This is a genomic window from Allochromatium humboldtianum (assembly GCF_013385175.1).
In the GTDB taxonomy this organism is placed as follows: Bacteria; Pseudomonadota; Gammaproteobacteria; order Chromatiales; family Chromatiaceae; genus Thermochromatium; species Thermochromatium humboldtianum.
In genome coordinates, this window is record NZ_JABZEO010000010.1 from 56,601 (window position 1) to 112,322 (window position 55,722).

A 55,722-nucleotide genomic window follows, 5' to 3' on the forward strand; every position below is an offset into this window, starting at 1 on the left:
CGCGCCGGATCGGGACGCGGGAAGTCGATCACGCCGAGCAACTCATAGGGCGTGCCGCTCAGATGCACGCTGAGCTGGATGGCGCTCTCGACCAGCTCGACCAGATAGACCGTCTCGCCGACGGCGGCGCGCAGACGCTCGACCTGCCGCTGATAGTCGGCCGATGGCCACAGGTCTTCACCCATCCGATCAGCGTCCGACGGTCGATCCGTATCGTGCGATGTTGGGCTCATGCCGGACAGGCTCCAGGGGTTCGGCGCTCAGTTCGCCGTCAGGCCACGCCAGGCCGCGATGAGTGCCGCCGCCACTGTATCGAGTTCAGCCTCCGTTGTCTCCGCGCCCAGGCTCAGACGCACGGTTCCAAGCGCCTGCGCCGGCTCTACTCCCATGGCCGCCAGCACACCACTGATCGTCGTTTCACCCGCGTGACAGGCCGAGCCGATGGACGCGGCCAGGTTCGGTGTATGGGCCAGCAGTTCGCGCCCGGTGACACGGGGGAAGGCGAGGCTCAGGGTATTGGGCAGGCGCGCCTCAGGATGGCCATTGAGCCCGAGACCGGGGATGGCGGCGGCCAACTGGGCATGGAGCCGATCACGCTGAGACCGGAGACGTTCGCTGAGGGCCGGCAGACGCTCCGCCGCCAGACGTGCCGCCGCGCCGAGTCCGACGGCATAGGCCAGGTTCTCGGTGCCGGGCCGAAGGCCCCCTTCCTGTCCGGCCCCATGCAGGATGGGCGTGAGCGGCGTACCAGCACGCCGGTAGAGTGCGCCGATCCCCTTGGGGGCCTGGAATTTATGACCGGCCAGCGTCAGCAGGTCCACACCCAAGGCGTTCACGTCCACCGGGATCTTGCCGACCGACTGGGCCGCGTCGACATGGAAGAGCGCGCCCTGTGATCGGGCCGGCGCCGCCAGCTCGGTGATCGGCTGGAGAGTGCCGACCTCGTTGTTGGCGTGCATGATCGACACCAGCACCGTATCCGGGCGCAGGGCGCGGGCGAGATCGGCCGGATCGACCCGTCCGTGGCCATCGACGGGCAGACGGCTGACTTCCCAGCCGCTCGCCGCCAGATGGGCCAGCGGCTGGACCACCGAGGGGTGCTCGACCGCGCTGGTGATGAGATGCCGACCGCGCGCCTTGAGCGCCTGAGCCGCGCCGAGCAACGCCAGATTGTTGGACTCGGTGGCGGACGCGGTGAACAGGATCTCGTCGGGGGTCGCGCCGATCAACGCGGCCACCGCCGCGCGTGCCTGGTCGAGCGCGGTGCGTGCCGCCCGTCCGAAAGGATGATCGCTCGCAGGATTACCGAAGCGCTCATACAGCCAGGGCCGCATGGCCTCCAGGACGCTGGGGGCGATCGGGGTGGTGGCGTTGTGATCCAGGTAGACAAGCGGCGGCATGGCGGCTCAGCCCAAGGCCTGAACGAGATCCGCGATCAGGTCATCGGGATCTTCCAGTCCGACCGACAGACGCAGCAGGCTGTCCGAGATCCCGCGCCGCGCGCGTTCCTCGGGCGGCAGTCCATGATGGGTGGTGGTGCTGGGTTGAGTGACCAGACTCTCGGCACCGCCCAGCGAGGGGGCCAGGGCAAACAGCCGCAGCCGATCGGCGACCTGGCTGGCGGCGGCGCCGTCGCCGGCGATCTCCAAAGCCAGCATGCCGCCAAAGCCGTGCATCTGACGGGCGGCCAACGCATGACCCGGATGCTGGGGAAGACCGGGGTAGAGCACGCGCTTCACCCGTGGATGAAGTGCCATGGCCTCGGCAATGGCCAGCGCCGCGGCATTCTGTGCCTGCACCCGCACCACCAGACTGCGCAGGCTGCGGGCCAGTAGCGCGGCGGTCTCGGGCGCGGGGGTGGAACCCAGGTTCTTGCGCCACGGCCAGACGGCCTCGATCAGCGCCTTGGAGCCCATCAGGGCGCCGGCGGTCAGGTCACTGTGGCCACCGAGATATTTGGTCGCGCTGTGGACGACCAGATCGGCTCCCAGGGCGAGCGGTTGCTGGTTGACCGGGGAGGCGAAGGTGTTGTCCACCACCAGGAGGGCCTTATGGGCATGCACCCGCGCGGCGATGGCGGCGAGGTCGAAGATCTCCAGGGTCGGATTGCTCGGGGTCTCCAGGAAGACCAGCCGCGCGCCCGCCGCGAGCAACCCGTCGAGCCGGTCCAGCTCCTGGCCGAGGATCAGGTGCGTCGGGAGGCCGAGCTGGGGCAACTGGGCGCCGATCAGCTCCAGGGTGCCGCCGTAGGCATCGCCGATGCAGACGATGCCGTCACGTCCGAGGGCGAGGAAGGTCGCCGCCTCGGCCGCCATGCCGGAGCCAAAGGCGAGCGCCGCCTCGGCGCCTTCCAGGGCCGCGAGCTTGGTCTCCAGCGACTGAATCGTCGGATTCAGACCATAGCGGGTGTAGAGACTGCCGGCCGCGCGTCCTTCAACGACATCGAGCAGGGCCTGTGTCGAGTGGAAGGCGAAGGTGGTGGTGGTATAGATCGGCGTGTGCGGGCTGCCGTGGGCATCGGTCAGCTCGCCGGCATGGACACAGAGGGTAGCCAGAGCGGTGGTTTGGGAATCGGGCATGGGCGTGGTTCTCCGGTGAGCGGCGGCGGGCAACGGCCGGCGGGGGCTGGACGCCACCGCCGATTGCATCGAGCTTCAGAAGATCAGGATGTTGGCGAAGCCCTTGGACTGATAGCCGATCTGCGAAACGAAGGTGTTACCGACAAAGGCGATGCCGGGCAGCAGGGTCTTGCGATCCAATTCCAGCAGTCGCGCGGCTATCGAGCAGGCTTCCATCCGGACCCCAGGCTTGGCCAGCAGTGTCTGTATCTGCGCCGCGATGGCCTCGTAATGGGGTTCGTGATCGAGCGGCACATCGGTGTGGTCGGTTGAGATCAGGGCCAGCGAAGGACCACGGAAGGTCAAGACCATCTCGGGTTTGACGCCCTGACGTTGCAAGTCCTCATACGTCTCATCCATCACCTTGAGGTACAGCGCCAGCTTGGCCGGGTCGCCCATATTGATGTCCCAGACGACACGGCCGACCTCGACACCGCGCAGAGCTTCGGCGTCATCGGGTTTTTCGGCGAGTGCGAGACCCGGCAGCGTCAGCCAGACGGCGCCCAGCAGGACCAGCGCACGGATTGATAGGACGCTGAGTTGAGCGGATTTCATAGCGGGGGTTCTCCTTTGGTGGGCTGTCATTGACATCTTGTTGTGTCATGGCCGATTCGGTGACGGCATCAGAAGGTCAGCACCTTGTCGCTGTCGGCCACCCATTCGGCCAGGGCGGCCATGGTCGAGGACTCGGCGCCCTCGAAATAGGGGTGGTTCTTGTAGAGACCGCAGCGTGCCATGCAGGTACCGCAGACCTGAACCGGCACCCCGCGTTCGATCAGCGCCTTGAGCATGGCGGAGAGATCCTGGTCGTAGCCTTCGGGCGGACGGCAGACGTCGCGCGCCAGATCGACGGAATCGTTCATCAGAAACAGCCGCACGTCCTGCCCCTGATCGACCAGGGTGCCGGCCAGACGCAGGGCGTTCCAGGTGACGTCGGTGCTGTCGTAGGGCTCGCGGTTGAGAATGATCAAAATCGTCATGGTTACTCCGGATGGATGGAAAAATCGGGTTGATCAGGCCGGACGCGCAGCGGCTCACCCGGCTCCAGGCGGTCTTTGAGCGCGTCCACGTCGATCTATGGCGGCCGGCGCAGACGCGCGATCAAGCGTGGCAGGAACAGCAGCGCCGCCAGGAGCGCCAGCGCGATCAGCCCCTTCCGGATCAGCCCCTCCCCGCCGGCGATCGCCTCGCGCCCGGCATAGCCCAGCCAGGTGTAGGCGAGCGCGCCCGGCAGCATGCAGACGGCGGTCGCAAGCAGATACTGTCCGAACGGCAGGCGCGTCAGCCCCAGGGCGTAGTTGAGCAGGTTGAAGGGAAAGAGCGGCACCAGCCGGGTGAAGGCGACGAAGCGCCAGCCCTCGGCCTCGACGCCCTGGATCAGGCGCTTGAGCAGCCCCCCGGCGCGACCCTGGACCCAGTCGGCCGCCAGATAGCGCGCCGCCAGAAAGGCGAGCGCCGCGCCCAGGGTCGCCCCAGTCAGGTTGATGAGGGTGCCCCAGAGCGGGCCGAAGAGCGCGCCGCCTGCCAGGGTCAGCAGAGAGCCCGGCAGGAACAGCAGCGTGGCGACCGTATAGAACGCGATGAAGATCAGGGGGCCGGCCAGCCCGGCGCTCGCGACCCAGTGTTCCAGCGTCCGGACATCGAGGCCCCCGCCCAGACTCAGGGCCAGGACGATCCCCGCGACCAGCAGCAGGGCCAGCAGGAGACGGACCCGGCCCTTCATGTCCGATCCTCCGGCGTCTTCCAGGCGCGGCGGTTGATCGCATAGTCCGTCACCGCGCCCCGGAACGGCAGCTGCAGCATCCCCAGCAGCCCGCTGACCTGACGCGGGTCACGCGCGTCCGATGCCAAGGGTCATGCCGGCATGGCCGCCGCGCGGCTGGTCGCGATAGGTACCGAAGAGCCGGTCCCACAGCGACAGGTTGAAACCGAAGTTGGAGTTGGCCTCGTCGGCGGCGACCGAGTGATGCACCCGATGCATGTCCGGCGTGACCAGTAGCCGGCGCAGGCGTCGGTCCAGCCGCTCGGGCAGGTGCACATTGCCGTGATTGAACATGGCCATGGCGTTGAGGATGACCTCGAACAGGATCACGGCCACCACGGATGGCCCCAACACCAGGATGGCGGCGAACTTGATCAACATCGAGAGCAGGATCTCGATGGGGTGGAAGCGTGCTCCGGTGGTCAGGTCGTAGTCCAGGTCGGCATGGTGGACGCGATGCAGTCGCCAGAGCACGGGTACGGCGTGGAAGAAGACGTGTTGCGCCCAGATCACCAGATCCAGGGCGACGATGGCCAGCCCCAACTCGACTCCAGCCGGCAGCGTGACCTGATTGAGCAGACCCCAGCCCCGGCCGGCGGCGGTTGCCGACAGTCCCACGGCCGCGACCGGAAACACCAGCCGCAGCAGCAGCGTATTGAGCGCCACCAGCCCCAGGTTGGCGCTCCAGCGCCGGGGCTTGGAGACAGTGAGCACCCGCCGTGGAGCGCGCAACTCCCACAGCGCCATGGCGGCGAAGATGGCGAAAAAGGCCGTGAGCCGGATAACCGGCTCGTGGGTTTGGATGAAGCTATCCACGCCGGTCGACCTCCGGGAATGCGGTGATGGATGTGGGCCGGGATGGTGTCAGATCACGCCCGATCTTTCAACTCATTGGTTGAATATTCTCCTGTGTCCCATCACTACCTGGCCTAGACCCAACAGTCGTGTCATGAGCCGCCATTTCGTGAGAAGCCAATAACGGCGCGGCCTGTCGGAAAACAGTTGATTTCCGACAAGGAATCGATGTCTCGATATTAGAGTTGTTCCGATCGCTAAGGCATTGAATGTATAAAGTTTTTTGATATGCTTTGAATTTCGATTTTGGCTTATGTCGGACAATTGGGCATTTTTACGACTTAAAATGTGTAAAACGAGCCCCTTTGATTTATGCCATATGTTTGAATTTTAAGAACAAATCAATCGGTACAACTCTATTTGATCGCTTAACCTGCTCAAAAAGTGCGCGGAAAACCATGTCGGAAACCGTCGCCAGCCGGAAACCCGCTACAAATGGTTTTCCGACCGCCAAATGGCGGAATGGCGGTTCATGACATGACGGCTTGTTCTACCTCGATTTAAAAATACCATCAGCGGGATGGTGTTCAAGGCTCAGGGAGCGGGACGTCCGGTACGGTATCCGTGCCCGACAGGGCCGCGTCGAGAGCGCCCAGCGCCGCCGGAAAATCGAGCGCCGCCAGCGGCGTGGCCATGGCTTGAACCACCTTGGGTCCATAGTGACGGCTCAGGCCGGCGTGAAGCTCAGCGAAGAGTTGCCGTGCTGAGCGAGGGCGGTTGGTCGCCAGGGCTTCACGCAGGGCGGCGAGCTGGGCCGGATCCAGCTCCGCCTCATCATCGACCGGCAGCTCGACCGGCGTCGGCTCGGTCTGAGCCAGCCAGGGATCGGCGGATGCCAGCAGGCGCGCGACCTGCCGCTCGAACGCCTCCAAGCCGGCTGTGGGTACGGGGCGTGCTTTGTGCAACGCCGTCTCCAGCGCCCGGATCGTCGCCACCAGTTCCACGGCCCCGACATTGGCGGCGACCCCGCACAGACGGTGCAGTCGCGCGGCCGCCTCGGTCTCGACCCCCTGTGCCAGATCGGCTCGGACCTGCTCGGGCACGCCGCGCGCCTCGGCGACCAGACCGCTCAGCAGTCGCCGGTAGAAAGCGACATCGCCCTGGGTGAGCCGGTCGACATGCGCCGGATCAAGGCCGGCAATGACCGGCAGGGCCGCCACTGGGGAGTCGTCACCTGAGGCACCCGAAACGCCGGACGTCGCTGCGTCTGCGTCCGGCCCAGCCGTTGGGTGGGGTGCCCAGCGGCTCAGGATCGCTACCAACTGCTCCAGCTCCACCGGCTTGGGCAACAGCGCATCGACCCCCGCCTCGTGCACCCGTTGTTGCTCTTCCTTGAGCACCCCGGCGGTCACGGCGATCACCGGCAGTTGAGTCAGACCCAGTTCGCCACGGATGGCGCGGGTGGCGCTCAGACCGTCGAGCACCGGCATCTGCACATCCATCAGCACCGCGTCGAAGTCCTCGGCCTGGGTTCGCAATTGCTCCATAGCAGCGTGTCCGTCGCCGGCACGGGTCACGCGGGCACCTTGCAGTTCGAGCATCCGCTCCAGGACATCGAGGTTCAGGGCATTGTCGTCGACAATCAGATAGTGGCCGCCGAGCAGGCGCGAGCCGGCGGCGGTGATCCCGGCCGAGTACAAGGTCGGGATCACAACCGGGTCGGTGTCCGTGCGCGCGAAGGGCAGTTCAAACCAGAAGCGGCTGCCCACGCCCTCCCGACTCTTGACGCCGATCGCGCCGCCCATGAGTTCGACCATCCGTTTGCTGATCGCCAGTCCCAGCCCGGTCCCGCCGAAACGACGGCTGATGCCCGAATCGCCCTGATTGAAGGCGGTGAAGAGCTGGGGCAGAACGCTGGGGGCGATGCCGACGCCGGTGTCGGTGACGTCGAAACGCAACCGAGCGCCGGTCTCCGACTCATCCAAGGTCCGGAGACTCAGCCTGACCTCGCCCTGGTCGGTAAACTTGATGGCATTGCCGATGAGGTTGGTCAGGATCTGTTCCAGGCGCAGGGGATCGCCGACCAAGGCACCGCTGGGCAAGGGCGCAGTATCGATGGCAAAGTGCAGACCCTTGGCCCGAGCAGTCGGTCCCAGGAGCGATTCGAGCTGTTCGAGCATGGAGGCCAGGAAGAAAGGCCGCGATTCGAGCTGGAGCTTTCCGGCTTCGATCTTGGAGAGGTCGAGGATGTCGTTGAGCAGCAGCATGAGCGAACGACCGGCGGCACGGATGCTGGTGATCAGGTCGCGCTGCTCGGGATTCGTGGACGATTGCTCCATGACCTGGACCAGCCCCAGCACGGCGTTGAGCGGGGTGCGGATCTCGTGGCTCATGTGCGACAGGAACTCACTCTTGGCGGCGCTGGCGGCACGCGCTTCGGCGGTGCGGGCCTCCACCTTGGCCTCCAGATCAGCATTGAGGACGCGGATCTCTTCTTTCGCCAGGTGGAGCTGTTCGTTCTGACGCTGGATGAAGGCGGCGCGGCCGGTCATGCCCAGCATCAGTACCTGCAGGAGGGTGGCAAAGAGCAGTCCCACCACACCCACCGCCCAGGCCAGCCAAGGGAGGTGGGCCTGGCGGTAGTCCTCGTCGACACTGACGGTCAGGAGCCAGTCGCGGTCGCCCATGCGCAGATGGGTACTCCAGTCCGCCGATGTCGCCGGGGCGGCGGAGGGGCCGGCGACCCGCTCCCCGGAGCGGTAGAGCAAGGCCCGCTCCGGATCGGCCTCGACATCGGTGAGCTGGAAGCTCAATCCCGGCGGGACTCGTCCGTCGGTAGCGATGTCGATCATCTCATCGACCTTGATCACGCCGACGGCGAAGCCCTGGTGGCGGAGCTGTGCCTCGTCCGCTTCCATGAAGTCGCGCCGACTCCCGGCCTGGACCTTTGCCGGTGTCTGGGTCTCGATGGGCAGAAGTTGCAGCAGACCCACCCGCGGCTGACTCTCCTGCACCAACAGGATGGGGGCCGTCACCGCCATGGCATTGGTCGTTCGCGCGCGCTCGATGGCCAGGCGCCGGATGGGCTCAGAGTTGATGTCGTAACCCACCGCCGGCGTGTTACCCGCCAAAGGGACGATATAGCGGACGGTGACGTACTCGGGGCGGGTCGTCGCCCGAATGAGCCGACGTTCAGCATCTCGCTCGGTGATCTGGAACGGTCCCAGAGGGGAAAGGGCGCTGATCCGTGCCTCGAAGGTCGGGCGCTCGCGATCCGTCACCAGGTCGTTGTAACTCAGGGCGAAGACATCTGGATTGTCCTCTAAGGTGCGACGAGTGAAGCGCTCGAACTGGGCGAAGCTGAAGTCCGGAGTCGCCTCGACGAAATGGCGCAGGGAGGCGAGGATCTCCCGTTGGGTGATGAGGCGATCGGCAATCCCCTGAGCCAGGAGGTCACCGTCGTCCCCCAAGGCGTTGGCCTGGGTTTGAGCCACCCAGCGGGCGGTCCCCCAGAAGGCCAGGATCGCTAGCGCCAGGGTCAGGAGCACGGGCAGAACGGTGCGCCGTAGCCGTTCGCCCCACAAGCGGTCGCGGCGATTGAAGAGGCACAGCGCCAGTGGGGCGAAGGCTAGCACCCCCAGCACGTCACCGACGTACCAGGTCCACCAAGTATAGGGCGCACCCGCCGGGGCGATGACGCCCGATAGGACCAGGGTGCCGACCGCCACGGTGGGCGAGACCACCCCTGCCAGGACGCCCCCCAGGAACAGGAAGCGGATGGCGTCCTGCTCCCGCTCCAGCGCACGCCAGGTGGAACCCTGCCGGTGCCGGACCAGCCAGGCTCCGGCCCCGGCCTGCAAGCCAGCACCGACCCCGATCGCCAGGGCGACGGTCAGGGTGGTGGGACTCAAGTGTCCGCTGATCCAGGCGTGACCCACGTTGAGTAGACTGGAACCCAACCAGACGCCGGGCAGGATCCGGGGTCCGAACTGGAGTCCGGCCGCCAGGGCCAGCCCTGCAGCAGGAAAGACCGGACTGGCGTAACCGGGCGGAATGGCCAGGAGCAGGCCGGTGGCACCCAGTAGCAGATAGGTCAGGGCAAGGAGGAGGATCAGGCCCATCGCGAATCAGGCGCCCAGACCGGCGGCACCACCACGCCGCCGGTGCAGGCGCACGGTGGCTTCCATGTCGATCCGCTGACTCCGTTCATTGAAACTCCTCGGGATCCGTGCTGCCTCGTGGCCTGAGTGAACTTCTATTTTGCCATACCGTAGAACAAGCCGTCATGTCATGAACCGCCATTCCGCCATTTGGCGGTCGGAAAACCATTTGTAGCGGGTTTCCGGCTGGCGACGGTTTCCGACATGGTTTTCCGCGCACTTTTTGAGCAGGTTAAGCGATCAAATATCGAGACATCGATTCCTTGTCGGAAATCAACTGTTTTCCGACAGGCCGCGCCGTTATTGGCCTCTCACGAAATGGCGGCTCATGACACGACTGTTGGGTCTGGGCCTACCTGGTGCGACCTCCTACAGACAGTCCCGCCGAATCAGTGCCTGAAGGTCATCGAGCCCCTGGCAGGCACCGATGGCCGAGGTATCGGCGCACAACTGGAGGCGGTCGCCGTGACGGCGGAAGATGGCGGGGAGTGCGTCCTGGATCTGTGGAAACTGCTCACGGAACTGGTCGCGGTGCAGGAACTCGCAAGTCGCGCCCAGCGATTCGATGAAGGCCGGCCACTCGGCGCGCTCAGCGAGCACGCCGTGGGTGATAGCGCAGAGTGCGCAGGTATAGGTGGCAGGCGAGAAGAGCTTATGGCCGATATCCGCCAGGGTGCTGAAGAGGCCGCTGTCGGCGTTGTAGACGAACAGTAGCTTGGCTGGGCGTCTCATGCGCGCGGCCTCCCAAGCAGACGCCGGAGCTTGGCCGACAGTAACAGCCACGGCAGCCCATGCAGCAGCAGATCGAAGATGTCGATCGGCTGGCGCAGGTCGCCGGCGGCCAGGAGTTTGAGCTTCTCCCAGAGGTGCGGCTCGGGCAGGAAGGGGGCAAGGCCCAGGGTCAGGGCGATGACGACGAAGAGGGCGATGGGTGTGCGGTCGATCCAGGTGAGCATGGGGTCAGTCCAGGTGGCGGTCGGTATCAAGCCAGTGGCCGAAATCGGCGAGGTCTTCCGGCCGGTCGAGGTCGCGCAGGGTGGGCAGTTCGGTCCAAGTGAGGCCGATTCGGCGAAGCGCCGTGCGCGTCTCGGTCTGGACGGCGCAGGTGCTCCAATGGATATCGGCAAAGAGCGCTGGGGCCGGGCGGCGCAGCCCGATGAGGACATAGCCGCCATCGGCGGCCGGACCGAGCACGGCGTCGTGGTCGTCGAGGGCGGCGAAGGCGGCGCTCAGGTAGGCCGGTGAATAGTCGGGGCAGTCGCTGCCGATCAGCACGGCCCGGTCGGCCGTGACGAGCGCATCGGCCAGAGCCGCCGCCATCCGTGCCCCCAGATCCCCCTCGGGCTGAGGATGCCAAGTGAAGCCATGGGCCGCGGCCAGTCGCGCGCATTCGCCGCCATCGGCCGGCGTCCCGGCACACCAGAGCCGGCGACGTGCGCCGGGTGTCGCGGCACCCGCCCGCAACGCGATCCCGAGCAACCGCCGGTAGAGCTGCGCGGCGCCCTCGCCCCCCAGGGCCGGGATGAGTCGCGTCTTGACCTGGCCCGCGACCGGCTCGCGGGCAAAGATAATCAGTGTGCCGCCGGGCGTGGCCTCAGCCGTCATAGCGTCGCGCCAGTCGGGCCGGATCGGCGCCCAGGGCATACGCCAGACGCAGTCGCCACATGAGCAGGATGGTGCGCAGCACCCCGCGCGACTCCCAGCGTCGGCTGGAGGTGAGGAGCGGTAGGCGCAGACAGGCCGGTCGGGCGAGGCGACGCAGGCGCTTGGAGAGGGCGATGTCTTCCATCAGCGGGATCTCCGGGAAACCGCCGACGTAGGAGAAGGCGTCGCGGGTGACGAAGATCCCCTGATCCCCGGTCGCGAGGCCGGTGAGGCACGAGCGGGCGTTCATGCCGCGCTCGACCAGCCGCAGCAGCGGGTGACGGCCGGAGAGGCGCACGTCGAAGCGCCCCCAACGCCCCCCCGCCCGGCAGGCGGCGAGCAGCGCTTCGGCCGCACCGGGCGGGACGCGGCTGTCGGCGTGCAGGAACCAGAGGATCTCCCCGCCGGCGATCTGGGTGCCGGCATTCATCTGGACGGCGCGGCCACGCTGGGACTCCAGAACCCGATCGACCCCGGACGCCGCCCGCGCGCGGGTCGTATCCACACTGCCGCCGTCGACCAGGATGACCGCATGACCCGCCACACGCAGTGGGGCCAGATCAGTCAGCAGGGCGCCGATGTGCTCGGCCTCGTTGAGCGTCGGGATGATGATGGAAAGCCTCATATGCGCCGATCTCAGGGCGTCACGGTCAGGGCGCCGCCGCAGCTCGATCCCTGTCCGGCGGTGCAACCGTAGCAGTGATCGGCGACCGCGATGGGCGCGCCTTCGAGGATCAACTCGGGCAGGTCACGCAGATGGGCGCGGCCCGCCCCCAGCGGCAATCCGAGCATCTGATTGAAGTCACAGTCATGGAGCCAACCCTGCCAGTCGACGCTGATCAGTTCCCGGCACATGACGGACGTCAGGTTCTCTGCACGGTGCGCGGTGCGCAGCCGATCCAGATAGCCGTGAAACTCACCCTTCGACAGCAGTGCGCTGCCGAAGCGCCCGACCGGGAGATTGGCCAGGGTCAGCAGCCGGTTGAAGCGGATACCGTGCTCGACAAGGAGCACCCGCCGATAGTCGTCTTCCAGTGCCGCCTGCGGTGGCGGCAGGTCCGGACCCTGGGGGTTGTAGACCAGATCGAGCTGGAGTCCGCTGTCCGGCCGGCCATAGCCGAGGGCGTTCAGCCGCCGCAATCCGGCGAGACTGGACGCGAAGACGCCCCGACCGCGCTGGGCGTCGACGTTGTCCGACAGATAGCAGGGGAGCGAGGCGATCAGCGCACAGCCCTGCGCAGCGAGGAAGTCGGCCAGATCCTCCTGACCAGGCTCGGCCAGCACCGTAAGGTTACAGCGATCCAGCACCCGACAACCTAGCGCACGGGCGTGGCGCACCAGGTCGCGAAACCCTGGGTTGAGCTCCGGGGCGCCGCCGGTCAAGTCCAGCGTCGCGAAGGGCAAACGCTCCAGTGTCGCCATCACCTGCTCCAGCGTCGGACGGTCCATGACCTCCGGGCGATTCGGCCCGGCGGCGACGTGGCAGTGCAGGCACTGTTGATTGCACAGTCGCCCGAGATTGACCTGTAAGGTCATCGGCCGGGTCCGGAAGAGCGGTGGAAAGTCGCTCGGTCGCAGATGAGGCAAGGGATTGAGCATGGTGTGAGTGCCGGTCGAGGAGGAGGAAAGGAGCCAAGGCCATCGGGACGCGCCCTGGTTCATCTACCCGCAGGCCGGCGTCTTCCCTATACTGGCGGCGCATAACCCACCACTCAACCCCGCGGTTGAATCACGTCCTTGAGGAGGGACACGATCGACGTCATGGCGAATCCAACCGGCCCCACGCCGAGTCCTAAGCAAGCCCTCTTCGAGCAGCTCGCCGTCATTGCCCGTGCCCTGGGCAGCGGTGCACGGCTGGAGTTGCTGGACTTCCTCGCCCAAGGGGAGCGTAGCGTCGAGGACTTGGCGCAGGTGACGGGGCTGAGCGTCGCCAATACCTCCAAGCACCTGCAACAGCTCAAGGCCGCCGGTCTGGCGCAGGCGCGCCGCGACGGCAAGCACGTCCGCTATGGACTCGCCGACGAGGCCGTGCCGGCGGCCGTCAGCGCCCTGCGTGGACTCGCCGAGCGCCGCAGCCAGGCCGTCGCGGCATTGCTGGCGAGCTATCTCAAGCAGCGCGACGACCTGGAGCCGGTACCGGCGGCGGAACTCCTGGAGCGGGTCCGCGATGGACTGGCGACGGTCATCGACGTGCGCCCCGCCGTGGAATATGCCCAGGGTCATGTCGCGGGGGCGCTGAATGTGCCGCTCGACCGGCTGCAGGAGCGGCTGACCGACCTCCCGCGCGAGCACGAGATCGTGGCCTATTGTCGCGGCCCCTGGTGCGTGCTCTCGTTTGAGGCCGTCGCCCGACTGCGGGCGGCGGGCTTCAGCGCCCGACGCCTGGAGGATGGCCTGCCCGAGTGGCGTCAGGCCGGGCTTCCCATGGAACAGCGGAGCACCACCCAATCCTGACGTTGGACGGGTGGAAAACCAAGTTGATGTTCAGGGGCGTTAGCGGTTTGACTGTACTGATCGCCAAATTTTCGCTCCCCACGTCGAAAAGTCGCTCGGGCGCAGGATTTTTGATCTCCGCACACCTCACGGACTCCCCTCACCCGGCCTCGGCACCTCCTCCAGCGTCTCCCACCCCTGCGCCTCCGCCGCCCGATTGGCCTGCCCCACCGTCTGCACGTCACTCAGATCCTCCAGCCGCTCAGCGGTACGGTTGCCCGACCCTTCGGTCAGTGTCGTCAGATCCAGTCCGGTGGTGGTCAGGATCAAATCCGCCTCGGTGAGCATCGTCAGCCATTCGGAGAGATCCACCCGGCTCCAGTCGACCTCGGCCAGGGCGGCGACCGGGATCCCGGCGCAGTTGGGGTTTTTAGCGCGTCCATAGCCGCCGAGTCCGGCCGGTCCGCGCAGCTGTTCGTTCAGGATCCGCGACAGTGGCGAGTTGAAGCAGCAGTAGCTGTCGCGGCTCTCGATACAGGCCCCGAAAATGCTCTTGCGGCAGTAGGAGCCGACCCGATGACAGGCCTTGAGCTCGCGCTGCACGCCGAGGGTGAATTCATCCTCGGTGCACTCCCAGATCAGCCGGATCAGGATCATCACGATGGAGTAGATCAGATAGGCCCACATCACCCACTGGATCACCACCATGATGGTGGGATTGAGCGCCACGTTGGCGGCTACCGTGCCATCGGCCGCCACCGCCACCCCGCCGCTGCCGGCATCGATGAACAGCGCATTGGCCGCCTGCGGCCCGAAGGTCTGGGCCGTCCACTGCGCGGTCTGTTGCAGCAGCTCCTGCTTGAAGCGCGCGATCAGGCCCTGCTTGGCCGCCTCAGTGGTCACCGCCGTGGTGTTGCCGGTGATGTTGTTCACCGCTGAGGTGAAGGCGTCCTTGACCGCGCTCCAGGTATCGACCAGCGGCGAGCGCAGCGTCTCCCAGGCCCCGAAGGCGGGGTTGGACACGCCGGCTTTCACCAAGGACATCGTCACACTGTCGAGCTTGGCCACCGAGAACATCAGCTGCAGATACAGCCCGAGCGAGACGCCGTCCGGACGCTCACAGCAGTTGACGATCCCGCCCACGGCGCGCTTGCACTCCAGCGCCTCGCCCTTGAACACCTCGCAACCCCCGGTGGTGCAGTCGGCATCCAGCGCGACCAGCTCGGCGGCGTGGAGCGCGGCCACCGCCTGGTCGAAGTCGTCTGAGGACTCCGGCTCGATCGCCACACAGTCCTCCCCCAGACAGCGGATCTCGCCCCCGCAGTCGAGTTCGGCGGTGCGCTCAATGCCGGTGATCTCCTGCGTGGCGCCGCAGTCATAGACCACCTGATCGACATAGCACACCCCGGAGCGCCCGGTGGCGGCCTCGGCACACTGGCGGCTGACCCGGCGGCAGTTCGGATCAGCGTCGAGCGCCGCGCAGTTGTCCAGATCGCCGGGATTGTCGGGACAGTGCTCCACCCCGTCGGGATCGTTCCAGCACTCCATCCGGCCCTGGTTGAAACTGGTGCAGTCGAGCGCAACGCTCACCTGCATACAGGCCGCACCAATGCCGGAGAATTGCTCCCAGGGTTCGTTCCCCGTCTCCCCGTGATAGGGCGGCGCCACCAGTTCGCTCCCGCACAGTTCCCCGCCGGGCACGGCGACACAGGCCGCGTCGGGATTGGACGTGCAGGTGGTGGTGCTGCGGCAGAAACCGTCCATCAGGCGTTCGTTGATCGTCTCCTGACAGGCGCTGGAGGCCCAGTCCCAGCGGTCGGTGCGCTTCTCGACCCGGCGCACCAGTTCGATGATCGGCTCGCCGGTCTCGGGATCGGTGCCGACTGTGACCGGATCCCAGTGCACGGTAGCGTCCAGCGTGCGCGTGGTGGTGCAGCTGAGCCGGGGCTGATCGGTGTCCGGGATCAGACAGGCTTCATAGTCGGGGACGTGCACCGTGCGCGGGCGGTCGAGGAAGGTCGTCTCCCAGGTACAGTCGGCATAGGTGGCGGTGAAGTCGTCCAGTGAACCAACCGTGGCGTCGGTGAAGCCCCACAGCGGATCGGCGCTCAGGTCAGTGCGCGGTCGGTCGAGCGGCTCCAGCAGCGTCTGGTAGGCCTGGCCGGTGGCGGAGGCGTCGCTATAGGGCGTGTCGACCAGATCCTGCTGGGTCTGGAGGCCGGCGGCTTCGAGCGCGGTCGGATTCCCATAGAGCGCGCTCCAGTCCGTGACCTCACCAGTCTCGGCCCCTGGAAAGTAGACCCGGTAGTCGTCCGGCAGCTCGAACGGGGCCAGGCGGTCCGGATCGGTTCCGAGCGTGCTCCCCAGTGCCTGTCCGTCGTCGGCGGCCTGATCGAAATCCAGCGCCCGGTGCAGGTCATCACCCCACACCAGCGCCCAGGGGGTCCAGCTGATCGCCAGGATCAGGACACCGACCAGCGTGGCCCGGAGTGCCCGTAGCCGTGCCACGCCGCCCCCGTTTTTACAACCAGGTGAGACAGCAATCATGCCAGCGCCAGATCAGGTACAGATGGTCCTCGCCGATCCCCGGCACGTTGCGCCCCAGGCCCCAGCGCAGCTCGCTCTCGCCGATGACGTGGTTCGAATTGGCCTCGGGGCGCGGGTAGAACTGCGACAGTCGGTACTGGGTCTTGGGTAGCATCAGTGCGAAGGGCGCCTCGCACAGGGCGTCATCGCCGACGGTCTGACGGGCCAGTCCCCGTCGGTGCAACGCGGCCAGCACTCGGGCACTGGCCAGACTCATCTCCGACGGGCGGCCATTGAGCGTCGGCACACGCCCGGAGAAGGGATAGAGTCCGCCCCAGGCTCCGGCGCACCAGAAGAGTTCGTCCAGGGGCTTTTGCACCGTGGTCGCCGAGGCGGCATCGACCAGACAGGCCGCCTGCGCCACCGGGTTGGCCACGAACGCTGCTTCCGGGTTGGTGAAGAAGGCGAGCTCATCGTTGTTCCAGGTCGGATCCAGCTCCGAGAGATAGAGCAGGTCGAAGTCGGTCAGGTGATCGACGTTGCAGCGATCGGGAAAGAACAGATCGAGCATCATCAGCAGCGGGAAGGCGTAGTAGTGGTAGTTGTAGAACGCCTTGTCGGAGCCATCATAGTTGGCCTGTCCCGGCGTGCCGAGCGTGCGCCAGGAACCCAGATCGAGCCGGGCGCCGCCCAGCGCCGGCAGACAACCGGGCACCCGTACCAGCTCGACGATCCGTGCCGGTTCCCACATCCCGATCACCACCCCGGGACTCGGCAGTCCGGCCGGATCGGGACAGGCGCACAGCGCCTGGGTACTGGCCCCGCTGGGGACCGGGCCGCTACCGATCGGCGCGCCGGCGATGCGCAGCGGAAACAGACAGCTCCAGCAGATGTCGGTGATGAGCTTGGGGCCGAGCAGTTCGGCGTCGGGGCAGACGGCGTTGCCCGAACCGGTGGTGGTGTCTTCAGCCACCGCATTGAACACGACCACGAGGATCAGCCCAACTCGCCCGGCGGTCTGAAGACAACGAGACAGCGCGCTTCGCATCCTCAACCCTCCGGCGGCCATTCGACCACGACCAGGGCGTCCCCCCGCGCCTCGACCCGTGCCGGCACCCGTTCGATCTGGAAACGCTGCGCCACATCGGGCGTGAGCAGATACAGCGGATCCCCGAGTGCGGTCTGGACGGCGCGGTAGCCGGCCCAGCCGGCGGCGCGATCGAGGCGTGTGGCCAGATAGAGCGGCAGGCGTCCCTCGGCGCGACTGGCCGCCCCGCGCCGGGCGACATCGGCGACCTGACGCGGGTCGGTGGCATCGAAGATAAAGAGCCGCTGCCGAAACGGTAGGATCCTGAGCGGATCGACGCGCTCGCCAGCACGGATCACGCGGGTGCCGTCGGGAAGATGGACATCGGCCTGCGCTTCAAGCGTCAGGTCGAGACGGCGCTCGCGTGGCTGTTCGGCCGTCGGGCGCTCGATCAGGGCCGCCCGCTCCCAGTAGCGCGCCCGGGCTGCCGCGCGCTCGGCCGCCCAGTCGATCCCGGCCAGACGCCGTTGCAGCTCCGCGATCAGATCCGGCTCGCTGACGGCCACCGTTGGTCCCCGCACCCCCAGATTCCCGCGCCGTCCCTGGCGCACCTGGGTCAGGAGCCAGTCCGGATCGCTGAGGCCGCTGACGCGGGCCAGTTCCGTGCCCGTCCCGTCGGTGACGATCAGCGTCGGCGCCAAGTCGACCACCGGGTTTTGAAACGGGCGCGGATCGAGTTCGAGGCGCGGAGCCACGCCCACCTCCTGGTTGGCCAGCGCCGCGCGCAGCGGTGTCTGGATCCAGCGCAGGAAGGCCCCCAGCGATTCGCCCGGGGCCACGCCGCGCCAGACGATCCGCACCTCGGGCCGACCGGCGGCCATCTCCAGGAGTTCACGCAGTTGCGCCTCGCCCAAGGCGCGCGAGGCCAGCACGGTGACGGTCCAGGACGACGACGGCGGTGAATCGGCCTCGGTCGGCGTCACCCAGGACGATGGTTTGAGTGCCTCCAGCGCACCGAGCTCAGTCGCCCACTGGGCGGCCGCCGGTTCCTGGACCCGGAGCCAGTCAGGACGCGCCTCCAGCAGCGCCCGTTCCTGAATCCCTACCGCCTCATCACGCAGCGCCGGCTCCGGAAGCTCAGGGAGCGGACTCGCCGCCACAGCGCTGGCAGCCAGGATGCCCGTCATGACCACCCCCCGCCCCCATTCAGAACAGCGCATAGGCCTTCCCCACCACCTGCGACTGCGGCAAAAACCCCCAGTAGCGCGAGTCGAAACTGTCCGGGGTCTCCCCGAGCATCCAGAAATGTTCCACCGGCACCCGCTCATGGCGCACCAGGGTCGCCGGATCGCGCTTCAGGGTCGCGGCCAGTGCCAGCCCGTCGGCCATCCGGCTCCCATTGATCCAGGTGTGCCCGGCATCGACCGTCACCCAGTCCCCCGGCACCCCGGCGGCGCGCTTGATCAGAAGCTGACCGTCACGAAAATACGGCGCCAGTCCGCGCGCCCGGAAGGCGACCAGATCGCCCTGGATGATGTCGGCCGCGCCCTGCCAGGTATCGATCAGGAACACCCGATACGGCGCCAGACTGACCCGGACCTGGGTGTCGATACCGAGGCGGTAGCGGGCCTGGCCATACAACAGCGCCGCCAACAGCCCGAGCAGGATCAGCCCCGCCAGGGCCGTCTTCCAGCGTGCGCGACCGGTCCGAAACAGCATGCGCGGACGCTCGATCAGGCGCTCACGGACCCGCATGCCGCACCTCCGAATCCGCCAGGCTCAGTCCCGCCGGAGCGGCCAGCACCGCCTGACCGTCTAGCACCAGGAGGCCCTGATCCGACAGCTGCTCGGCGGTCAGCCGATAGTCCTCGAGTCGGCGCTTGAGCCGGTCCGGATCAACGGCCCGTGCCGCCCCGGCCGGATCGAGCACCACCACCGGCGGGCGCACGGCCAGCGCCCGCTCCAGATGCTGCTGCATCCACAGCAGTCCGCCAGCGCTCACACCCAGTGACACCAGCCCCGCGATCAGGAGCGGATGGCGCGTCGTCTCAGCCATGACCGCGCTCCTGCAGCACCCGCCCGATCGCCGCCGTCACCGACAGCCCCCGGCGCCGCCAGGCCGCCAGTTCGGCCACATCACGCGGATGGGTCGAATACAGCAGCTGGCGGAACGGATCGACGATCAGCCGTCCGATCCCGGCCCCCCGGTCACAGACGGTCATGATCTCGGAATAGGCTCCGGGGAGGGTGTGGACGGTCTTGAGCAGTTCCGCCCCGGCCTCGGTCAGCGGCAGACGTTTGGACTCTCGCAGCTGATCGATCGCCTGCGCCGGTTGCGCGAGCAGGAAGGTGTGAGCCGAGTTCTCGGCGATCGCCCGCCCGGTCGGATTGGCGTAGAGGTCGTTGAGCGACTGGGTGACCGTGACCGCCGCGCCCCGGTACTTGCGAAAGCGCCGGTAGCCGGTCTCGATGAAGCGCGCCACATCCCCCTGGGTGAGCAGATCCCAAGCCTCGTCGATGATCACGAGTTTCGGCTGTTCGCGCTCGCCCAGATACATCGCCTGCTGGATCTGATAGATCAGCTGCAACAGCACGACCTGCTGCAAATGCTTGCGGCCCTTGAGCTCTTCGAGTTCCAGCACCACGAAGGGGGCGGTGAATTCGATGCTGTTGGGACCGTTGAAAAAGCGTCCGTACTCGCCTGGCGGGGTAAAGGGGTAGAGCTGAGTGCTCAGATCGCGCATCCGCACGTCGGACTCCGCCGCCAGCGCCTCGGCGATGGCCGCGATGGTCATCGCCCCGCCCTGTTCATCCCACACCTGCTTGAGCAGGCGCTTGAGTCCCGAGAGCGCGTAGTCGCCCAGGGGTTCGGAGGGCGCGAGCATGGTGGCCAGCAGCGTGGCGAGCATGTCGGCCTCCTCCTCCCAATGGCGCACCAGTTCGAAGGGATTGAGACAGATCCGGGCCTCGCGCGTGAAGGCCAGAAACTGCCCGTCGAGTGCCGTGCAGAGTTTTTCGTAGGAGCGCCCGACATCGATCACCCAGCAACGCCCGCCGACCGAGAGCGTGGTCGAAATCAGTTCATTGGTCAGAAACGACTTGCCCGAGCCGGACTGGGCGGCGATACAGGCGTTGTAGTTGGAGGCCGAATCAAACAGCGAGAGGTTCATCAGTTGTCCGCCCCGGCTGATGAGGTTCAGCACCGGCGTGCCGGTGCCCTTCCAGTCGCCGAGCACCGGCATCAGGTTGACCGCGTGCGTGGCCGCCAGCGTGCGGTAGCGCTGCATATCGCCGATGGCGCTCCGGTCGGCCCCGAAGGGCAGACAGTTCAAAAACAGCGGCAGCGTGAAGAAGCGGTCGCTGACGACCTGAAACCCCAGTTCACGCCAATAGGTGCGCAGGTTCGAGGCGGCGGCCATGGCCTCGTGCGGCGCGGAGAACAGCACCAGTCCCAGATAGGCGCGCACCGGTCGGTCGCCGGCCTCCAGGCGCTCAAACAGCACCCGAAAGCCGCGCGCCCGCTCAGCCAGCCGCGGCAGGTACATCGCCACCGGGCCGGCGGCCATCTTGGTCGCCCACTGGCTCTGCGCCTGCAGCCCGGTGCGCGCCGCTTCCGGCTCCGGGATGTGCAGATTCAGACACACCAGCAGGTTGTGCGGAATCCCGCGTGTCCCGGAGAACGGATCGCTCAGATAGCGCCCGGCCAGCCCGAAGGGCAGCCGGTCCGGATAGCGCTTGACCGACAGGGTCTGGATCCGGCATTCCCCCAGCGTCAGGCCGCGGCTGTCGATCGTGAGCGCCTGATCCGGGTCGAGGTACTGCTCGCGGATGAGCGCCCCCGGATCGACCTCGGGACGCACCCGCTCGCGCCAGGTCGCCTCCGGGCCCCAGTTGAGCAGCGTGTTCATGAGCCGGACCTGATCGGCCGCGCTCAGGGCACGGGGCTGCAGGCCCACGGTGGTGAGCACCTGCTCGGTACTGGCCCGCAGATCGGTCGCGCTCTGGTGTTCGTGCGCCGTCGGCAAGGGGCCGGCCAGCGGGAGCTTCACCGTCACCAGCACCTGGACATCGCGGACACGGGTCTCGGTATGGCGCAGTAGCGGCGTACCGACACCGCCGCGCAGAAATGCACTACGCTCGGCCGTGGCCTGGCGCAACACCGGATGGCGCAGCTCGGTGCGCAGCGCATTCATCACCGCCAGCGGGGCTTCGATGTCGGGCGAGGCCCAGAGGATGATCTGAATCAGCGTGTCCTTGGGCCACTCCTGATTGACGAAAGCGGTCAGCCGGTCGGCCTGCCCCGGATCGGCGCCGGCCATGGGTTCACAGCGCCACCCGAACGCCAGGCTCTGGTCATCGAGCAGGAACAGTCCCGCCTCGGGGGCGTGGGCGAGCACCGGAAAAAGCGCGGCGGCACGCTCCCCCTGGAAGGCGCGCGTCTTCATGCCGCACCCTCCTCGGCCGAGCGCGCCGGCGAGGTCACAACCTCCTGGAGCTGCAACAACGGCGGCTGCACACTGATCAGCCGCCCCCGCCCGCGGCGGATCAGTTCACGGGCGCGCGCGGGGTGACAGGGATTGAGCAGGACGCGGTTGGCATCACAGACCCAGACCCGGATCTGGCCGCGCACCGAATCGAGCGCGCGTTCGAGCACCTGATCCCGGGCCGGCCCCGGCAAGCCGGTGAGCGCGCGAAACACGGCCTTGGGCACCGAGAGGTAGTGACGCTGACGCGGCTGAAGCGCGCCGACGGACAAACGGTTGCATGGATGGGGCATGGTCCGGTCTCCGCCTGTCGCGCCCGCACTGACTGTCGGCGCGGACGCGGAGGTCTTGTGGGAGGGCCGTTGCCGGCCCGGACTCGGCCTGGGGGGCCGGTAGACGCCTGAGCACAGGAGCGCGGCGCAAAAGACGGTCAGGGCACGACCGCCACCAGCGGCAGCGTGGCCCCGTACATGGTGTCGATGACGCCGGGGGCCACCAGCATGCCCACGCCGGCGGCCACACCGACCACAAACCCCATGATCGACTGGCGCATCACGCCGGCCACCAGGCCGACGAGGATGAAGGCGATGGCAATCACCTTGCCCAGAAAGCCGGTCATCCAGCCCTGAAGCAAGGTGTAGACTTCCTCGAACTCGCTGCCTTCCAGACTGCCGCCGGTGCCGGCCACGGCCAGCAGGGGCAGGAGGGCGCTGCCGAGGATGAGGATCCAGCCGGCGGTCTTGGTGGAGGTGGTCATGGTTGACTCCTTGAGGTCGGGTTGGCCTGAGGACGCGGATCCACAGGACTGGGAGGGGTCGGGGCTGCCGGCGGTGCACGACGACCGGCCGCCGGCGCGCGCGTGCCGGTGGCGGGCCGCTCGGCGACCTGGAGCGGCCGCAGCCGCGCCGGTGTCGCCGGCGACGGTCCCTCGGCCAGACTCCAGGTGCGCGGGGCGATTTCGGTATAGACGTAGCCGCCGGCGTGCAGATCACCCCGGTCGTCCTCCCAGGGAGCCAGCCAGATGCGCATCACCTGCGCCGGCAGGCGCAGCGGCAGCGGCTCGCTGGAACGGGGCAGCAGCAAGGCTTCATCGATCACCTCCGGGGTGACGGGCGGCTCGGGCGGCGCTGAAGCGGGTCGAGGCGTCGAACGCCGTGGCCGCGTGGCCTCGCCGGTGAACAGCTCCAGCGCCGTGGGTTCGCGCTGGGCGTTGGAGGTGTCTTCGAAGCGGAACCGAAACCGCGCGGGACGTTCGGGCGTTGTGTCAGCGGACTGGAGCGGTTCACTCGACTCAGTCCGTGCATAGACGGCGGAGGTGGGCAGACACAACGGATCGCTCGGGTGTCCGGCACAGCCGAACTGACCCTGGCCCAGGGCCAGCGAACCGCAGCCGGTGACGGTCGTCGCCGCGAGCACGGCCACACCCAGCCCCAGTCCGGTCTGGATGGCGCGCTTCATACGCCCTCCCCGCCGGCCAGCCAGGCCTCAAGATCCGGCGGCGCACCGGACTGAAGTCGGCCGTCGGGCGCGATCAGAAACGGCACCCGCTCCAGACCGAGCAGATGCGCCGTCACCAGCGCGCGCTGGAGCGGCCCCTGACCACAACTGTCGGTGGCCGGCGGCAGCTCGGCGGTGCGCTCTGTGAGCCACGCCTCCAGGGCAGCGGCACGATCGCGCTCGGCCAGACAGCTCAGGGCCAGCACCTCGCGCTGTGACTCACCGCCCAGCACCGGCACCGGAATCAGCCGGAAGCGGTAGTGTTTCAGGAGCGGCGGCGGCAGCGCCTGGAGACGGTCGAGCAAGGCGGCGCATGCGCCGCAGCGCGGGTCGGCGAAGACCAGCACCTCCGCCGTCCCCGTACCCACATCAAGTGCCCCCAGATCCCCGGCATCGAGTGTCAGGCGGGTGCGATCCAGACGCCCCATCAGCCGCTCGGCCTCGGGCAGCGAGGTCAGGCGCGCGCCGTGCCACAGATCAAAGCCCGGTCCAAAAAAGGCATAGCGCCCGTTGTCGGAAAGGAAGAACACCTGTGCGCCGGACTGCACCATCCGCACCCCGCCGGCCGGCAGTCGGCGCATGGCATCGATCCCCGACATCAGAGTCTCCGGATCATTGGGAGCGGTGTCGGCCAGGCCGGGAGCGCCCAGCGTCAGGCTCAGGGTCAGGGTCAGGATCAGTGGCCGGAACACGGTCGGGGATAGGTTCATACAATGGGCTCCTGGGGTCGGTGTCAGGCACGGTTCATGGGGTCAGCGTCGCCGTCCGCGTGCCGGCCGCTGTGGGGCCAGTAGCGACAGACTTAGACCGCGATTGACGATCAGCTCAACGGGACGCCCGGCATCGATCTCGATGACGGGGAAGATCCCCTCGGCCATGTCGAGGTAGTACTGGGCCAGGCGCTCCAGGGTCTTGCCGGTTCCGGTGGCGGCGGCCGCCTGCAGCGAATCGCCCGAGAGCAGATCCTGATACTGAACCGTGCCGTCGGAGCGGGTGCTGATGACCGAGACCTGGGATTTATTGAAGACCTGGGCCACGCCTTCGAGAAAGGCCACCTGCATCGCCCGCGCGATCACCTGCCCCTGCTTGGAGACCAGGCGACCGCGCAGCCCCACCTTGCCGTCCTCGCCGACGGCATAGCCGTCGAGCGGCACCTCGATCACGCCGCCGTCGCGGCGCACGCAGGTCAGGGTTTCACTGCGCAGCAACGCCCGCTCGCTGGAGAGCTCGCCGTAGCCGGCGATCAGAATGAAGCACTCGCGCACATCCGAGCGAAAGCGGTTGGGCAGGATCGCCTCGTGCTTCAGCCGCACCAGCGCCGGATAGGGATCGCGGCGGGCCTGCACGCCCGTGGGGGCATCCAGACCGGAGAGCAGCACCCCGCGCAGAATCGATCCGGCCGGAATCATCACCGGCTCGGGATCGGGCGGCTCCGCCTCACGCGGGCCGCTGGGCGTTGAGTCGGCGTCTGCGGCGGGCGCCGCACCCACCACCCGAATGGTGAGCGCCGCCTCACGCGGGCGGTTGGCCGGACGCACCGGTGCAAGCTCGGTGCGACGATCCTCCGGCCCCTCGGCGCCGGAGCGCTGGGGCGGGGCAAAGAGCGCCGGATCATCCAGCGCCGGCGGCGGGGCCGGTTCGGCGAACGTCTGTGAATCCGCTCGGGTGGTCGCGGGTTGAACGGCGACCGTGGCCGACGCCCGCGTGTCATCGAGTTCAGCGCGAAGCGCCGCGATCTGCTGCTGGAGTTCGGCCACCTGGGCGGCCTGGGCGTCGCGGTGCTCGGCCAGCGCCCGGTCGAGCCCCTGACCAGCCGGCGGCGTATTAACCGTCCCGGCCACGGCGGCCAGTTGCTGTTCCAGACGCTCCAGACGCCGCGCCAGGCCGTCGATCCCCAAGGACCGGGGATCGACATCGGTCAGGAGCGTCCGGGTGAGCTGTTCGCGCGCCCGCTGTTCGCGTACCGCGCGCGGCTCGGTTTGCCCGAAGGCCAGCACCAGAATGCCGGCCAGTCCACCAAGCACCCCGGCGATCACCAGCCCCCGGCGCAGATTCGGCGACAACCGCCCCCAGGTTGAGTCCAGTGTCAGGGCCATCTAGCGCCTCCCGGCCTCCAGCAGCGAGGGGCGTGCCGGCGACAGGCGCTCGACGGGCGTCGGGCGCACCGCCAGATACAGCTCCGCCGCCGCGCCCGGCTCCAGCCACACCTGGGGCCAGGCGGCCACCGCGAGCGTCTCGCCGCCCTGACGGGCGCGACAGGCGCGCTCCTCGATCTCCAACCGCTGTTCGGAGCGGTTGCGCACCAGGGCGGTGATGAGGGTCAGATCGTGCCCCTCCAGCACCTGGCCCCGCTGCGTTTCCAGTCCGTCCTGGCGACACACGACCGTCTCGTCACGCCGCGCCGGACGCAGACTGTAGCCGTTGGGCAGCGCCTCCTGGGCCAGGGCGCGCAGCGCCTCGATGAGGCGTTCGACTGCCGCCGGCGCACGCGCCCCAGGCGCAGCGGGCGGGGCCGTGCCCGTGATCGAGGGGGCCAGGGGCTCGCTGAGCACCAGACGCAGCTCCCGTGGCGGGATACGCCGGGGGGCGAGCGTCAGCGACAGCGCCTGATTGGGATGGGCCGCGTCGCTGATGAAGAGCGTGACCGGTGTTTCTGTGGCGGTGGCCAGATACACCGCCGCCCCGTCGACCTGGGTGCTGGCCTCGGAGACGGTCCGTACCTGGGGATTGGGAAACGGGGTGAGAATGCGGTTGAGCTGATCGATGGCGATCTCAGCCAGGACATTGACGCCCGGTGTCACCGTCACGGTCATGGGCCCCAGCTCCAGGTGGCTCGGGGGTGCCGGGGTCGTGCGCCCCGGTGCTGGCCGGGTGGCGGACGCCTCGGCGATCAGCGCCTCGGGGACCGGCGGCAACGCCAGTTCCGGCGGCGGCTCGGCCAGCCCCGGAGCGGCGCTCCCGGCCAGGACCAGGGCCAGCGCCCAGCCCCGTGGCGGGCGCGGTGGACACGCACAGCGACAGTCATCCGGCATCAGGGATTCCTCCGTGGCTCAGGCTGAGGGGGCGCCTCGGGGTCGGCGACCGGCGGGGCGGTGAAGGCGGCGCCACGTCCCCATACCGGATCCGGCGCCCACTGCGCCTCCTCTGGCGCCCACAGCGCCGGTTCCGGCCCGTCGGCCGCGCGCTCGCGCAGGGTCTGATAGGCGTCCAGATGGGTGATGACGGGACGGTAGTGGCGAAAGGTGACCCGCACCTCGTAGAGGCGCGGACGCCTGACCGGTGCCGCGGCCGGGCCGGTGCTGATCTGCTGCCCGCTGACCAGCACCCGGTCGCGCGCGGCGTCGTAGTGGATACTGCGGGGCTCGAAGCGCACGCTCACCTGATCACGGCGCAACGCCTCGACCTGGGCGTCGAGGCTGTCAGCGATGGCACGACGCAGCCCTGGACTGAGCAGCGGCTCCAGGGTCCGGCGCAGATAGGGGGCATTGGTGGGGGTGACGTTGCCGAGCAGCTCGGTGACAAACAGCGCCCAGGCCTCCTTGACGTCCTGGCTGGCACTGTCGCGCGCGATATTGACCTGCGTCTCCAGGATCGGCGGCACCAGAACCACGGTGCGCTCAGCCTGAAGCAGCGCACTCAGCGTCAGCAGGTTGGTGCCCAGCGCCACGACCAGGATGACCCGGTGAAAGCGGTTCTCGGCCACCAGCCACTGCCAGGTCTGGCGAAAGCGGGTCAGGGTCATGGCCAGTAGACCCGGATGTAGGGATTGGGGGTGGTGCGATGGCCCAGCGGCATCAACCCGCTCCAGTAGAGGGCATGGAGCGCAAATCCGTCGGCGCGACTCTCGCGGAAGCGGCCATAGCCGCGGGCGGCGAAAAACCCAAGCAGCATGAACAGCAGGGTCTGGTTGATCAGCAGACCGATCACCAGCATCAGGAAGAACGGCGCCAGATCATCCAGGCGCCACAGCAGCAGGTTGGGCGGATCATCGACATGACGTGGCAGTTCGACGGTGGCCATCGGCGCTCCTGGCGGGCGGTGTCCATGGTGGCGAATGGCCCTACCTTGCCGGATCGAGCGCGCCCTGTCAGTCGACTACGGTCCACGCCCACCGGGACCGTTTTCAGGGCACTGCTGGAGGCCTAACGTGTGGCCGACGCCGGGCGATCGCGCCGGCCCCTCACAGCTGCTTGGGCCGATGCCGCAGCCCGGTGGCAATAAGGACGCACGCGCCCATGACGGCCACGGGCAGCAGCACCGGGTGCAGGGGCAGCGGCAACGCCAGCTCCAGCCCGAGGGCCAGGATCAGCCCGCCGACGCCGATCAGGCTCGCCTGACGGCCGATCGGACTCGGGTAATCGAAGCCGCACTGCCCGATCCGCCAGCGCCAGTGGCCATCGAGCACGGCCCCCGCTAGCAGCATCAGCAGCGCCGGTCCCCAAGCGGCCAGGCGCGCCAGACGCCAGAGAAAGAGCGCGTGCAGCCCCTGGAGCAGCGCTTGACGCTCGGCACTCCAGCCCGCGCCCCAGGCCTGGGAGTCCAGCCCCAGCCACGCCCCCAGCTCCAGCGTGAGCGCCGTCTCCCCCGTCCCCGCAGACCGGGCCGCCCAGCGCACGGCCTGTTCGTGCACAGCGTCACGGGTGGCCGCCCCGAGGAGGTGGCCGCTCCAGTGCTGCTCCAGGGCTATGACCTGCGCAGGCCAGGACGGCGGCAGCCAGAGCACCCCGAAGGCCCCCAGGATCAGGAGCAGCAGCCCCCAGCGCAACAGCGTGAGCACGGCGGAGGCCTCGCGGTTGGCCGACTCGGCCATCGGGGTCCAGGAGGTCAGCGCCCGGGCCGGACGGGGCCGTCCGGCGTCCGGGCCGTGCCCAGGATCGGCAGCCGCCCCTTGACCAGCCGCCCGCCGGCCAGACGGGCGATGTAGTGCAGGTTGGGCAGCTGTCCGAGGAGCGCCGGCTGAAAGAGCTCGGCCTCCTCCTCCATCAGCCGCTCGCCGACATTGCCGCTGTGCTCCAGCGGATTGCGCTGGGTGGAGGTCGCCTGGGTGCGCATCAGGGTCTTGAGCCGGGTCTTGGGCAGGCTCGCCGTGACGTACTCCTGGGTCTCGGCATCCAGGACACGCAGCGCGATGAGAGTGTTGAGGTTGGCCAGCAGTTGGCGCGCCTTGGCCTCACTGCCGGTGCGGGCGGCGAAATCGGCGAAGGTCTGGGTGGCGATGGTCAGCCGCAGACCGGCGCCGCGACCTTTGTTGAGGAGCTGGATCAGAGGATCGTTGACGATCTCGGCGGCCTCGTCGATGAAGACGTTCACCGGCGGTGGCTGAGGGGTGTAGTTGTAGCGGTCCCCGGCCACGGCCGCCAGATCGGCGATCAGAATCGAGCCGATGGCCGAACCGACCAGGGTGTCGGAGAGCGAATCCAGTCCGATATAGGCCACCTGCGCGCGATCCAGAATCCGCGCCATCGCCGTGATCGGGCGCGGATCCTGCGGATCGTCACTGTCGGGCGAGAGCAACGGCCCCAGTTCACCGGCCGTCAGCATGTTGAGCAGCGGAAACAGACTGGCGACCATCTTGGAGAAGTGCACCTTGTCGTGCTCAAACAGCGACACCAGGCCGTCGATGACGGTGGAGGGCCGGCTCGGGCGCAGCTGCTCCTGATAGAGCCGCACCAGGGCGCGCGCCCGGGCGCTGGTGTCCTGGGCCTTGGCCAGGGCGCGGCTGTGGTCGGGATCCCAACTGGGGGCGTGGGTCTTCAGATAGGCCCGCAGCACCCGCTCGACCAGCGCCTCGACCCCGCCTTCCAGATAGCGGCGCAGCATGAGCAGGTTGGGCCGCTCGCCGGCGGCCAGCACCCCGCCGATGACATGGGAGAGCGCCATCTGGGAGAAGTTCTTGAACGGATCATTGCCGGTCTCGCTCGGCAGGATGGCGGCGATGCGGCTGGCCAGTTCGGTGGCGCGGTTGAAGGAGTGGAGCGGGTCGAGCCGATGACTGCGGGCGGGGAAGGCAGGATGGAAGCTCACGAAGCGTCCCGGCTGATCGCCACAGGCCTGCCGCGCCGAGGCCTGAAGCTCCGCATCGCCCTTGGGGTCGAGAATGACCACGGCCTCGCCCCGCCGCACCGCCTGTGTGACCAGCAGATCGAGCAGCCGGGTCTTGCCCGCCCCCGTGGTGCCGACGATGAGGATGTGCCCGGCGCTGTGGGCGATCGGCAGCCACACCGGGGTCTCGCGCTCGGCCAGGCCATGGAGCCAGTGTGCGCCCAGGGTGTCGGCATCCCCCGGCACCAGGCGATGGGGACCGGCGCGGATCAGGTCGAGGGCCAGTTGCGCATGATCGCTGCTCCAGTCAAAGCCCCAGCCGAGCCACAGATCGCCCGGACGGGCCCGCCGTTGCCGGTCCAGCTCCGCCGGCGTGAGAAAGCGTTGCGGCAGACCGGCGAGCTTGGCGCGCCGGTGACTGTGGCGCAGCGCGCCCGGCAGCCGGTACAGCGTCATGCCCGCCGCCAGCAGCGTCAGCGCCTGAAACGGCGCCTGGTGCAACGGCCAACGGCTCTGGAGCACGGCGGCGAGGAAGGCGAGCGTCAGCCAGGTCAACACCGCCGCGCCCTCGAAGTTGGGTCGCCAGGGCGGGTTATAGGCCAAGGACGAAGCGTCCCTGTTCGACCCGCCCCCGGGGGTGCTTGCGCAGCGCCCGGATCAGGGTGGCCTCGGCGATGCCGGCGGCTTTGGCCCCCTCCAGGACCACACCAGGCAGCGCCACCGACAGCGCGTTCTCATGCACCTGGATCGGTCCCAGCGTGGGATCGCGCTCCAGCAGGCGCTGTTCCAGGGCACGCGCATAGTCGGCGGCGCTGGAGCGTCGTCTGGTCGCTGTTGCGGGGCGAGCCGGCCGGGGCGGTGCGGCAGCCGCTGAACGTCGGGGGGGCACCGCTGTCCGGACGTCCTCGGGCTGATCAGACGGGGTTGTTGAACCCGCGGGGCATGCGTTCAGCGCCTGCAGTCGCCCGGAGATGGCGGCGGTGAGCAGCACGCCGCTGACACCCTCCAGCTCACGCACCCGCCGCAGCGGTCGGCGCGGATCGCGCGCGATCCAGTCGCGCGCCCAGAGATCATCCAGAATGGCCGTGGCCGCTGGTCCGTGCGCGTCGGGGACGAAGCCCGCTGGATAGGGGAGAAACAGCTGGCCGTCGATCCAGCGCGGCTGGCCGGCCTCGGGCGGATGCCCGGCCTCCACCCGCGCCAGGAGCGCGATCAGCGCCGGGCCGGCCGGCGGATGCTGATCGAACCAGGCACGGAGCGTCTCGGACCGCTCGGGGGCCGTTTTCCCGGAAGGCGGGGCCACGGTGCGGCGTGGGGGCGGAGCCGGTGGCTCGGTGGTGGCGGTGTCGGTCTGCGTGGCGACCGCCAGCGGTTGTGACACGGGCGGTGGCGTGTCCGTGCTGGTCTCCGTCTCCGCTTCCGCCTCCACCGCCTCCGTATCGACCTCGATCAATTCAGTGGCCACCGAGCGCGGCGGACGCGCCGCGCTGGTCGCCGCCTCGACCAGTGCCGTGGCCGTCGGCACCACCCCGGAAAACAGCAGTTGTGGCTCGGCCAGGCGCAGGAAACTCAGCCACAGCGGCGACTCCCGCGCCAGAAGGGCGGGAGCCAGTCGCCAGTAACGGGCGGGACGCTCGCCGGCTTCCAGCGGACGCGCCAGTGCCAGCTGCCGCTCCAGCAGCAGATCGGCCAGGGTGTCGGGGTCACGCGGGATTCCCGGCACCCGCGCCTCAGCCAGCCGCTGCACCACATCCTGGGCGCTCTCGGGCCAGACCAGATGCACACCGTCGGCAAACACCCACACCCGCGCGCCGGGACTGTTGACCGCCCAGGTGCCATCGCGCAGCAGCGCGCGCATGGTGTCGATCAGGTAGCGCTCGATCGGCACCCCGAGTGAGAGCGCCTCCGGGTCCAGGCGATTCTCGCGCAGATCCTGCTCGACACTGAGGCGATCGGCCTCGCGCATCAGCTGGGCCAGCAGCGCCTGGTCGTCGCGTCCGGCCAGCACACTGCCCAGGCTGTACCAGACCAGGGGATCGGGTTCCATCAGCCAGCGGCGCAGCGCGCGTGGGATCAGCTGTGGAAAAACCGAGGTGGTGAAGACGGCGTGCCCCTGATGCAGCCGCTGACTGTTCCAGCGCAGAAAGTAGCGTTCGACCCCCTCGCGGGTCGCCCAGTCGAGAATGGTCTCGTCGACCGGCTGCCAGCGGGTTGTGCCGGCGCGGTCGAGCACCAGGAGATCGGCCACGGGCTTGCCGACGTCGTGCAGCAAACCCACGACAGCGGCGGCCAGCTGCCAGCGCGGTTCGAGCACCCGACGTTCCTGCGGCTGGCGGTCGAGGGCAAACAGCCGTCCGCGGCTGGCCCGCGCGGCCTGAAACGCCACCTCGAGACCATGACGAAACAGTCCGCCGGCGCCGCGATGGTGATGGGTCTCGGAGGCCGGCAGCAGATGCACGAACGCGGCATAGCGTTCGATGAGCGGACACACCAGGGTCTGGTAGTCGTCATCGGTCATCGCCAACGCGTCCTGCAGCGCCGTGATCAGCTCCGACTGTGTGGCCAGCAGCTGCGCGGTACTGGCCACCGGCAATCCCTGCAGGAACGGCGGATAGCGTGGAATGTCGGACTCGGGCACACCGGCCGAGAGGATCGCCGGAGCCGAGGCGGGATCGGAGCTGGATTCACCGGCACGAAACGCACTCCAGGCCAAACGGCAGCGGTTCAGAAGGGTCGGCATGGGGATCGAGCCGCCGTGTGATTTCAATCATCGAACATGGCGGCATCACAACAGATCTCGGTCGACCGAGACAGCCAAAACGGTCCTTTGGGCAGGAAACCGTTTTCGACTGTCGAGCGGGGCTCGGCTGGGTAAGATCCCGCGCAGTCCTCTTGGCGGAGTATCGGCCACATGCGCCTGCTGTCCCTGCTCAGTTTCATGGCACTGAACACCCTGGTTGGCTGTGCCGCACCCGAGGTTGTCCCACCCCATCCGGCGCCGAACGGGAGTCTGAGGCCCCTGCCCTTCCCACACTATGTCACGCATGCACCGGGGCCAAGGCTCGGTGGGGCGGCGTGGCGCGCCGGACAGCGGGCACATGCTCTGGAACTCGACGGACAGCGATGCGGGCTGACGCGCCGGGGTGAGGTGCAGTGCCGGCCTCCCGTTTCGGATTCCACACCGCTGCCGCGAACCATGTGCGCGCCTGAGGGCTGATCTGAGTGCCCTGGGGCTGGAGCACGCCTACAAGCGATTCATGAAATCCGACCCGATCGAGCCAGGCATCCGCCTCGAGCTGATCCAATACGGTTCGTGCCACTCATAGTCATCCGGCTCTGGTTCAGACAACGGGATCAACGGTGCATCCAGCTCCGGATCCCGTGCCCCCGCCGGACCGAAGAGCACCCGCGCTATGAGCGCGATGACCGCCAGCCCAATGAAGATGGTCAGCCCGAGACCGCCGGCCAGTAGCGGCATCAAAATGCCGGCCAGCAGCCAATTCCACCACACCCAATGACGAACCGAAAACATGGCGCCCCTCCCAAAGACAGAAATCCGATAGCGCTTCTCAACGCCGCGCTGCACACAAACCACAGTGCACTCCGGCAAGAGTGATGGTCGGCAAGCCGCCCAACGCTGACTGCGCTTGCCGGTGCAGGGACAACAATGACCGTGATTACCGACTCGTGCCCCGGATCATCTCCAGTGTGTTGATGACTGTGGCATGGTCGATCCGTGCGGCATTGTCGCCAACTCCCTGGTGATAGCTCTGATTCGAAGCGTCCTTCGGCAAACCCGCCCAGATCTGCGAGAGATTGTAGGCAAAGGTATCGGTCGGCATAGCGCCATCCATCCAGTCATTGACACCGGCATCCCGCGCCAACACCAACGCCAGCCGATCCTGCAAGGCGGGCGTAAAGCGCTCAGCCCCCGAGAGATCGAGCCGCTCGATCAGATCCCCGAGTGTCGAGGGGATGAACTGATAGCGCCCGATCGCCGAACCCCCGTTTCCGGAATCCAGTAATTGCTGCTGAAAGGCGCGAACCTGGTCCAGAGTCAACGTCGACAGATCGACCTGATGCTGATCAGCCTCGTTGTACCAGGCGTTATAATTGCCGTGCGACTCCGGGACAGCAATGAGATCCAGCAACTGTCCCAAATGCCCCTCGGTGGCGCTGGAGTGCCTCATTGGTCCAGGCGCGTGCCGCTGACCGAGTGTGCCAACGGCCGCCGCCTCGCCCACGGGGGCCATCGGCGCACTGTGGTTGTACTGACTGATCAGGCGCAGATCCGTGTCATCGCGTCCGACGACAGCACGCTCGATCAGGGTCGCGATCGCCTCGCCCGCCGAACCCGATTCAGCGATTACGGCCTGACGGGCCGCCATTTGACCGGCACTGGGTGCAACGGCCAACAAGGTCGATTCGGAGGCTTCGCGATAGAGTGCGACCTGGGCCGGCGTGAGTCCATAGCCACCAATCTGCGCCAAGCGCGTATCGATCATCGCCGCCCGCGCGGCGCTCCAGCCCGCCGCACTGCCTGCCGCCGCGCGACCGGCTTCCACGGCCTCTGCCAGGCTTCCCCCCTGGGACAGGGTCTGCCCGAACGCCCCGACGGCACCGCTGACCTGCTGGCTCACCCCTCCAGCACCGGCGATCGCCAACGCCCCCGTCTCGGCGGCCCGGATCCACAGTCCACCCATCTCGCGCTGAACGGCCTCGGCCGCCGGTCGCGGCAGGGACACCCGATAGGCCATCTCCTCGCCGAGCCGCTGATGCTCCTCGGCGCGAATCGCATTCATATCGGCCAGATGCTGCTGGGCGACGGCGTCCTCACCCGCGTTGGCGAGCTGCCCGACGCTCGCCGGCGCCTGACCCAGCGTCTGGATGGTTCCATCGGCCGCGACCCGCTGCCTGGCGAGTCCGGCAACGACCGCCGGCCCCGGATCCTGTAATCCGGCGCCCACCACGCGCGTCTGCGCTTCCCCGAATCGGGGTGTCGGTCCCACGAACCCAGTCTCCCCTTCAGGCGCGATGGTCTCGGGCGGACGCACGCCCAACAAGCCGGCGTAGATCGACTGGGCGGCGGCTTCGGCCTGCTGTTTTTCGTCGGCATGCATTGCATTGGCGCGTGCCCCGCCATAGAAACCGAGCAGCAGCCCCATGCCGGCTATGGCGTAGGCCTGCTGACGATGACCAACCACCCCCGCCGCCAGAAGCGCATCGGCCTGACGCGCCGTATCGCCGGCCAGTCCAAAGCGGTCGATCGATTGCTCCAGGCGTTCATAGAGGGCCGGATGCGCCAGGAGCAACCCCGATGTCTCAACCGCCCCGAAGCGTCCACTGGCGCCGTACTGCTGTACGAACTGGGCGGCGCGCTCGACGGAGCGGGATGTGGTGAGCACATCCTGAGCGTGCTGCGCGAGCTGAGCCGACTCGGTGCGGTTCAGTCCTTCGGTATAGCTGCCCGAATGCCCCTGCTGGATGTCATAGGCGAGTCCCTCGGCAAAACGGGCTTGGAGCTGTTGATCGGTCGCCGCCTTCTGAACGGCCGCACTGGCGATCTCATAGGCCATTCCACGATCGACACCGTAACGTGTCGACAACTCACCGGCCAAGCGTTCGATGCCCTTGGCAGTCTTCGGCGTCATGATCGCAGCGCGGAGCACGGTTCCCATCTGATTGTTTGACAGCTGCGAATTCTGGAACCGCGCGCTCAAATCCTGACTGGCCGACAGCACCGCCGCATCCGCCTGGCTGTAGGAGGCATCCAGGCGCTGCCCGAAGGCGTACTGGAGACTGGTCTGGTGATTGGCCGCCGCCGAGCCGGCCAGTGACTGACTGAGCGACGTGGTGAAGCTGTCCTGGGTCTGCTGGGCGCTCTGTTCGGCTGAACGCAGCGAGGACTGCGCGGACTGTCCGAGATTAAACGACCACAGCACCCCGGACGCGCCCGGGGCCGTGGTGCCGCCCAGGGCGGTGCGCTGCAGCCAGGGACCGACTGTGGCCGCCGCCTGGGGTTGCAGGACATCGGGCGAGGTCTGACGCTCATTGATGTGATCGCCGCTCTGCAACCGTCCGGCCAGATGGGTGGCGGTGATGGCACTGCCGTAGATCAGCATCAGGCTGATGGCCGGGGTCGAGGCCACCAGCATCCCGCCGGTGGCCAGATAGTCCTGAAGCAGCAGATCGCTTTCGTAGAGGGCGCGGAAGGATGGCAGCGTCACCCCGGCCTGACCGGAGAGTGCTTCGAAGGCCCGTTGCGTGGCGATGATCAGATAGAGGTTGGTGATGGCCAGAATCGGCAGCCACAGCTGGATCCAGAGACCGAAGATCAGATAGCGCCCGACCATGGCGATGCCCAGCGGGCCGAGGGCCACGGCGAAGGCCATGAAGGGACCGATGGCAAAGATGAAACCCTCGAAGAAGGTCATCATGGGGCGCATGATGCGCACGAACAGCGAGGACTCGGTGGCCCACTGACTGTTGCGCTGCTCGATTGCCTGGCTGGTCTGAAGTGCGGCGTTCCACTGACCGATGTCGTTGTAGTGCTGGACGATGCCGCGCTCGAGCATCGGCAGGATCGCCGTCATGACCATGTACTGCTGGGCCTCGACCGTGTCCTGGGCCAGCGTGGTGAGCGCGGCGCGCACCCGGCTGTCGACGGCCCCCTGATCGATCCCGAGCTTGGCGGCCACTGCCTGGCGGAACTTGGGCAGGAAGGCAGTGGTGGTGTAGGCCGACAGGCGCCCGTAGGCCTCGGCGCAGGTCAGCGTCTCGGGCGTCTCGCTGAGCATCAGCCGGGTCGTTCCGGTAACGATCGGGGTCTGGAGCGCGGCCTCCAGCGTGGTGGCCTGGAGAATGGCGTCCATGGTCAGGCCATTGATCTGCCTGTCGACGGCATAGAGCACGCAGTCGGCCACATAGTTGAGCCAGGACTGCTCGACATCGGCCCCGGCGGTGGGGCTGTTGGCCTCGCCCGTGGTCAGCCGCGAGAGCGCGGTCTTGCGCACGGTGGCCATCACCTGCAGGGCATCGGCAAACCCATGCTCGGTCATCGCGGGGGTCTGGAACGCCTGCTCGAACAGCCGCGTGAGACCGTAGCCGAGGTTGGAGACAGCCGAGCCGACCACCGCCGGTCCCAGCGGCACGTTGTCGACCACGCGCACGGCGCCGGAATAGGCCCCCTCGATGCTCACCGACACCTTGGGCATGAACAACAGCGAATAGAGGATGAACGACACCAGCAGCCCCTGGAAGCGAATGCTCTGCGCGCCCTGGAGCAGGCCCTGGAAGGCGATGATCAGGGTGCCGAGCAGAAAGCCGATGCCGATGAAGCGCCCGAAGCTGTCGGCGCCCACGAGCATGGCCACCGCATTGAGCACCTGCTGCAGGAAGGCCGGATCGCCGATGGAGTAGATGGTCCACACGCTCATGGCCGGCTACCGGCCGCAGCCGGCTCAACTGGCGCCGCCTGGACCGGATCCAGATAGCGTGGGGCCTTGTACTGGGCGAGCAGATGCTGGTAGGTGGCCAGCAGCTCGCCGGCATTGCCGTAGCGCGCGGCCAGCGTGGCGTACTCAGTCCAGATATCTTCGCGCACTGCATCGAGCTGTTGCCGCAGCGCCGTGGTGTGGGTGTGCTGCAGGCTCCCCGTGGTCAGGCGCACGCTGCCAAGCAGGTCGCGCACCAGGCTCTGGAGCATCTCGACGGCCAGCAGCGGCGCGGCGCGGTCGGCAAAGCCCCGGGCCATGCCCGGCTCCAGCCGCGCCAGGGTGCGGATCCCCGCGCCAAGCCCGAGCGGAGCGTGCTCCATGAAACCCTGCTCCTCGGCGCTCAGGGTCTCGACCCCAAGACGAAACTTGTCGATCAGCCCGACGCGGGTGCTGTCGCCCACCAGCAGCGCGCGCACGCGCGGGATCAGTCCTTCGAGCGTGATCTCGGCCTTGGTCGGGGCGCGGCATTCGCTGAGCGAGGCGCAGCGCCAGACCACGAGCGCCGCCTCCCCATCGCCCGGTCCATAGAGCAGGTCGCTGACGGTCAGGGTCGGCGGCAGCACCGTGGTCGGCAGATTGAAGCCCCCATCGGGCGCGGGCTGCAAGCCGCCCTCGGCGGTGCCGACGATCAGACTCCCGGTGAGGCTCATGAGCGCTTCGAGCAGCGCCTGATCGCCGTGGCTGTACCAGCCCTGGACATCACTGTCGGTGAGCGCGGTCCACACCAGATTGCCCTCGAACTGTGCGGCGGCGGCCGTCGGTACGCGCTCATAGACGGTTTCCAGCGGCCCCTGGCCGGTCACGGTCGAGCGGTTTTCGAACAGATCGCCCAGTTCATACAGATCGGCCATCAAACTGGCCTCCCCCACCCGCTTGCCGGTGAGCGCCGAGGCGGTGTCGTTGACGATCCCCTGGGCGAGCTGACAGGAGCTGCCGAAGAGCTGGTTCATCTGCTGGACCTTCTTTTGCAGCTGCTCGATGATCTCGGCGGCCGAGGGGGCCATGGTGGTGAGCGCGAGCTGGAAGGCGTAGCCGGCAGCGTTGGAGGCGATGGCGCGCAACAGGTTGGTGAACTGCTCGACATTGATGAAGGAGAAGGAGCCGCCGAACAGATCGATCCCGCCGCAGCCGGCCTCAAACGACGGCGGGACGAAGGAGACCAGGTTGGCGTCGACGAGGCGGTGGCGCGCGACCACCGACCCGGCCGAGAGCACCCCGCGCCGCTGGCCCAGATGGGCCGTGGGTTCGGTGACATTGACCAGGGTGCCGAACATGGCCGACATCTCCGCCTCCAGGTCGGCGTGCGCCGGCACGGGGGCGAGCAGACACCCGGTCAGGAGCAGGAGCCGGCGGCAACGGGGCGATGGTACGGGCATGACACACCTCAGTCAGTCGGACTCAAGGCCGGCGCATGGAGCGCTCCCGCGCCGGCGGCGTGGGTGCGCAACCATGCCAGAAAGCGTTCAGGATCCTCGGGGACACGCTCCAGATCGCCCAGCGCCCGGTCGAGACGCAGTTCGGTGACGAGCGGCCGGGTGCGTGCGTAGGCGTCCTCATCGATCCAGCCGGCGGTGTGGGCGGCGCGCAGCAGCCGCTGCTCGAGCTCGCTGAGCGACACCAGTCCCTGGGCGACCGGGACGATCCCGTCGGGCGGTCGGACCAGAAACAGCGCCGGGGTGGAAACGACGCCCAGCCGGGCCGCTTGTCCGGTATCCCGGTGAACCCGGGGAAAGTGCCCACTGGCCAGGGCCTGACCGTCGAGGGCGATGGCCTGGATCGGCAGGCCCGTCTGGGCCTGAATCAAGCCCAGGACCGGGGCCTGCGCCTCACAGTAGGGGCAGTCGGCGCGGTGGAAGAACCAGAGTCCCGCCTGCCCGGCCAGCTGCCGCAGCAGCGCGGTGCGCTGCGCACCGGCCTGGCGATTGAGGAGGTTGGCGTAGTTGCCGACCGGACGCCGCGTGGTCTCGTCGAGATAGGGGTCGCTCTGGACCACGCGCTGATAGACCTCGCTGAAGCGTGAGGCCTTGTCGAGCGCCAGGCGCTGCAGATAGAGATAGAGCGCCACCCGGGTCGGGCTGGGGTCATCGATGGCCTGGAGCTGGTAGTGCTCCAGATTGGCCCGCAGCCAGGCCGCCGAGAGCGGCGCCGGCTCACGAACGTGTTCCAGCTCCGGAGCCTCTGGGGGCGAAGGGGCCTCGGCCACGGGCGGCGGCGCGGGTGACGGTTCGGGATCGGGCGGCGTTTCAGGCGCCGGGGCCGCCGGCGGCTCAGGGGCATACCAGAACCAGCCCTCGGCGCGGCGATCGTAGAAGCGTTCCGGCGCACTGGCGGCGCCGGTGAGCATCGGACTGAGCGCAAGCCAGCCGCTGAGCAGCCAACCGGCCCCTGCAACACCCCGAAGAGGTGGCCGCCCCGGCATCATCGTGCGCCCTCCACCCAGGCCGCCGGCCGTTGGGTTGGTGGCGCCGCCAGACAGGTCCGGGGATCGAGCGCACGGTCCTGGCGGCGGATTTCAAAATGCAGATGCGGCCCGGTGGCCAGTCCGGTGGCGCCGACCGTGGCGATGACCTCGCCGGCGTCGACCCACTGCCCCACACGCACCAGGGACGTGTGCAGATGGGCATAGCGGCTGGTCCAGCCGGCGCCATGATCGAGCTCGATCAGACGCCCGTAACCGCCGGCCCAGCCGGCGCGGCGAACCCGGCCGGCGGCGCCGGCGCGCACTCCGGTACCCGTTGCGGCGGCCAGATCGAGGCCGGCATGGAAGCGGGGACGCTGGAGGATGGGATGGTGGCGTGGTCCGTAGCCGGAGGTGACCGGCCCGCGCAGCGGCCAGTGCCAGACGGTGTGACAGCCGCGTGGGGTGGCGTTCGGTGGCGGGAGGCGCACTGTTGCGGCACGCGCCGGTGGCGCGGTGATGAGGCGAATCGTCGGCGGCCCGGCTTCAGCGGCGCCCGCCCAGGTCGTCAGGGCGCTCACCAGGATCAGGCCCGGCAGCTCAGTGACGGCGCGGTACCGGGACTCAGTGGGCATCACGCATCCCCGGTGGTGTGGACCGGGTGCGATAGGCCGGCGGCCCCGGCCGGACGGCGGGCGCCTGCGTCGGAGGCGCTTCTGGGTCCGGGGCGGCCAGCCCCTCGAGCAGGCGGTGGACCTGACGCACACTGACCCCCGCGGCGCGAGCCGTCTCCAGATAACGCTCCCCAAGCGGACGGTCGGTGAACTGGTCCCAGGCGCGCAGGATCTGCGCTTCCTGGCGGCGACTGGGATTGGCCGGGCGCCCGCCCCGTGGATGATCCTGCCCCAGTCCGAGGAAGCGGCGTTGCTTCCAGTAATGGTCGGCATTCCAGCCGTAGAGCTGGATCATCAGCTGACGGGGGGCGCCGGCGCGCAGCAGCGCCTGCTGGGTCTCGCGCAGCTGTTGCTGCTCGCGCAGACGCCGGAGGACGACTTCGGACTGGTGCGGGTCGATGCTGATCTGCAGGGAGACGAAGTGCGCGGCGGCCTCGAACAGATAATGCAGGTCGCGCCCGGCCAGGGATTCGAGGAGGCGAATCTGCTCCCAGGTCAGTCCCAGATCCAGCACCCGCTCGAAATGCCCCTCGTGGATCTGATTGATGATGAATTGCAGAATCACATGGGCCGGACACGCTTGGCTCATCAGCCGCTCCTCCTGGGTGCGTGAGACGTTCAGCGTCAGCGCGCGGGCGCCGCCGCGGTGACGGCGATGTTCAGGTGCGCTCCTCCGGTGACGTGTCCGGGGCCTCGGCCGGGTCATCGCCCTCCTCCTCGGGCATCGACAGCACCTCGCGGGCGGCCGCCTCGACGGCGTCGCGCTGTCCCTGACGCTCGGCGGCGGTATAGGCACGCCGATGCAGTCCGATGAACTCCTGGCCGGCCCCACCGATGCGCTGCCGCCAGCGTTTGGCCGCCGCCAGGCGCTCTTTGCCCGCCAGCAGCCCCGAGAGCCACAGGGTGTCGAGCCCCACCGACAGGCGGTCGAGCTCCTGGATCAGATTGGCGTAGAGGGCCATCGCCGGTGAGGCGACATGGATGGTGACGTCGAGTGGATGGGTATAGCGCGGTCGGGTGCGCTCCAGGCCCTGATCGGTGAGGAGCACCTGGAGGCGGGCGATTTCGCGCTGGAGTTCATCGGCCAGACCCTCCAGACGGGCATGGATCAGGGCCTCGACACGTTCGGCCTCGGTGTCATCGCTCACCAGATGCAGAATGACCTCGATGCCGTAGAGCGCGTGCATGGCCGGGCGGAATTCGCGATCACGCAGCAGCCGTCGCGCGTATTCGCTCTGGATGTGCAGCGTCAGATCGAAGACCGGACGACTGTGGCGATAGGGTTGACGCGCCCGTGGGGCGGCGGTGGACCGCGCGCGGGGCGTTTCGGAATCCGGACGAGTCTCCTCGGGTGGCATCGCAACAGGCTCCATGACGTCGGGCGAATCGGGCCGCCGGCTGTGGCGCGGCCCCGGCCAGGCTCCGATTTTTAGGGGGATTGCAGGGCGATACAATCCAACAACGGTGCATTCGCCACAGGACCGTTTATGGCGGGGGCGCGGCGGCGTCGATCTGGAGCGCGCCCCGCCGACGTCCGCTGACCGGATCCCGGGTGTTGATGGCCGCGCGCAGCCGCTCGCTGGGGATGAGCTGGGCGCCAAAGCCCGGCGTTACATCCAGGAGCAGCACCCGGTCGCCGACGGGGTCATAGCCGGCGACAGGGGAGAAGTGCCCGATGGCCACCCCATGCAGCGGGGCGCGGTCGAAGTTCACGATCAGCCGCCGCCCCGGCGTGTCCAGCGACGCCAGCAGGGCCCGCCACGCGACGGGATCCGGATCGCGCCACACGCGCACCCGGCCAATCCCGGTGGCCTCGGCCAGCGCCGCCAGCTCATCGAGCGTCATCCCCAGCAGCCGCGCGCGCCACCAACCCGAGGTGTCACCGCCAAACACCGCCCGCTCGCCGGCCGGCGGCCGGCCCAATGAGGCCAGCACATTACGCAGGCTCGCCGGGCCACAGGTGGCCCCATGGCGCTGGAACTGGAAGTCGGACCGGTAGGCCACAGCCGGCGGGCGCTGCTGGAGTGCTTCCAGGACCGGCCCCTGAGTCACCACCCCGGGGTCGAAGCGCTCGGGATGGGGGGCGGCCAGATACTGACCATAGCCGTGGAGGGCGGCGAGCAGGATCAGGGCGCCCAGGGGGATGACCATCCACCACCGGCGGCGGATGAAGCGGCCGGCGGATTGGGCGGCGGGTGATGTGGATGTCTCAGGCTTCATGTGTGTCTCTCCAGGCACAAGCCGGCGGGGACGGGGCCATAGAATTACCCTACCCACACGCTGCCGCGTTGAACAGGCGTCTATGACGCCGATCCGCCTCAAGGGGCGATGGGCGTCTTTGACGCCTTGCCCGTTCGCCGCGACGCGCTAGGCTATGGGGGAACTGAAGCGACGATGAGTCCCGACAATGCCTGACCCCATCGAACCGGTCGACGCGGCGCCCATTCGGGTGCTGATCGCCGAGGATGAGACGCTCCTGCGCACGGCCATGGTGCAGCTGCTGCCGCAGGTGGCGGGCGCGGCTGTGAGCGTGGTGAGCAGTTGTGCCACCCGCGCCCAGCTGCTACGCGACACGCGCCGCGTTCAGCCCGACGTGATCCTGCTCGATCTGCGTATGCCCGATCGCGAGGATCAGCCCTGCACCCTGGGCGGCACCGAGATCATCGCGGCGCTGCAGCGTCAGCACCCCGGTGTGCGGGTCATCTGTCTGAGCGCCCACGCCGAACCGCCGCGGGTGCGCGCCTGCCTGGAAGCCGGAGCCGCCGGCTACCTGAGCAAGGGCGTCCTGCCCGAGGAGCTGTGGGCGGCCATTCGCGGCGTGGTCGCCGGCGCCCCGGCGATCGATCCGCTGGTGCGCGCCCAGCTGGAACTCCAGGCCACCGCCCCGGCGGTGCGCCAACAGCTGCTCGCCGGACGCCGGGGCGATGTGCTGCGCCTGCTGCTGGAGGGGTATTCGGCGGCGCAGATTGCCGCGATCCTGCCGGTCGGCAAGAAACACGTCGACAAGAAGATCGCCGAGATCAAGCAGCTGCTCGGGGTCGACACACCCATCCAACTCTATCGCCTGTGCCGTTCGCTCGGCCTGGTCGACCCGGAATGAGGGCGCGCCCTATGCCGCTGGCGACCGACCAGATCTATGACCCGGCGCGCGCCCTGGCCATCGCCGGCGGACGCCCGCAACTGCGCGATGCCACCCTGCTGGGTCTGCTCGAATTGCTGGAGGACACCCGCGGTCCGCTGGGCGATGTGGCGCACTATGCTGACGATCCGGCCGCCGGCTACGAGGTCGCCCACCGCGCTGTGGGTCTGGCCCGTCAAGCCGCCATGCCGGCCCTCGAAACCCTGCTGCGCGCCCTGGCCGACGCACTGGAGTCCGGAGCGCTGGAGGAGGCGCAACGGCTCGGGCAGTGCCTGCCGGCGGCGCTGGCCAAAGTGCGGCGTGTGCTGGCCGGCGGCGGGAACCCCGAGTGAGGGGTCGTGCCACGGCGTGGCGGCCGACCCTCCGGTTCCGACTCCTGGAGCATGCGCTGTATGGCCGGATGTATTCCTCGCGCGGGAGGGCGAAACAGGCCGGGCCGCCGCTGGAGAGCCTGGCTGGCCGGACTCGTGCTGCTGATCGCCTGGGGCGCCCGGCCACTACCGGCGGCCGAGTGTCGGGAGGCGCCGCTGATGCTGGTGCATCCGGTGGTGTCGGTGACCTATGAACCGATCATCTCGCAGCTGGCCGCCGGTCTGATGTCGGATACCACGGCTCCCACCGCCGTCTGCACGCTCCCGGAACTCGACCGTTACCGTGGATCGCCGGTGCCCCGGCGCCTGGTGGCCGTGGGTGAGTCGGCCTATGCGGCGGCACGCCGGGCTTTTCCCCAAGCCCGGGTCTGGCCGATCCTGGTCCAGGACCGCCCGGCCGGCGTCGACCGGGGGGTATCGCGCTTCGTGGCCCCGGCGCTGGTGATCGCCGAGCTGCACACCCTGTCACCGACGATCGAGACCCTGGTGTTTGTGTATCGCGCCACGGTGCCTGACACCGTGGTGCAGCAGGCGCGGGCGGCCGCGCAGGCACGGGGACTGGCCTGGGAGGCGATCGCCGTGGATGACCTGCGCGCGGCGGCACGCGCCATCGAGCAGGTGCGCCAACAGGCCACGCCGACGCGGGCCGTGTGGCTACATCGCGATGTACTCGCGCTCAATCCCGACATCCTGATCCCGCCCCTGGTGCGCCGCAGCTGGGAGATCGGCTTTCCAGTCATCAGTGATGACGCCGACAGCGTCGAGCGCGGACTGCTGATGGCCCTCACGCCGGATTATCGCGCGCTGGGCCGGACGCTGGCGGCCTGGCCGACACAGGAACCCGCGCCGGGATGGCGCGATATCGACACGGTCCGGCGGGTGCTCAACCGGCGCACGGCACGCGCCATCGGGGCGGCCCGCCATCCGGCCGAGGAGACCCACTTCGATGTCATCTTTGACTGACGCCGCACCCGCCAACCACCGACCCTATAGTCGCCAGCTGTGGCGCACCCTGGCGGTGCTGGGTCTGAGTGTGGGACTGGCGCTGCCGGTGAGCCTGTTTCTGACCACCTGGCCGCAGGCCCGGCAGTTCACGCAGCAGACGGCGCAGGAACTGGCACGGATCCTGGCCGAGGAGGCGCGCTATGCACTGCTGGTGGGATCGCAGCCGGAGGCCCAGGGACTCGTCGACCAGCGGCTCCAGTTCCCCGATCTGCTGGCCGTGGCGCTCCTTGACGGCGACGGCCGCCTTCTGGCCGAAGCGACCCGGGATGCGGAGGGCGCGCAACGCCGCAAGCGTGTCGTGGTCGCCGTTCACGCCCCGGAATACCACGCGGCGGACGGGCCGGCCGACACCCCCGCCGCCGCGCCGGTGTTGGGCCATGTGGCCCTGACCCTGTCGCTCGACCGCGCCTTCGACTTTGCACTGGAAACCGCCGGGCTGGCCCTGTGGCCGCTCGGGGTGCTCACGGTCGTGCTGGGCGTGGCCGTTGTCCGGCTGACGTTGCGACTGCTCACGCCACTGGCGTTCCTGGTCCGGGATCTGGAGACGCCGGTCGAGACGCCCCTGCCGCCACCGCCGGCCACCAGTCCGGCCGAGGTGCATCAGCTGTGGAGCGCCCTGGTGGCCATGCGCGCCCGGCTGGCGGCGCATCACCGGCACCTGGAAGCCCGGGTGGCCGCACGCACCGAGGAACTCAGTCAGGCGCTGGAGGCCGCTGAACAGGCCAACCGCGCCAAGACGCTGTTTCTGGCCAACGTTAGCCACGAGCTGCGCACACCGCTCCAGGCCATCCTGCTGCAGGCCCGGCTCCTGGAGCCGCCGGGGGCGACGACAGGGCGAGAACCGCTGGCCGTGATCCGCCATGCCTCCCACCAGCTGCTCGGTCTGATCGAGCAGCTACTGACCCTGACCAGGGCCGAAGCCGGGCATCCGCTCGAAGTCACCTATCAGCAGGTGGAACTCGGTGCCTGGATCGAGCAGGTCGCCGCCACTGTGCGCCCGACGCTCGCCCCCGGCAACCGGCTGGTCCTGCACCGTCCCGCCACCGCGTGCCGCGTGATCAGCGACCAGGGACGCCTGACCCAGGTGCTCTACAACCTGATCGGCAATGCCGATAAGTTTACCGCCGGCGGCCTGATCGAGGTGCGCCTGACGGCCGGGGATGAGGCAGCGCCGATTCAGATCACGGTGACCGATTGCGGCATCGGCATCCCGGCGGCGGATCTGGAGCAGATCTTCGAGCCGTTCTATCAGGGCGCCCGTGGCCTGACCGGGCGGGTGTCCTCGGGGATTGGGCTGGGACTCTGGCTCAGCCGCTGCTTCATGGAGGCGCTCGGCGGCCAGCTCAGCGTGACCAGTCAGCCCGGGGCCGGCAGTTGCTTTCAGCTCACGCTGCCGCGCCGGCCCACGCCGACGTCGGAGCGGCCGCTCCAGGAAGCATCGGCTCCGTCCGGCGCATCCAGCGCGGGCATTCCCGACTGGATGCGGGGTCGACGCCTGCTGTTGGCCGAGGACGAAGACTCCATCCGCCTGCCACTGGTAGAGCTGCTGCGCGACGCCGGTTTCAGTGTCGAGGCCTGCATCGACGGCACGGCCGCCCGGACCTTGCTGGAACCGACCCCCGAGGACTATGCCGCCGTCATCCTCGATCACCGCCTCCCCGGCTGTCAGGGGCTGGAGCTCCTGCGGCAGCTGCGGGCGGGCGGTCATCACCGCCTCCCGGTCGTGATTCTGACCGGCGACGACCGCGCCCCGTTACAGACGGCGATCCGGCCGCTGCACGCCCGCCTGATCGTCAAGCCCGTCTTACCCGAGGATCTGATCACGGTGCTCGTGACCCTGATCGATCCGTCCCGCCCGCTGGATTTGCCTGCACAGGAGGCCTGATGATGAAACCCTGGTGCCTGACCTCCCTGGCCTTGCTGGCCACACCGACCCTGGCCGAGGAGACGCTGCAGGCGCTGTTTGGCTCCGAACAAAGCGTGACGATCGCGACTGGCCGCGCGCACGCCTATCGCACCGCTCCGGCGGTGGCTACAGTGATTACCGCCGAAGACATCCGCCGGAGCGGCTTTCGCTCCGTCGTCGAGGCATTGCGTCTGGTCCCGGGCTTTCATCAGGGTCTGACCAGTGACTATGGCGCCAATCTGGCGGTCCGCGGTTTTTCCAGCCTGGGGTCCGGCAATCTGCTGGTCCTGCTTGATGGTGTGGCACAAACCGACTGGATCTTCGGTAATCCATTCAGCGTGCTGGGGACGATCCCGCTGGAGGTGATCGAGCGCCTTGAAGTCACCCGGGGGCCGGGATCCTCCGTGTTTGGCGCTGATGCCTTTTCCGGCGTGATCAATGTCATCACCCGGGATCGGGTCGAGCAGGGTCAGCTCACCCTCGGCGGCGGCTCGGACGCCACCGCCGAAGCACGACTGCTGGCCGGAGACGCCACCGAGGATCGCGCCCTGGTGCTCAGCGCGCAGGCGACCACCAGCGCCGGTCATCGCCCCACGATCGGGCGCGATCAGTTGTCCGTGATCGATGCCGGGCTGGGGACGGCCTTCTCGGGGGCGCCCAGTGCCGTGGAGACCGATCAGCGTGATCTGGGCGTGCTCCTCAAGGGGCAGCTGGGCGCGACCCGCGCTCTGGCGCGTCTGTCGCGCACCCACGAGGCGCTCGGAGCCGGCGTGCTCGGAGTCATCGATCCCACGGGCCTGCGCACCCGTGAGACCGTGGAGGGGCATCTGGCGCACACGCTGCAATTCAATCCGCAGTTCGGGATGACGCTGCGCCTGGAGGGCGCCCAAACGCGCCTGACCCTAGCGGAAGCCACCTGGTTGCCGGATTCGGCGCTGGTGCCCGAGGGTGTGCGTTTCGACTCCGGCGCCGAACAGGAGACCTGGCGGCTGCGCGCCGACGGACGCTATGCCGCCGGCCCGCGGCACTTCATCAGCGCCGGTCTGGCCTACGAGCAGTTGCACTATCGGCTCGACGCCCTGGAGTGGCTCGGCCTCGATGATCTGGAAACCCGCGCCCGAAGCGGGCTGGGAATCGGGACGACGGTTGGACTGGGCACGGGACTCGACGCCCAGCTCAGTGCCCTGGTCACGGCGCTGTCGGCGGCGGCGACACCCACCGAAACGGCGGGGCGGCGGCACTTGTACTCGGCCTATGTCCAGGATGAATGGTGGCTGGCACCCAAATGGTCGCTGACCTGGGGCGCGCGCCTGGATGACTACACCGGGATCGATCAACAGATCAGCCCGCGCGCGGTCCTGGTCTGGACCCCCGAGCCGGACTGGACGCTCAAAGCCCTCTATGGCGAGGGCTTCCGGGTGCCGACCGTGCTCGAAACCCAGGGCGGGCTGTTGCCCACCTATCAGGCCAACAGCGAACTCCAGGCCGAACGTCTGCGCACCGTTGAGCTGGCGGTGGAGTTTCAGCCGCGTCCGGCCCTGTCACTGGGACTGAATGTCTTTCGCCATGAAACGGTCGATCAGATCCGGCTGCAGAATCGCGGACTCTATGCCGAGCCAGAGAATGTCGGGCGTCAGGTCGGTGAGGGCTTCGAGGTCGAATGGCGTTGGACCCTGTCGCGCCGCTGGCTGTGGCGCGGCTGGTATGCCTATCAATCCAACGTCGATGAGACCACTGGAGCCGATGCCGGCTATAGCCCGCATCACCGCCTCTATGCTTCGCTGCAATCGCAGTGGGGGCGCACCTTCGTCAACCTGCAGGGGCTGTATGTCGGCGACCGGGCGCGGGTGGCGGAGGATGCGCGCGCCGAGGCGCCCGAGTACGGCCAGCTCGATCTGCTCGTCCGCCATGAACTGACGCGGCGGGTGTCGCTGCAATTCGATGTGCGCAATCTGCTCAATTCCAATCGGCTGGAGGCCTCCCCCGGCACCTCTCTGCCCCAGGATCTACCGCTAGCCGGGCGGTTGTATTACGCCGCGCTCGAAGTGCGTTTTTAGCGCCAGGTCGGACGCGGCGCGCCCGGTCTTTCAATGTGATGAGGAGTCTTACGCGATGCTTGAGCGTCTTTTGGTCGCGATCATGCTTTGGAGTCTGGGCCTGGGCGGCGCGGTCCAGGCCGCCCCGCCGATTCGCCTGATCAGTGCCTCCTCGGCGTCCGCTGTCTCCAAGGCTGAGGCGGGAGGGGCCTTCTTGCGCGGCACCCTGTGGGAGACGGTGGCGGCGCGTCACGGACTCGATCCGCACTGGCTCTATGGGGTGGCGCTCCAGGAGAGCCGCCGTCGCGCCGGTCCGGGGCGTGCGCAGCCGTGGCCCTATACGCTGCGCAGCCCCGAGGGACCACAGTTCCATCGCTCCCGGGCCGAGGCGGCCCACGCCCTGCGTCAACTGCTTGCGCGCCATCCGCCCCGGGCCATCGATGTCGGGCTATTGCAGATCAACCTGCACTGGCATGGCCAGCGGGTGCGCGCTCCGGAAGACCTGCTCGATGCCCGCACCAACCTCGAACTTGGCGCCCGGCTGCTGGCCGAGGCCGTCGGCTCGGCCCCCGATGATTTGGTCTTGGGACTGGGACGCTACCACCACTGGCGGGATTCCAGCCGGGCACGCGCCTATGGTCGGCGGGTGCTGGCCATGGCGGCGGCACTCGAGGCGGGCGTTCGGCCACAGGCTGACCACATCAATGGGCGGTGAAACCATGGAATCACGATCCGGCCTAGCGTGTGGGGAGGCCTCAAACGTCTCAAGGTTCCATATGGCGTAACAGGCGTATATCGGTCGCGAGCGAATGCGGTTGGCCGATCTGGATATGCGCAAAGTCCGGATGCAGCGGATTGAGGAGCCGGTTGCGCTCCAGGGGCATGACCGCGCTGGGAACGCTGAGTATGGCCGTCTCACCGGCCGCCAGCCAGTCACGCCCCATGGCTTGCAGCCCATCCCGCCCTCCCAGGGTGCGCCAGTCCTCGGGCAGCTGATCGCTCTCAAGGCGCGTCTCGGCCAGGGACTCGGGCCACTGGGCCTGGATCAAGACATAGTGCGCCCGCAGTGGCGCGTCCTGAACCAGCATCTCCAGCAACGCCAGCGAGGGTGACTCGGCGGTGTAGACCATGGGCCAGCCTTTCGGATTCCAGCGTCCGCCATAGCGTCTGGCCCCCTCCCAGCTGAACGCCTGCGCGGCGAAGCGGGCGGTGGTGATGCGCCAGGCCGTGCCTGTGCCTGTCGGCATCAGGCAAAGACCCCGTGCTCGATGCGCCCCAGCGTGTCCAGGACGCTCTCGGCGCCGATTTCGGTGTCCAGCAGCGACAGCGGCGAAACACCGCCGAGCGCGGCATTGACGGCTTGCAGCCAGTTCAGGGCCACCTCGGCGGACTCGAACACGCCCTCAGCGCGCTCGACCACACGCGCCAACCGCACCACCTTGGCCGACTCGTCCGGCGACAAGGCGCCCTCGCGTTTGCGTCGGACCAGTGTGCGTTCAGGAATGGCCAACGCCTGGGCCAGTTGTGACTGGGTCAGGTGTGTCGAGCGGACCAGGCTGTCGACGGACGCCGCCGGCAATCCCTGGCGGACCAGGGCCACCCAATCCATGGGTTGACGCGGTTGCGCGTGCAAAACACGCCGACCGCCCAGCAGACCGGCGGCGGAACTCACAGGGGGGGGTATCGGTGCAGACATGAGCATGGCCATTTGGCGTTCGTGTAGAACAATATTGGCGTATCTTTGACCCAAAAGTAAAGCCGCCACGCCTCCGCGACACCCTCACGCCACCGCCTTCTACGGACTCCCTGGACACCGATGGGGCCTGGCCGCGCGGATTGCGCGCCGAGCCGTTTGACGGTTTCCGGTTGTGGATCACCTTCATCGACGGACAGATCTATGCCGTCGATTTTCGACCCCTGTTTGAAGCCTCGCCCGGACTCGCCCTCGTGCGTGATCCGGCCGTCTTCGCCACCACCACCGTCATCGAAGGCTGGACGGTGACCTGGCCATCGCCCGATATTCAGATCGGGCCGATAGCCTGTGGCTCAATGAAACGATCAGTGAGACTCAGAGCAGGGCGTCGAGTCCCTTGCGTTCCAGCAAGTTGAGCAGCTTCCGCGAGGGACCGCTTGGGTGCTTGTCGCCCAGCTCCCACTGACGAACGGCGGACGGACTGGTGTTGAGCAGGGAGGCCAAAACGGTTTGGCTCAACTGATAACGGTCGCGCAGGGCGCGAATTTTTGTGCTGTCGTATTCGGGGATCGGATCCAGACACAGGGCGTCATAGTGACGCCTCTTGCGCTGGTCGATGAAGCCCAGGCGATGCAGATCAGTCGCTGTACCGTGCACGGACTCCAGGAGGCGGCTTTTGGGCTTATTCGGTGTGGTCATGGCAGACTCGATTGGGGCAAGATGCGAGGCGTTACTCCAGCTCGACCTGCACCTGATCGGCCACGCGCACGGCCCGTGCGGTGGCCTCCTCCACACTCTGGCCGCACGCCAGGGCCACGCCCAGCCGGCGTCGCCCCTGCACCTCGGGCTTGCCGAACAGCCGCAGATCGGTTCCGGGTTCGGCCAGGGCGGCGGCCAGGTTGCCGAAGCGCGGCTGTGTGGACACCCCTTCGGCCAGAATGACCGCCGAGGCCGCCGGCCCCTGCTGACGGATGGCGGGGATCGGTAATCCCAGAATCGCACGGGCGTGCAGGGCAAACTCCGAGAGATCCTGTGAGATCAGTGTCACCAGCCCCGTATCATGGGGACGCGGCGAGACCTCGCTGAAGATCACCTCATCGCCGCGCACGAAGAGTTCGACGCCGAAGATCCCCTGCCCGCCCAGCGCCTCCGTCACTTGGGCGGCGATGGCCTGGGCACGTTCCAGCGCGCGCGGCGTCATCGGCTGCGGCTGCCAGGATTCACGATAGTCGCCCTCTTCCTGGCGATGGCCGATCGGTTCGCAGAAGGTGGTGCCGTCGCGATGGCGTACCGTCAGCAGGGTGATTTCGTAGTCGAAGTCGATGAAGCCCTCGACGATCACCCGGCCACCACCGGCGCGACCGCCGACCTGGGCATAGTCCCAGGCCGCCGGCAGGTCGTCAGCGTGGCGCACCAGGCTCTGGCCCTTGCCCGAGGAGCTCATGATCGGTTTGACCACGCACGGCAGACCGATTTCGGCGACCGCCTGCTCGAACTCAGCGGGCGTGTCGGCAAACCGGTAGTTCGAGGTCGGCAATCCCAGTTCCTCAGCCACCAGACGGCGGATGCCCTCGCGGTTCATGGTCAGATGGACGGCGCGGGCGGTGGGCACGACCCGGAACCCGTCGGCTTCCAGTTCCAGCAGCGTCTCGGTGGCGATCGCCTCGATCTCGGGGACGATGAGGTCGGGACGCTCCTGCTCGATCACCCGCCGCAGCTCGGCCCCGTCGAGCATCGAAAAACAGTGGGCGCTATCGGCCACCTGCATCGCCGGGGCATTGGCATAGCGGTCGCAGGCGATGACCTCGACGCCGAGACGCTTGAGTTCGATCGCGACCTCTTTACCGAGCTCGCCGGCCCCGCAGAGCAGTACCTTGGTGGCTGAGGGGGTCAAAGCGGTTCCGAGTGTGGGCATGGGGGCTCCGCAGGGCAGGCGGTGGATGGGATTGGGGAATGACAATCCGGATGAGGATCGTGAACGCGATGATAGGACGCCACGCGGGGGGCATCCAGTGCCACGCCGCTACGACTGAACCTGGGTGAGGACGCTGAATCTCAGGCGTCGCGTGGCGCTTCAGGCGCACGCGCGACGCTGGGGTTCAGTCCTGAAGCTCGAACGCCAGCCCGCTGTCGGGCCGCTCGCGTCGCTCCAGGAGCACAGTGAGGTGTCGCACCTGACGCCGCAGAAGCCCGATCTGGTGCAACAGGAGACGGATCTCGGCGAAGCGCGGCTCATAGGTCTCGATCAGCGCCCACTCCCAGGGTTCGAGCCGACCGAAGGTGCGCCGTGCATAGCGATGTCCGGAGCCGCGCGCGATGTAGTCGGTCCGCTGCTGTCCCCGGACCCGAAACCATTCGATCAGGAACACCCCCGGAGCCGAGCGCGGTGAGGGAGACCGGCGCACCCGTACCCCAACCGAGCCGCGTGCGTGATAGGGATGGGCCTCGCGCGCCTGGAGCAGGGCGTCCATGCAGTCGGTGGCCAAGGCGACCGCCTCAGCGTACAGGGTATCAAGCCGCCTCAGCGTCGCCGACTCGACGGCGGCCCAGAGCGGGTCCGGCTCGGCAGTTTCATTCCCCGTCCAGTCCAGGCTGTCGTGCGTTGTCGGTCTCTGTGAGTGCATCTGGCTTTGTTTGCCCGCTTTTGACCTACTTAACTGGGTGAAACCTCGCTCATGTTTCACCCCTACGCCGCGCGCTGACACCTCGGCCGGTTTCACCCTCGGGGTTCGGGTGATGGGGGTTCACCGTCTAAACCCGCGATGGAACAGGCACTTGCATCCTCCGCACGCGACCGTTGTTTCACCCCTGTTGGCGCCGCCGGCCCGTTTTACCCCGAGGCCGGACGTGTGGACGCCGGACTCACCCGCTGGGGTGGGCGGCGGTTTCACCTCCCCATTCACCCCAGACAGGTTTCACCCCGCCAAATCCCCTGATCCAACAGGCGGTTGCAGACGACCGCACCTCGCCGTGTTTCACCCCCCGAGTGATGGGGCGAGGTTTCACCCCGCTGAGCGCGCGGTGGCGGTCGGCTGACGGCGGCGGTCGTGGAGCCATCAACCCCGTCAACCCCCGCCACCCCAAGCCTAGCCGGATGGCCGTGGCCCGTCAGCCGGAAACGGTGCCTGGACATAAGGACCGTAGATGCCGGACAGGCCTCCGGGCGCCGACTAAGATCGGCGCTCCGGGTATGGCGTCCGCCGGGCGCATTCTGAGCGACCAGATGACCGAATGGGTCATAACGGACAGGACGGACACTCAGCGGACAGCCGATGGACACCCCTGGGACAGTCGACGGACATCCGGGGGACACCGGGTTTGCACTGAGCGGGGAGGACAACGATGGCGGAGGAGCGGCTCGACCCGGAACGGATCCTGACACAGCTGGCCCGGACGCCGGCCGCTCGTCCCTCCAGGGCGCGGGCGTTCATGCAGCAGCACCAGGCGGCGATCCGCCGGGCACTGGCCGTCGGCTACCGGGCCAGCGCACTCTACCGGGCGCTGGCCGCGCTGGGTCATCCGCCGCCGATGAGTCTGCGGCAGTTTCGACGCTATCTGGCGGCCTGGCGACCGGCTCCGAGCGCCGTCACGACGGTACTCAGCCGCTCCAGCGCCTCGCCTGTCCGCGTCCCCACGCCGCCCCGCCAGGATTCAGGCCCCCAGCCGCCCGCCCGGCCACCCGCCACCTTTCACTGGGATCCGCTCAGCGACGACAGCGAAATCCATTAGGCGCCCTCCCCGGCGCGTCCCGCTCCATTCCAACCGTGCATGAGGTCATCTGCGATGTCGATTCTGTATCTGACGCTCCAGGCCAAGGGCGGCGTGGGCAAGAGCTATGTCTCCTCGATCCTGGCCCAGTATCTTCAGGAACGCGGGCGCTCGGTGCGCTGTATCGACACCGATACCACCAACCCCACCCTGCTGCGCTACCGGCCGTTGCAGTGCACCTATCTGCGGCTGGCCGAGGAGCACGTCGTCAATCCGCGCGCCTTCGATCAGCTGGTCGAGACCCTCACGAGTGCAGAAACCGACACGCACTTCGTCGTCGATGTCGGCAGCAACGGCTTTCAGCCGTTGATGGCCTACGCCGTCGAGAATGAGCTGTTCAGCCTGTTGGACACCTTGGGCGTGCAGGTGATCCTCAACTCGGTCATCGCCGGCGGACCGGATGTGGCCGAGACGCTCAGCAGCACCAAGGCGGTCCTGGAGCACACACAGGCGCCGACCCTGATCTGGCTCAATGCCCATCTGGGGACGCTGGAGCATCGTGGCTGTCCGGTCACGGAGCTGGAGCTGTTTCGGGTGTTCGAAGCACGCATTCTGGGCTGGATCCGGCTGGCGAAATACCCAGCCGCCACCTTCGGCCAGGATGTCGAGCAGATGCTCAAGCAGCGCTGGACCTTCGATGAGGCCATCGAGCGGTTGCGACTGATGCCGCAGACGCGACTGCGCCGGGTCAAGCAGGCGCTCTGGGAGCAGCTGGATCAGGTCTTCGGGGCCGCCGCCCCGTAGACCGCGCGGGCGACACGGGCGACAGGGGCGACAATTCAAATCATTCAATGACTTGTCGTGAAAATCTGGGGGCGACAGGCGGGCGACTCAGGGCGACACCGGTAGCAGGTCTGCCCACTCTGTCGCCCCGTGTCGCCCCGCTATCGCGCGATGTCGCCCCTCATAAGCGCTTGTTTTTATTGAATTGTCGCCCGTGTCGCCCGTGTCGCCCGTGTCGCCCGTGTCGCCCAGGGCACCGACCAACACATCGCTCGTCTTTCCCCACGTTCAGACCGGGATCGACGCTTCGCGAATCTGCGTGATCACACCCCAGTGCGCCCCATCGCGGTAGACGAGTCGCGCTTGCTCCAGGGTGGCCAGGGCGGTGTCGCGCCGCGCTTCGGTGCGCAGTGCCTTGGGACCGATGCGCAGCATCGAGCGTTCGTGCGCCCGCGCACCCGGCTGCTCCAGCAGCCAGGCATACAGCTTCAGGGCGCCGGCGCGGGCGTCCTGGACATCCCGCTCCCCGAAGACCCCGTGCCAGGTCTCCAGGGCGTAGTTGGCCAAGGCGATCCCCCGGCGCAGCGCCTCGACTTCGAGGCGGGTCGTCTGCGGTTGTTCAAAGACCGCCAGCACAGCCCCCAGGCGGAACGCCTGCTCGGTGAGGCGCACGGCAAACGGCTTGATGTCGCGCAGCCGAGCGCCGCGTCCCTTGGCGAGGTGCTCCAGACGCTCGAAGAACTCCCCACCCAACTGCGAGGCCTCGGCGGTGGGTTCCAGGACCGGGAGTCCGCCACAGTCCTCACTGAGCGGCCGCTCCAGCAGTCGCTGACAGGCCCGCCAGTAATCACCGATCGCCGAATCACGGTCGGCCCGCCACGGCTGGGCGCGACGCGGGATGGCGGGTTCCGGCCAGGCGAGCAGAAAACGCGGCCAGAAGCCGATGCTCACGAGCAGTGGATCGAGCAAGGTATCCTGGGCCGCCTCCGGTTGTAGCATCCAATGCAGCGAAAGCCGCCGGTCGTAGAGCTGGATGCGTCCGACCGTGCCGCGCGCCACCGAGATTTCGCCGTCGTCCCACAGGCCATTGAAGGTTGCGGCCGTCTTGGTACGGTTGTCACGGCTCATGCCGTAGCCCGCTAGCAGGGCGGCGGCCTCGGCGGTGAAGACACCTTGCGACGGCAGCCCTTGCAGAAAGCTCCGGCGTAACCCCTCGACCGTGCCATCGCGCGCGATGCGGTAGGGTTCGCGCGGGGGCACGGCCGTCGTGGATTGAGCGGTGGTTTCCAGTTCGGCGCGATACGCCTGGGCGGCGGCCCGTTGCCACGCCTGGATCGCGGTCTGGGCGACGCTGTCGACGGCCGATTTGCCGTCGCCCGACTCGCTGATCGTCAGCAGATAGAGCGAAAGCGGCTTGATCGACTCCAGCGTGCGGACATTGGCGAGCGATTGGGCCAGCAAGGCCGCCGTCGCCAACAGTGCCTGCCCGGCCAGGGCGGGACGCACCTGCAACCCCGCCACCAGG

General features: G+C 68.1%; 55 protein-coding genes (2 of these 55 running past the window's edge). 11 read left to right on the top strand and 44 right to left on the bottom strand.

Going from position 1 to position 55,722, the window contains the following annotated elements:
* From HW932_RS14620 to arsS, 13 genes are all read right to left on the bottom strand, one after another.
* Positions 1-233, bottom strand: the 5' portion of a protein-coding gene (locus HW932_RS14620) for a hypothetical protein (RefSeq protein ID WP_176977233.1). The gene continues 244 nt to the left of window position 1, outside the view; 233 of the gene's 477 nt are visible here — the first part of the coding sequence; its start codon is at positions 231-233; its stop codon lies beyond the left edge, outside the window.
* 27 nt (positions 234-260) lie between these two features.
* Complete coding sequence (locus HW932_RS14625; RefSeq protein ID WP_176977234.1) at positions 261-1,400, bottom strand: cysteine desulfurase family protein; 1,140 nt, start codon at positions 1,398-1,400, stop codon at positions 261-263.
* Between the two features lie 6 nt (positions 1,401-1,406).
* On the bottom strand, positions 1,407-2,579 hold the full coding sequence (locus HW932_RS14630) for a trans-sulfuration enzyme family protein (RefSeq protein ID WP_176977235.1): 1,173 nt from the start codon (positions 2,577-2,579) through the stop codon (positions 1,407-1,409).
* Between the two features lie 75 nt (positions 2,580-2,654).
* The gene (locus tag HW932_RS14635; RefSeq protein WP_176977236.1) at positions 2,655-3,173 is read right to left on the bottom strand and encodes a DsrE family protein; all 519 of its coding nucleotides are present in this window, start codon (positions 3,171-3,173) and stop codon (positions 2,655-2,657) included.
* A 68-nt stretch (positions 3,174-3,241) separates the two neighbouring features.
* Positions 3,242-3,598, bottom strand: coding sequence for a DsrE/DsrF/TusD sulfur relay family protein (locus tag HW932_RS14640; RefSeq protein WP_176977237.1), 357 nt, complete (start codon positions 3,596-3,598; stop codon positions 3,242-3,244).
* 95 nt (positions 3,599-3,693) lie between these two features.
* Positions 3,694-4,341, bottom strand: coding sequence for a TVP38/TMEM64 family protein (locus HW932_RS14645; protein WP_176977238.1), 648 nt, complete (start codon positions 4,339-4,341; stop codon positions 3,694-3,696).
* 108 nt (positions 4,342-4,449) lie between these two features.
* Entirely contained in the window at positions 4,450-5,196 is a 747-nt protein-coding gene (locus HW932_RS14650; protein WP_343047370.1) for a sterol desaturase family protein, read from the bottom strand.
* 566 nt (positions 5,197-5,762) lie between these two features.
* Positions 5,763-9,296 (bottom strand): CHASE domain-containing protein, encoded by a 3,534-nt coding sequence (locus HW932_RS14655; RefSeq protein WP_176977239.1) that lies wholly within the window; start codon positions 9,294-9,296, stop codon positions 5,763-5,765.
* A gap of 408 nt (positions 9,297-9,704) precedes the next feature.
* Positions 9,705-10,067: a hypothetical protein gene (locus tag HW932_RS14660; RefSeq protein WP_176977240.1), complete on the bottom strand. Its 363-nt coding sequence runs from the start codon at positions 10,065-10,067 to the stop codon at positions 9,705-9,707.
* Positions 10,064-10,291 carry an RND transporter gene (locus HW932_RS14665; RefSeq protein WP_176977241.1) on the bottom strand — a complete coding sequence of 76 codons (228 nt, stop codon included), beginning with the start codon at positions 10,289-10,291 and terminating at the stop codon, positions 10,064-10,066. Before HW932_RS14665 ends, HW932_RS14660 begins: the two co-directional genes overlap by 4 nt.
* A gap of 4 nt (positions 10,292-10,295) precedes the next feature.
* Positions 10,296-10,940, bottom strand: a complete 645-nt coding sequence (locus HW932_RS14670) for a TIGR04282 family arsenosugar biosynthesis glycosyltransferase (RefSeq protein WP_176977242.1) — start codon at positions 10,938-10,940, stop codon at positions 10,296-10,298.
* Entirely contained in the window at positions 10,930-11,604 is a 675-nt protein-coding gene (locus tag HW932_RS14675) for a TIGR04283 family arsenosugar biosynthesis glycosyltransferase (RefSeq protein WP_176977243.1), read from the bottom strand. The genes HW932_RS14670 and HW932_RS14675 overlap by 11 nt, the downstream gene beginning before the upstream one ends.
* Before the next feature lie 11 nt (positions 11,605-11,615).
* Positions 11,616-12,578 (bottom strand): arsenosugar biosynthesis radical SAM (seleno)protein ArsS, encoded by a 963-nt coding sequence (gene arsS, locus HW932_RS14680; protein ID WP_176977244.1) that lies wholly within the window; start codon positions 12,576-12,578, stop codon positions 11,616-11,618.
* 162 nt (positions 12,579-12,740) lie between these two features.
* Here arsS and HW932_RS14685 point away from each other — a divergent pair, with 162 nt between their 5' ends.
* Positions 12,741-13,433 (top strand): ArsR/SmtB family transcription factor, encoded by a 693-nt coding sequence (locus tag HW932_RS14685; RefSeq protein ID WP_176977245.1) that lies wholly within the window; start codon positions 12,741-12,743, stop codon positions 13,431-13,433.
* A 126-nt stretch (positions 13,434-13,559) separates the two neighbouring features.
* On the opposite strand, the gene traN is transcribed toward HW932_RS14685, so the two are convergent.
* The 17 genes from traN to mobH all read right to left on the bottom strand — a co-directional run bounded on the left by traN (position 13,560) and on the right by mobH (position 31,728).
* Positions 13,560-15,959 carry a conjugal transfer protein TraN gene (traN, locus tag HW932_RS14690; RefSeq protein WP_176977246.1) on the bottom strand — a complete coding sequence of 800 codons (2,400 nt, stop codon included), beginning with the start codon at positions 15,957-15,959 and terminating at the stop codon, positions 13,560-13,562.
* Positions 15,934-16,986 carry a TraU family protein gene (locus tag HW932_RS14695; RefSeq protein ID WP_176977247.1) on the bottom strand — a complete coding sequence of 351 codons (1,053 nt, stop codon included), beginning with the start codon at positions 16,984-16,986 and terminating at the stop codon, positions 15,934-15,936. Before HW932_RS14695 ends, traN begins: the two co-directional genes overlap by 26 nt.
* Positions 16,987-16,988: 2 nt before the next feature.
* Positions 16,989-18,185: a conjugal transfer protein TrbC gene (locus HW932_RS14700; protein ID WP_176977248.1), complete on the bottom strand. Its 1,197-nt coding sequence runs from the start codon at positions 18,183-18,185 to the stop codon at positions 16,989-16,991.
* Entirely contained in the window at positions 18,172-18,720 is a 549-nt protein-coding gene (gene lepB / locus HW932_RS14705) for a signal peptidase I (RefSeq protein ID WP_176977249.1), read from the bottom strand. Before lepB ends, HW932_RS14700 begins: the two co-directional genes overlap by 14 nt.
* The gene (locus tag HW932_RS14710; protein WP_176977250.1) at positions 18,707-19,021 is read right to left on the bottom strand and encodes a hypothetical protein; all 315 of its coding nucleotides are present in this window, start codon (positions 19,019-19,021) and stop codon (positions 18,707-18,709) included. The genes lepB and HW932_RS14710 overlap by 14 nt, the downstream gene beginning before the upstream one ends.
* Entirely contained in the window at positions 19,014-21,410 is a 2,397-nt protein-coding gene (gene traC / locus HW932_RS14715) for a type IV secretion system protein TraC (RefSeq protein ID WP_176977251.1), read from the bottom strand. The genes HW932_RS14710 and traC overlap by 8 nt, the downstream gene beginning before the upstream one ends.
* Positions 21,407-21,742, bottom strand: a complete 336-nt coding sequence (locus HW932_RS14720; RefSeq protein WP_176977252.1) for an RRXRR domain-containing protein — start codon at positions 21,740-21,742, stop codon at positions 21,407-21,409. Before HW932_RS14720 ends, traC begins: the two co-directional genes overlap by 4 nt.
* 137 nt (positions 21,743-21,879) lie before the next feature.
* Positions 21,880-22,206: a TraA family conjugative transfer protein gene (gene traA, locus HW932_RS14725; protein WP_176977253.1), complete on the bottom strand. Its 327-nt coding sequence runs from the start codon at positions 22,204-22,206 to the stop codon at positions 21,880-21,882.
* Positions 22,203-22,907 carry a TraV family lipoprotein gene (locus HW932_RS14730; RefSeq protein ID WP_176977254.1) on the bottom strand — a complete coding sequence of 235 codons (705 nt, stop codon included), beginning with the start codon at positions 22,905-22,907 and terminating at the stop codon, positions 22,203-22,205. The genes traA and HW932_RS14730 overlap by 4 nt, the downstream gene beginning before the upstream one ends.
* Positions 22,904-23,656, bottom strand: a complete 753-nt coding sequence (locus HW932_RS14735) for a DsbC family protein (protein WP_176977255.1) — start codon at positions 23,654-23,656, stop codon at positions 22,904-22,906. The genes HW932_RS14730 and HW932_RS14735 overlap by 4 nt, the downstream gene beginning before the upstream one ends.
* 42 nt (positions 23,657-23,698) lie before the next feature.
* Positions 23,699-25,042 carry a TraB/TrbI/VirB10 family type IV secretion system protein gene (locus HW932_RS14740; protein ID WP_176977256.1) on the bottom strand — a complete coding sequence of 448 codons (1,344 nt, stop codon included), beginning with the start codon at positions 25,040-25,042 and terminating at the stop codon, positions 23,699-23,701.
* The gene (locus HW932_RS14745; protein ID WP_176977257.1) at positions 25,043-25,978 is read right to left on the bottom strand and encodes a TraK domain-containing protein; all 936 of its coding nucleotides are present in this window, start codon (positions 25,976-25,978) and stop codon (positions 25,043-25,045) included.
* Positions 25,978-26,688: a TraE/TraK family type IV conjugative transfer system protein gene (locus HW932_RS14750; RefSeq protein ID WP_176977258.1), complete on the bottom strand. Its 711-nt coding sequence runs from the start codon at positions 26,686-26,688 to the stop codon at positions 25,978-25,980. Before HW932_RS14750 ends, HW932_RS14745 begins: the two co-directional genes overlap by 1 nt.
* Entirely contained in the window at positions 26,685-26,966 is a 282-nt protein-coding gene (traL, locus tag HW932_RS14755) for a type IV conjugative transfer system protein TraL (protein ID WP_176977259.1), read from the bottom strand. Before traL ends, HW932_RS14750 begins: the two co-directional genes overlap by 4 nt.
* Before the next feature lie 160 nt (positions 26,967-27,126).
* Positions 27,127-27,756 carry an IncC plasmid conjugative DNA transfer DtrJ family protein gene (locus HW932_RS14760; protein WP_176977260.1) on the bottom strand — a complete coding sequence of 210 codons (630 nt, stop codon included), beginning with the start codon at positions 27,754-27,756 and terminating at the stop codon, positions 27,127-27,129.
* A 14-nt stretch (positions 27,757-27,770) separates the two neighbouring features.
* Positions 27,771-29,591 carry a conjugative transfer system coupling protein TraD gene (gene traD / locus HW932_RS14765; protein ID WP_176977261.1) on the bottom strand — a complete coding sequence of 607 codons (1,821 nt, stop codon included), beginning with the start codon at positions 29,589-29,591 and terminating at the stop codon, positions 27,771-27,773.
* Complete coding sequence (gene mobH / locus HW932_RS14770) at positions 29,581-31,728, bottom strand: MobH family relaxase (RefSeq protein ID WP_176977262.1); 2,148 nt, start codon at positions 31,726-31,728, stop codon at positions 29,581-29,583. Before mobH ends, traD begins: the two co-directional genes overlap by 11 nt.
* Before the next feature lie 171 nt (positions 31,729-31,899).
* Between mobH and HW932_RS14775 the strand changes: the two genes are divergently transcribed.
* Positions 31,900-32,205 carry a hypothetical protein gene (locus HW932_RS14775; protein ID WP_176977263.1) on the top strand — a complete coding sequence of 102 codons (306 nt, stop codon included), beginning with the start codon at positions 31,900-31,902 and terminating at the stop codon, positions 32,203-32,205.
* A 27-nt stretch (positions 32,206-32,232) separates the two neighbouring features.
* Here the strand turns inward: HW932_RS14775 and HW932_RS14780 are convergent, their stop codons facing one another.
* The 8 genes from HW932_RS14780 to HW932_RS14815 all read right to left on the bottom strand — a co-directional run bounded on the left by HW932_RS14780 (position 32,233) and on the right by HW932_RS14815 (position 41,776).
* A complete protein-coding gene (locus HW932_RS14780; protein ID WP_176977264.1) occupies positions 32,233-32,520 on the bottom strand; it encodes a hypothetical protein in 288 nt (95 codons plus the stop codon).
* Positions 32,521-32,665: 145 nt separating this feature from the next.
* Positions 32,666-36,424, bottom strand: coding sequence for a conjugal transfer protein TraG N-terminal domain-containing protein (locus tag HW932_RS14785; RefSeq protein WP_222932393.1), 3,759 nt, complete (start codon positions 36,422-36,424; stop codon positions 32,666-32,668).
* The gene (locus tag HW932_RS14790) at positions 36,421-37,860 is read right to left on the bottom strand and encodes a conjugal transfer protein TraH (RefSeq protein ID WP_176977265.1); all 1,440 of its coding nucleotides are present in this window, start codon (positions 37,858-37,860) and stop codon (positions 36,421-36,423) included. The genes HW932_RS14785 and HW932_RS14790 overlap by 4 nt, the downstream gene beginning before the upstream one ends.
* Positions 37,861-37,868: 8 nt before the next feature.
* Entirely contained in the window at positions 37,869-38,828 is a 960-nt protein-coding gene (locus HW932_RS14795; RefSeq protein WP_246296850.1) for a conjugal transfer protein TraF, read from the bottom strand.
* 74 nt (positions 38,829-38,902) lie between these two features.
* Positions 38,903-39,517, bottom strand: a complete 615-nt coding sequence (locus HW932_RS14800; protein ID WP_176977267.1) for a M23 family metallopeptidase — start codon at positions 39,515-39,517, stop codon at positions 38,903-38,905.
* Positions 39,507-40,145 carry an STY4526/YPO1902 family pathogenicity island replication protein gene (locus HW932_RS14805; RefSeq protein WP_176977268.1) on the bottom strand — a complete coding sequence of 213 codons (639 nt, stop codon included), beginning with the start codon at positions 40,143-40,145 and terminating at the stop codon, positions 39,507-39,509. The genes HW932_RS14800 and HW932_RS14805 overlap by 11 nt, the downstream gene beginning before the upstream one ends.
* 70 nt (positions 40,146-40,215) lie before the next feature.
* Positions 40,216-40,914, bottom strand: coding sequence for an AcaB family transcriptional regulator (locus HW932_RS14810; protein WP_176977269.1), 699 nt, complete (start codon positions 40,912-40,914; stop codon positions 40,216-40,218).
* Positions 40,915-41,041: 127 nt separating this feature from the next.
* Positions 41,042-41,776 (bottom strand): phytochelatin synthase family protein, encoded by a 735-nt coding sequence (locus HW932_RS14815; protein WP_176977270.1) that lies wholly within the window; start codon positions 41,774-41,776, stop codon positions 41,042-41,044.
* Between the two features lie 187 nt (positions 41,777-41,963).
* Here HW932_RS14815 and HW932_RS14820 point away from each other — a divergent pair, with 187 nt between their 5' ends.
* From HW932_RS14820 to HW932_RS14845, 6 genes are all read left to right on the top strand, one after another.
* Entirely contained in the window at positions 41,964-42,656 is a 693-nt protein-coding gene (locus HW932_RS14820) for a response regulator transcription factor (protein WP_176977271.1), read from the top strand.
* An 11-nt stretch (positions 42,657-42,667) separates the two neighbouring features.
* Positions 42,668-43,027, top strand: coding sequence for a hypothetical protein (locus HW932_RS14825; protein WP_176977272.1), 360 nt, complete (start codon positions 42,668-42,670; stop codon positions 43,025-43,027).
* A gap of 135 nt (positions 43,028-43,162) precedes the next feature.
* Positions 43,163-44,029 (top strand): hypothetical protein, encoded by an 867-nt coding sequence (locus HW932_RS14830; RefSeq protein ID WP_343047371.1) that lies wholly within the window; start codon positions 43,163-43,165, stop codon positions 44,027-44,029.
* Positions 44,013-45,956, top strand: coding sequence for a hybrid sensor histidine kinase/response regulator (locus HW932_RS14835; RefSeq protein WP_176977274.1), 1,944 nt, complete (start codon positions 44,013-44,015; stop codon positions 45,954-45,956). Before HW932_RS14830 ends, HW932_RS14835 begins: the two co-directional genes overlap by 17 nt.
* A gap of 2 nt (positions 45,957-45,958) precedes the next feature.
* Complete coding sequence (locus HW932_RS14840) at positions 45,959-48,034, top strand: TonB-dependent receptor plug domain-containing protein (protein WP_176977275.1); 2,076 nt, start codon at positions 45,959-45,961, stop codon at positions 48,032-48,034.
* 55 nt (positions 48,035-48,089) lie between these two features.
* Positions 48,090-48,728, top strand: coding sequence for a lysozyme family protein (locus HW932_RS14845; protein ID WP_176977276.1), 639 nt, complete (start codon positions 48,090-48,092; stop codon positions 48,726-48,728).
* A 49-nt stretch (positions 48,729-48,777) separates the two neighbouring features.
* Here HW932_RS14845 and HW932_RS14850 read toward each other — a convergent pair whose 3' ends face one another.
* Positions 48,778-49,260, bottom strand: coding sequence for an RES family NAD+ phosphorylase (locus HW932_RS14850; RefSeq protein WP_176977277.1), 483 nt, complete (start codon positions 49,258-49,260; stop codon positions 48,778-48,780).
* The gene (parS, locus tag HW932_RS14855; protein WP_343047372.1) at positions 49,260-49,685 is read right to left on the bottom strand and encodes a type II RES/Xre toxin-antitoxin system antitoxin; all 426 of its coding nucleotides are present in this window, start codon (positions 49,683-49,685) and stop codon (positions 49,260-49,262) included. The genes HW932_RS14850 and parS overlap by 1 nt, the downstream gene beginning before the upstream one ends.
* 164 nt (positions 49,686-49,849) lie before the next feature.
* Between parS and HW932_RS22205 the strand changes: the two genes are divergently transcribed.
* Positions 49,850-50,122: a DUF2442 domain-containing protein gene (locus HW932_RS22205; RefSeq protein WP_176977279.1), complete on the top strand. Its 273-nt coding sequence runs from the start codon at positions 49,850-49,852 to the stop codon at positions 50,120-50,122.
* Here HW932_RS22205 and HW932_RS14865 read toward each other — a convergent pair.
* The 3 genes from HW932_RS14865 to mobI all read right to left on the bottom strand — a co-directional run bounded on the left by HW932_RS14865 (position 50,082) and on the right by mobI (position 52,330).
* The gene (locus HW932_RS14865) at positions 50,082-50,405 is read right to left on the bottom strand and encodes a helix-turn-helix domain-containing protein (protein ID WP_176977280.1); all 324 of its coding nucleotides are present in this window, start codon (positions 50,403-50,405) and stop codon (positions 50,082-50,084) included. The genes HW932_RS22205 and HW932_RS14865 overlap by 41 nt on opposite strands.
* 31 nt (positions 50,406-50,436) lie before the next feature.
* Entirely contained in the window at positions 50,437-51,621 is a 1,185-nt protein-coding gene (gene purT, locus HW932_RS14870) for a formate-dependent phosphoribosylglycinamide formyltransferase (RefSeq protein WP_176977281.1), read from the bottom strand.
* A 184-nt stretch (positions 51,622-51,805) separates the two neighbouring features.
* On the bottom strand, positions 51,806-52,330 hold the full coding sequence (mobI, locus tag HW932_RS14875) for a conjugative transfer protein MobI(A/C) (protein WP_176977282.1): 525 nt from the start codon (positions 52,328-52,330) through the stop codon (positions 51,806-51,808).
* A 718-nt stretch (positions 52,331-53,048) separates the two neighbouring features.
* On the opposite strand from mobI, the gene HW932_RS14880 reads away from it, so the two are divergent.
* Entirely contained in the window at positions 53,049-53,435 is a 387-nt protein-coding gene (locus HW932_RS14880; RefSeq protein ID WP_176977283.1) for a hypothetical protein, read from the top strand.
* Between the two features lie 54 nt (positions 53,436-53,489).
* Positions 53,490-54,218 (top strand): nucleotide-binding protein, encoded by a 729-nt coding sequence (locus tag HW932_RS14885; RefSeq protein ID WP_176977284.1) that lies wholly within the window; start codon positions 53,490-53,492, stop codon positions 54,216-54,218.
* A gap of 267 nt (positions 54,219-54,485) precedes the next feature.
* Here the strand turns inward: HW932_RS14885 and HW932_RS14890 are convergent, their stop codons facing one another.
* Positions 54,486-55,722, bottom strand: partial view of a DUF3987 domain-containing protein gene (locus HW932_RS14890; protein ID WP_176977285.1) — the end only. Its footprint extends 1,286 nt past the window's final position; 1,237 of the gene's 2,523 nt are visible here — the last part of the coding sequence; its start codon lies beyond the right edge, outside the window; its stop codon occupies positions 54,486-54,488.

Excerpts from the sequence above, each read along its gene's own strand:
- HW932_RS14805 (WP_176977268.1), bottom strand. The coding sequence starts at position 40,145 with ATGAGCCAAGCGTGTCCGGCCCATGTGATTCTGCAATTCATCATCAAT.
- HW932_RS14625 (WP_176977234.1), bottom strand. The coding sequence starts at position 1,400 with ATGCCGCCGCTTGTCTACCTGGATCACAACGCCACCACCCCGATCGCC.
- HW932_RS14780 (WP_176977264.1), bottom strand. The coding sequence starts at position 32,520 with ATGTTTTCGGTTCGTCATTGGGTGTGGTGGAATTGGCTGCTGGCCGGC.
- HW932_RS14675 (WP_176977243.1), bottom strand. The coding sequence starts at position 11,604 with ATGAGGCTTTCCATCATCATCCCGACGCTCAACGAGGCCGAGCACATC.
- traA (WP_176977253.1), bottom strand. The coding sequence starts at position 22,206 with ATGACCACCTCCACCAAGACCGCCGGCTGGATCCTCATCCTCGGCAGC.
- HW932_RS14635 (WP_176977236.1), bottom strand. The coding sequence starts at position 3,173 with ATGAAATCCGCTCAACTCAGCGTCCTATCAATCCGTGCGCTGGTCCTG.
- traL (WP_176977259.1), bottom strand. The coding sequence starts at position 26,966 with ATGGCCACCGTCGAACTGCCACGTCATGTCGATGATCCGCCCAACCTG.
- HW932_RS14640 (WP_176977237.1), bottom strand. The coding sequence starts at position 3,598 with ATGACGATTTTGATCATTCTCAACCGCGAGCCCTACGACAGCACCGAC.
- HW932_RS14665 (WP_176977241.1), bottom strand. The coding sequence starts at position 10,291 with ATGCTCACCTGGATCGACCGCACACCCATCGCCCTCTTCGTCGTCATC.
- HW932_RS14645 (WP_176977238.1), bottom strand. The coding sequence starts at position 4,341 with ATGAAGGGCCGGGTCCGTCTCCTGCTGGCCCTGCTGCTGGTCGCGGGG.
- HW932_RS14730 (WP_176977254.1), bottom strand. The coding sequence starts at position 22,907 with ATGAAGCGCGCCATCCAGACCGGACTGGGGCTGGGTGTGGCCGTGCTC.
- HW932_RS14735 (WP_176977255.1), bottom strand. The coding sequence starts at position 23,656 with ATGAACCTATCCCCGACCGTGTTCCGGCCACTGATCCTGACCCTGACC.
- HW932_RS14790 (WP_176977265.1), bottom strand. The coding sequence starts at position 37,860 with ATGCCCGTACCATCGCCCCGTTGCCGCCGGCTCCTGCTCCTGACCGGG.
- mobI (WP_176977282.1), bottom strand. The coding sequence starts at position 52,330 with ATGCACTCACAGAGACCGACAACGCACGACAGCCTGGACTGGACGGGG.
- HW932_RS14740 (WP_176977256.1), bottom strand. The coding sequence starts at position 25,042 with ATGGCCCTGACACTGGACTCAACCTGGGGGCGGTTGTCGCCGAATCTG.
- HW932_RS14760 (WP_176977260.1), bottom strand. The coding sequence starts at position 27,756 with ATGGCCGAGTCGGCCAACCGCGAGGCCTCCGCCGTGCTCACGCTGTTG.
- HW932_RS14695 (WP_176977247.1), bottom strand. The coding sequence starts at position 16,986 with ATGCGAAGCGCGCTGTCTCGTTGTCTTCAGACCGCCGGGCGAGTTGGG.
- HW932_RS14835 (WP_176977274.1), top strand. The coding sequence starts at position 44,013 with ATGTCATCTTTGACTGACGCCGCACCCGCCAACCACCGACCCTATAGT.
- HW932_RS14660 (WP_176977240.1), bottom strand. The coding sequence starts at position 10,067 with ATGAGACGCCCAGCCAAGCTACTGTTCGTCTACAACGCCGACAGCGGC.
- HW932_RS14655 (WP_176977239.1), bottom strand. The coding sequence starts at position 9,296 with ATGGGCCTGATCCTCCTCCTTGCCCTGACCTATCTGCTACTGGGTGCC.
- HW932_RS14840 (WP_176977275.1), top strand. The coding sequence starts at position 45,959 with ATGAAACCCTGGTGCCTGACCTCCCTGGCCTTGCTGGCCACACCGACC.
- HW932_RS14710 (WP_176977250.1), bottom strand. The coding sequence starts at position 19,021 with ATGGCTGAGACGACGCGCCATCCGCTCCTGATCGCGGGGCTGGTGTCA.
- HW932_RS14880 (WP_176977283.1), top strand. The coding sequence starts at position 53,049 with ATGGCGGAGGAGCGGCTCGACCCGGAACGGATCCTGACACAGCTGGCC.
- HW932_RS14775 (WP_176977263.1), top strand. The coding sequence starts at position 31,900 with ATGCGCCTGCTGTCCCTGCTCAGTTTCATGGCACTGAACACCCTGGTT.
- HW932_RS14800 (WP_176977267.1), bottom strand. The coding sequence starts at position 39,517 with ATGCCCACTGAGTCCCGGTACCGCGCCGTCACTGAGCTGCCGGGCCTG.
- traC (WP_176977251.1), bottom strand. The coding sequence starts at position 21,410 with ATGAAGACGCGCGCCTTCCAGGGGGAGCGTGCCGCCGCGCTTTTTCCG.
- HW932_RS14810 (WP_176977269.1), bottom strand. The coding sequence starts at position 40,914 with ATGCCACCCGAGGAGACTCGTCCGGATTCCGAAACGCCCCGCGCGCGG.
- HW932_RS14750 (WP_176977258.1), bottom strand. The coding sequence starts at position 26,688 with ATGACCCTGACCCGCTTTCGCCAGACCTGGCAGTGGCTGGTGGCCGAG.
- HW932_RS14720 (WP_176977252.1), bottom strand. The coding sequence starts at position 21,742 with ATGCCCCATCCATGCAACCGTTTGTCCGTCGGCGCGCTTCAGCCGCGT.
- HW932_RS14795 (WP_246296850.1), bottom strand. The coding sequence starts at position 38,828 with ATGCTCACCGGCGCCGCCAGTGCGCCGGAACGCTTCTACGATCGCCGC.
- HW932_RS14785 (WP_222932393.1), bottom strand. The coding sequence starts at position 36,424 with ATGAGCGTGTGGACCATCTACTCCATCGGCGATCCGGCCTTCCTGCAG.
- HW932_RS14685 (WP_176977245.1), top strand. The coding sequence starts at position 12,741 with ATGGCGAATCCAACCGGCCCCACGCCGAGTCCTAAGCAAGCCCTCTTC.
- HW932_RS14865 (WP_176977280.1), bottom strand. The coding sequence starts at position 50,405 with ATGACCACACCGAATAAGCCCAAAAGCCGCCTCCTGGAGTCCGTGCAC.
- lepB (WP_176977249.1), bottom strand. The coding sequence starts at position 18,720 with ATGCGGGTCCGTGAGCGCCTGATCGAGCGTCCGCGCATGCTGTTTCGG.
- HW932_RS14845 (WP_176977276.1), top strand. The coding sequence starts at position 48,090 with ATGCTTGAGCGTCTTTTGGTCGCGATCATGCTTTGGAGTCTGGGCCTG.
- HW932_RS14745 (WP_176977257.1), bottom strand. The coding sequence starts at position 25,978 with ATGCCGGATGACTGTCGCTGTGCGTGTCCACCGCGCCCGCCACGGGGC.
- HW932_RS14825 (WP_176977272.1), top strand. The coding sequence starts at position 42,668 with ATGCCGCTGGCGACCGACCAGATCTATGACCCGGCGCGCGCCCTGGCC.
- HW932_RS14820 (WP_176977271.1), top strand. The coding sequence starts at position 41,964 with ATGCCTGACCCCATCGAACCGGTCGACGCGGCGCCCATTCGGGTGCTG.
- HW932_RS14815 (WP_176977270.1), bottom strand. The coding sequence starts at position 41,776 with ATGAAGCCTGAGACATCCACATCACCCGCCGCCCAATCCGCCGGCCGC.
- HW932_RS14630 (WP_176977235.1), bottom strand. The coding sequence starts at position 2,579 with ATGCCCGATTCCCAAACCACCGCTCTGGCTACCCTCTGTGTCCATGCC.
- HW932_RS14670 (WP_176977242.1), bottom strand. The coding sequence starts at position 10,940 with ATGACGGCTGAGGCCACGCCCGGCGGCACACTGATTATCTTTGCCCGC.
- traN (WP_176977246.1), bottom strand. The coding sequence starts at position 15,959 with ATGATTGCTGTCTCACCTGGTTGTAAAAACGGGGGCGGCGTGGCACGG.
- arsS (WP_176977244.1), bottom strand. The coding sequence starts at position 12,578 with ATGCTCAATCCCTTGCCTCATCTGCGACCGAGCGACTTTCCACCGCTC.
- HW932_RS14700 (WP_176977248.1), bottom strand. The coding sequence starts at position 18,185 with ATGCGCTGTTCTGAATGGGGGCGGGGGGTGGTCATGACGGGCATCCTG.
- HW932_RS14885 (WP_176977284.1), top strand. The coding sequence starts at position 53,490 with ATGTCGATTCTGTATCTGACGCTCCAGGCCAAGGGCGGCGTGGGCAAG.
- mobH (WP_176977262.1), bottom strand. The coding sequence starts at position 31,728 with ATGCCGACCCTTCTGAACCGCTGCCGTTTGGCCTGGAGTGCGTTTCGT.
- HW932_RS14850 (WP_176977277.1), bottom strand. The coding sequence starts at position 49,260 with ATGCCGACAGGCACAGGCACGGCCTGGCGCATCACCACCGCCCGCTTC.
- purT (WP_176977281.1), bottom strand. The coding sequence starts at position 51,621 with ATGCCCACACTCGGAACCGCTTTGACCCCCTCAGCCACCAAGGTACTG.